The 57,299-nt window shown below is 62.7% G+C and carries 47 protein-coding genes and 1 pseudogene (1 of these 48 only partly in view); 17 read left to right on the top strand and 31 right to left on the bottom strand.

All coding sequences use genetic code 11. The annotated features are described in order from the left end of the window. Window positions 1-266 precede the first annotated feature (266 nt). The 3 genes from NAT23_RS07880 (at window position 267) to NAT23_RS07870 (ending at window position 2,481) form a co-directional block, all read left to right on the top strand. On the top strand, window positions 267-719 hold the full coding sequence (locus tag NAT23_RS07880) for a nucleotide triphosphate diphosphatase NUDT15 (RefSeq protein WP_251927097.1): 453 nt from the start codon (window positions 267-269) through the stop codon (window positions 717-719). Window positions 720-755: 36 nt separating this feature from the next. After that, entirely contained in the window at window positions 756-1,718 is a 963-nt protein-coding gene (locus tag NAT23_RS07875) for a threo-3-hydroxy-L-aspartate ammonia-lyase (RefSeq protein WP_251927095.1), read from the top strand. A gap of 79 nt (window positions 1,719-1,797) precedes the next feature. Further along, a complete protein-coding gene (locus NAT23_RS07870; protein ID WP_251927092.1) occupies window positions 1,798-2,481 on the top strand; it encodes a glutathione S-transferase family protein in 684 nt (227 codons plus the stop codon). Window positions 2,482-2,514: 33 nt separating this feature from the next. On the opposite strand, the gene NAT23_RS07865 is transcribed toward NAT23_RS07870, so the two are convergent. The 4 genes from NAT23_RS07865 to NAT23_RS07850 form a co-directional block, all read right to left on the bottom strand. Beyond that, complete coding sequence (locus NAT23_RS07865) at window positions 2,515-3,654, bottom strand: MFS transporter (protein ID WP_251927091.1); 1,140 nt, start codon at window positions 3,652-3,654, stop codon at window positions 2,515-2,517. Then, window positions 3,651-3,962, bottom strand: a complete 312-nt coding sequence (locus NAT23_RS07860) for an ArsR/SmtB family transcription factor (protein ID WP_251927089.1) — start codon at window positions 3,960-3,962, stop codon at window positions 3,651-3,653. Before NAT23_RS07860 ends, NAT23_RS07865 begins: the two co-directional genes overlap by 4 nt. Before the next feature lie 147 nt (window positions 3,963-4,109). Then, window positions 4,110-5,483 carry an NAD-dependent succinate-semialdehyde dehydrogenase gene (locus NAT23_RS07855; RefSeq protein WP_251927087.1) on the bottom strand — a complete coding sequence of 458 codons (1,374 nt, stop codon included), beginning with the start codon at window positions 5,481-5,483 and terminating at the stop codon, window positions 4,110-4,112. 114 nt (window positions 5,484-5,597) lie between these two features. Continuing rightward, window positions 5,598-6,680, bottom strand: coding sequence for a sulfite oxidase (locus tag NAT23_RS07850; protein WP_251927085.1), 1,083 nt, complete (start codon window positions 6,678-6,680; stop codon window positions 5,598-5,600). A gap of 247 nt (window positions 6,681-6,927) precedes the next feature. Between NAT23_RS07850 and NAT23_RS07845 the strand changes: the two genes are divergently transcribed. Further along, window positions 6,928-8,460: a carboxylesterase/lipase family protein gene (locus NAT23_RS07845; protein WP_251927083.1), complete on the top strand. Its 1,533-nt coding sequence runs from the start codon at window positions 6,928-6,930 to the stop codon at window positions 8,458-8,460. Between the two features lie 16 nt (window positions 8,461-8,476). On the opposite strand, the gene pyrC is transcribed toward NAT23_RS07845, so the two are convergent. Continuing rightward, window positions 8,477-9,526 carry a dihydroorotase gene (gene pyrC, locus NAT23_RS07840; protein WP_251927081.1) on the bottom strand — a complete coding sequence of 350 codons (1,050 nt, stop codon included), beginning with the start codon at window positions 9,524-9,526 and terminating at the stop codon, window positions 8,477-8,479. A 112-nt stretch (window positions 9,527-9,638) separates the two neighbouring features. Beyond that, window positions 9,639-10,673, bottom strand: coding sequence for an SDR family oxidoreductase (locus NAT23_RS07835; RefSeq protein ID WP_251927079.1), 1,035 nt, complete (start codon window positions 10,671-10,673; stop codon window positions 9,639-9,641). Window positions 10,674-10,705: 32 nt separating this feature from the next. Here NAT23_RS07835 and NAT23_RS07830 point away from each other — a divergent pair, with 32 nt between their 5' ends. Further along, on the top strand, window positions 10,706-12,055 hold the full coding sequence (locus NAT23_RS07830) for an MFS transporter (protein WP_350028322.1): 1,350 nt from the start codon (window positions 10,706-10,708) through the stop codon (window positions 12,053-12,055). 49 nt (window positions 12,056-12,104) lie between these two features. On the opposite strand, the gene NAT23_RS07825 is transcribed toward NAT23_RS07830, so the two are convergent. Further along, window positions 12,105-13,472: a beta-propeller fold lactonase family protein gene (locus NAT23_RS07825; RefSeq protein WP_251927074.1), complete on the bottom strand. Its 1,368-nt coding sequence runs from the start codon at window positions 13,470-13,472 to the stop codon at window positions 12,105-12,107. Window positions 13,473-14,237: 765 nt separating this feature from the next. On the opposite strand from NAT23_RS07825, the gene katG reads away from it, so the two are divergent. Then, window positions 14,238-16,526, top strand: a complete 2,289-nt coding sequence (gene katG, locus NAT23_RS07820; protein WP_251927070.1) for a catalase/peroxidase HPI — start codon at window positions 14,238-14,240, stop codon at window positions 16,524-16,526. Between the two features lie 137 nt (window positions 16,527-16,663). On the opposite strand, the gene NAT23_RS07815 is transcribed toward katG, so the two are convergent. Further along, window positions 16,664-17,692, bottom strand: coding sequence for a methionine synthase (locus NAT23_RS07815; RefSeq protein WP_251927068.1), 1,029 nt, complete (start codon window positions 17,690-17,692; stop codon window positions 16,664-16,666). A 40-nt stretch (window positions 17,693-17,732) separates the two neighbouring features. After that, window positions 17,733-18,716, bottom strand: coding sequence for a DUF1852 domain-containing protein (locus NAT23_RS07810; protein WP_251927067.1), 984 nt, complete (start codon window positions 18,714-18,716; stop codon window positions 17,733-17,735). Between the two features lie 346 nt (window positions 18,717-19,062). Between NAT23_RS07810 and NAT23_RS07805 the strand changes: the two genes are divergently transcribed. Then, a complete protein-coding gene (locus NAT23_RS07805; protein WP_251927064.1) occupies window positions 19,063-20,526 on the top strand; it encodes a methylenetetrahydrofolate reductase C-terminal domain-containing protein in 1,464 nt (487 codons plus the stop codon). A 49-nt stretch (window positions 20,527-20,575) separates the two neighbouring features. Here the strand turns inward: NAT23_RS07805 and NAT23_RS07800 are convergent, their stop codons facing one another. Continuing rightward, window positions 20,576-21,073, bottom strand: coding sequence for a GNAT family N-acetyltransferase (locus NAT23_RS07800; protein ID WP_251927062.1), 498 nt, complete (start codon window positions 21,071-21,073; stop codon window positions 20,576-20,578). 109 nt (window positions 21,074-21,182) lie between these two features. After that, window positions 21,183-22,049 carry an SDR family oxidoreductase gene (locus NAT23_RS07795; RefSeq protein ID WP_251927060.1) on the bottom strand — a complete coding sequence of 289 codons (867 nt, stop codon included), beginning with the start codon at window positions 22,047-22,049 and terminating at the stop codon, window positions 21,183-21,185. Between the two features lie 217 nt (window positions 22,050-22,266). On the opposite strand from NAT23_RS07795, the gene NAT23_RS07790 reads away from it, so the two are divergent. Both NAT23_RS07790 and NAT23_RS07785 read left to right on the top strand, forming a co-directional pair. Beyond that, window positions 22,267-23,466, top strand: coding sequence for a multidrug effflux MFS transporter (locus tag NAT23_RS07790; RefSeq protein ID WP_251927057.1), 1,200 nt, complete (start codon window positions 22,267-22,269; stop codon window positions 23,464-23,466). Between the two features lie 102 nt (window positions 23,467-23,568). Continuing rightward, complete coding sequence (locus tag NAT23_RS07785) at window positions 23,569-24,120, top strand: O-acetyl-ADP-ribose deacetylase (RefSeq protein ID WP_251927055.1); 552 nt, start codon at window positions 23,569-23,571, stop codon at window positions 24,118-24,120. 23 nt (window positions 24,121-24,143) lie between these two features. On the opposite strand, the gene NAT23_RS07780 is transcribed toward NAT23_RS07785, so the two are convergent. The 15 genes from NAT23_RS07780 to NAT23_RS07710 form a co-directional block, all read right to left on the bottom strand. Beyond that, the gene (locus NAT23_RS07780) at window positions 24,144-24,761 is read right to left on the bottom strand and encodes a glutathione S-transferase family protein (RefSeq protein WP_251927052.1); all 618 of its coding nucleotides are present in this window, start codon (window positions 24,759-24,761) and stop codon (window positions 24,144-24,146) included. 109 nt (window positions 24,762-24,870) lie between these two features. After that, window positions 24,871-25,506 carry an RraA family protein gene (locus NAT23_RS07775; protein ID WP_251927049.1) on the bottom strand — a complete coding sequence of 212 codons (636 nt, stop codon included), beginning with the start codon at window positions 25,504-25,506 and terminating at the stop codon, window positions 24,871-24,873. Window positions 25,507-25,536: 30 nt separating this feature from the next. After that, on the bottom strand, window positions 25,537-26,337 hold the full coding sequence (locus tag NAT23_RS07770) for an IucA/IucC family C-terminal-domain containing protein (protein ID WP_251927046.1): 801 nt from the start codon (window positions 26,335-26,337) through the stop codon (window positions 25,537-25,539). Then, on the bottom strand, window positions 26,334-27,125 hold the full coding sequence (locus tag NAT23_RS07765; protein WP_251927043.1) for an ABC transporter ATP-binding protein: 792 nt from the start codon (window positions 27,123-27,125) through the stop codon (window positions 26,334-26,336). Before NAT23_RS07765 ends, NAT23_RS07770 begins: the two co-directional genes overlap by 4 nt. A gap of 4 nt (window positions 27,126-27,129) precedes the next feature. Continuing rightward, window positions 27,130-28,155, bottom strand: coding sequence for a FecCD family ABC transporter permease (locus NAT23_RS07760; RefSeq protein WP_251927040.1), 1,026 nt, complete (start codon window positions 28,153-28,155; stop codon window positions 27,130-27,132). Continuing rightward, entirely contained in the window at window positions 28,148-29,143 is a 996-nt protein-coding gene (locus NAT23_RS07755; protein WP_251927038.1) for a FecCD family ABC transporter permease, read from the bottom strand. The genes NAT23_RS07760 and NAT23_RS07755 overlap by 8 nt, the downstream gene beginning before the upstream one ends. Further along, a complete protein-coding gene (locus tag NAT23_RS07750) occupies window positions 29,140-30,075 on the bottom strand; it encodes an ABC transporter substrate-binding protein (protein ID WP_251927037.1) in 936 nt (311 codons plus the stop codon). The genes NAT23_RS07755 and NAT23_RS07750 overlap by 4 nt, the downstream gene beginning before the upstream one ends. 36 nt (window positions 30,076-30,111) lie before the next feature. Continuing rightward, complete coding sequence (locus tag NAT23_RS07745; RefSeq protein WP_251927034.1) at window positions 30,112-32,007, bottom strand: IucA/IucC family protein; 1,896 nt, start codon at window positions 32,005-32,007, stop codon at window positions 30,112-30,114. Next, on the bottom strand, window positions 31,997-32,788 hold the full coding sequence (locus tag NAT23_RS07740; RefSeq protein WP_251927020.1) for an HpcH/HpaI aldolase family protein: 792 nt from the start codon (window positions 32,786-32,788) through the stop codon (window positions 31,997-31,999). Before NAT23_RS07740 ends, NAT23_RS07745 begins: the two co-directional genes overlap by 11 nt. Further along, window positions 32,788-34,650: an IucA/IucC family protein gene (locus NAT23_RS07735; RefSeq protein WP_251927018.1), complete on the bottom strand. Its 1,863-nt coding sequence runs from the start codon at window positions 34,648-34,650 to the stop codon at window positions 32,788-32,790. Before NAT23_RS07735 ends, NAT23_RS07740 begins: the two co-directional genes overlap by 1 nt. A gap of 46 nt (window positions 34,651-34,696) precedes the next feature. Continuing rightward, the gene (locus NAT23_RS07730) at window positions 34,697-36,079 is read right to left on the bottom strand and encodes an MFS transporter (RefSeq protein WP_251927016.1); all 1,383 of its coding nucleotides are present in this window, start codon (window positions 36,077-36,079) and stop codon (window positions 34,697-34,699) included. Further along, window positions 36,076-37,296, bottom strand: coding sequence for a type III PLP-dependent enzyme (locus tag NAT23_RS07725; protein WP_251927007.1), 1,221 nt, complete (start codon window positions 37,294-37,296; stop codon window positions 36,076-36,078). The genes NAT23_RS07730 and NAT23_RS07725 overlap by 4 nt, the downstream gene beginning before the upstream one ends. Further along, window positions 37,289-39,049, bottom strand: coding sequence for an IucA/IucC family protein (locus NAT23_RS07720; RefSeq protein ID WP_251927005.1), 1,761 nt, complete (start codon window positions 39,047-39,049; stop codon window positions 37,289-37,291). Before NAT23_RS07720 ends, NAT23_RS07725 begins: the two co-directional genes overlap by 8 nt. Window positions 39,050-39,223: 174 nt before the next feature. After that, entirely contained in the window at window positions 39,224-41,326 is a 2,103-nt protein-coding gene (locus NAT23_RS07715) for a TonB-dependent receptor (RefSeq protein ID WP_251927003.1), read from the bottom strand. Window positions 41,327-41,491: 165 nt separating this feature from the next. Further along, window positions 41,492-42,700, bottom strand: coding sequence for a hypothetical protein (locus NAT23_RS07710; protein WP_251927001.1), 1,209 nt, complete (start codon window positions 42,698-42,700; stop codon window positions 41,492-41,494). 158 nt (window positions 42,701-42,858) lie between these two features. On the opposite strand from NAT23_RS07710, the gene NAT23_RS07705 reads away from it, so the two are divergent. The 5 genes from NAT23_RS07705 to NAT23_RS07685 all read left to right on the top strand — a co-directional run bounded on the left by NAT23_RS07705 (window position 42,859) and on the right by NAT23_RS07685 (window position 47,925). Next, window positions 42,859-44,571, top strand: coding sequence for a thiamine pyrophosphate-dependent enzyme (locus NAT23_RS07705; protein ID WP_251927000.1), 1,713 nt, complete (start codon window positions 42,859-42,861; stop codon window positions 44,569-44,571). Between the two features lie 5 nt (window positions 44,572-44,576). Further along, the gene (locus tag NAT23_RS07700; RefSeq protein ID WP_251926987.1) at window positions 44,577-44,711 is read left to right on the top strand and encodes a DUF2256 domain-containing protein; all 135 of its coding nucleotides are present in this window, start codon (window positions 44,577-44,579) and stop codon (window positions 44,709-44,711) included. A gap of 158 nt (window positions 44,712-44,869) precedes the next feature. Continuing rightward, complete coding sequence (locus NAT23_RS07695) at window positions 44,870-45,070, top strand: CsbD family protein (RefSeq protein WP_251926985.1); 201 nt, start codon at window positions 44,870-44,872, stop codon at window positions 45,068-45,070. 207 nt (window positions 45,071-45,277) lie between these two features. After that, entirely contained in the window at window positions 45,278-47,206 is a 1,929-nt protein-coding gene (locus NAT23_RS07690; protein WP_251926982.1) for a putative nucleotidyltransferase substrate binding domain-containing protein, read from the top strand. Beyond that, a complete protein-coding gene (locus NAT23_RS07685; RefSeq protein WP_251926980.1) occupies window positions 47,203-47,925 on the top strand; it encodes a 3'-5' exonuclease in 723 nt (240 codons plus the stop codon). Before NAT23_RS07690 ends, NAT23_RS07685 begins: the two co-directional genes overlap by 4 nt. A 93-nt stretch (window positions 47,926-48,018) precedes the next feature. Here the strand turns inward: NAT23_RS07685 and NAT23_RS07680 are convergent, their stop codons facing one another. The 5 genes and pseudogenes from NAT23_RS07680 to serA form a co-directional block, all read right to left on the bottom strand. After that, window positions 48,019-49,662, bottom strand: coding sequence for a BCCT family transporter (locus NAT23_RS07680; RefSeq protein WP_251926979.1), 1,644 nt, complete (start codon window positions 49,660-49,662; stop codon window positions 48,019-48,021). Window positions 49,663-49,935: 273 nt separating this feature from the next. Beyond that, entirely contained in the window at window positions 49,936-51,312 is a 1,377-nt protein-coding gene (locus NAT23_RS07675; protein ID WP_251926977.1) for an MFS transporter, read from the bottom strand. A gap of 191 nt (window positions 51,313-51,503) precedes the next feature. Beyond that, window positions 51,504-52,232: pseudogene (locus tag NAT23_RS07670) on the bottom strand (SDR family NAD(P)-dependent oxidoreductase). A 67-nt stretch (window positions 52,233-52,299) separates the two neighbouring features. Then, on the bottom strand, window positions 52,300-53,490 hold the full coding sequence (locus tag NAT23_RS07665) for an MFS transporter (protein WP_251926975.1): 1,191 nt from the start codon (window positions 53,488-53,490) through the stop codon (window positions 52,300-52,302). A 276-nt stretch (window positions 53,491-53,766) separates the two neighbouring features. After that, on the bottom strand, window positions 53,767-55,014 hold the full coding sequence (gene serA, locus NAT23_RS07660) for a phosphoglycerate dehydrogenase (RefSeq protein WP_251593138.1): 1,248 nt from the start codon (window positions 55,012-55,014) through the stop codon (window positions 53,767-53,769). A 392-nt stretch (window positions 55,015-55,406) separates the two neighbouring features. On the opposite strand from serA, the gene NAT23_RS07655 reads away from it, so the two are divergent. The 3 genes in view from NAT23_RS07655 to dxs are tightly spaced (at most 9 nt apart) and all read left to right on the top strand, a layout consistent with a single transcriptional unit that may run on beyond the window. After that, window positions 55,407-55,709: an exodeoxyribonuclease VII small subunit gene (locus NAT23_RS07655; RefSeq protein WP_251926973.1), complete on the top strand. Its 303-nt coding sequence runs from the start codon at window positions 55,407-55,409 to the stop codon at window positions 55,707-55,709. Next, window positions 55,710-56,585, top strand: coding sequence for a (2E,6E)-farnesyl diphosphate synthase (gene ispA, locus NAT23_RS07650; RefSeq protein WP_251926971.1), 876 nt, complete (start codon window positions 55,710-55,712; stop codon window positions 56,583-56,585). A gap of 9 nt (window positions 56,586-56,594) precedes the next feature. Beyond that, window positions 56,595-57,299, top strand: partial view of a 1-deoxy-D-xylulose-5-phosphate synthase gene (dxs, locus tag NAT23_RS07645; RefSeq protein WP_251926969.1) — the beginning only. The gene runs 1,197 nt beyond the window's last position; the window shows 705 of its 1,902 coding nt (coding positions 1-705); the start codon lies at window positions 56,595-56,597; its stop codon lies beyond the right edge, outside the window.

Raw genomic sequence — 57,299 nt, 5'->3', positions numbered from 1 at the left:
GCGTGGGTACGCTTGGACGGCGCTTGTGTCCATTAATCGCTGTCCCCCAGTAAGCTTCCATAAGGTTTTCATTATTTTTTATTGACCAAACCCCGATCCGCGTAACCCGTGAAACTTAGAGCTTCTGACGTGAGCGGTGCCCAAGCTCAGTAATGACTTGTGTTTTTGTGTCATCCTCGGCCCGTGTGATCGCCTCGCCTCGACGCCCCGGCCGACGCCGATTAGTATCGGGGCCGTGCTTTTTTGAATCGCGGCCGGGAGAGTTCATGCCTTCAAAACCCACGTCACGTGTCGGGGTCGGTGTCATCGTTACACGCGACGACGGCAATATCCTTCTGGGCTATCGCGACAAGGCCGATGAGCCGCCCTGCTGGTGCCTGCCGGGCGGCCATGTCGACCCCGGCGAAGACTTCGAAACGGCGGCGCGTCGTGAGCTTCACGAGGAAACCGGCATATGGGCTGACGTTTCGGTTCGAATGCTTGCGCTCTTTCAGGACCTCGACTGTGAGATCACCTCGATCACCGCAGGCGCTGCGCTATCCCTGCCGGAACACGCCGCCGAGCCCCGGGTCACCGAGCCGCACGTGTTTACCTGCTGGCGGTGGTTTTCGCTGGACGCACTGCCCGAACCGCTCTTTCCAGCGGCGGCCGCAGTTCTTCGACACTATACCGGTAAGCCCCAGCCCGGGGGCTGGGTCGAGTACCCCATTACGTCCTGACCCGTTCGATTTGGCCCACAACCGGAGACTCCCTTCATGACCGATCTACCCACTTTCGACGATGTGGTGAGCGCATCGAAACGCATCCAAGGCCACGCTCATCGCACGCCGGTGATGACCTCTTCCACAGTCGATGAGGCGCTCGGCGCGCAGGTCTTTTTCAAGTGCGAGAACTTCCAGCGCATGGGCGCGTTCAAGTTTCGTGGCGCCTTCAATGCGTTGTCGAACTTCAGCCCCGAGCAGAAGCGCGCCGGCGTGGTGGCGTTTTCCTCCGGCAACCACGCCCAGGCGATTGCGCTGTCGGCGCGGATTCAGGGCATACCCGCCACCATCGTCATGCCCGAAGACGCGCCCCGAGCCAAGGTCGCGGCCACCAAGGGCTACGGTGGCAATGTGGTGACGTATAACCGCTACACCGAAGACCGCGAAGCCATCGGGCGCGAGCTTGCCGAGCGCCACGGCCTTACGCTAATCCCGCCCTATGATCACCCTGATGTGGTGGCCGGCCAGGGCACGGTCGCGAAGGAGCTGTTCGAGGAGGTAGGCCCGCTCGATGCGCTGTTTGTGTGCCTGGGCGGCGGTGGTCTGCTTGCAGGTTCGGCGCTTTCGGCGCGCGCGCTTTCACCGGAGTGCGCGGTCTACGGGGTCGAGCCCGAGGCCGGCAACGACGGCCAGCGCTCGTTTCGTGCAGGCGAGATCGTTCATATCGACACCCCCAGAACCATCGCCGACGGGGCCCAGACTCAGCATCTGGGGCAAATCACCTTCCCGATCATTCAGCGCAACGTCGATGACATCCTGACCGCCTCGGACGAGGAACTGATCGAATGCATGGCGTTTCTGGCCGAGCGCATGAAGCTGGTGGTTGAACCCACCGGCTGCCTTGGGTTTGCCGCCGCCCGGCAGATGAAGGACATGCTTGCCGGCAAGCGTGTGGGCGTCATCCTGAGCGGTGGCAACGTCGACATGGCACGCTTTGCCGAACTTTTGAGCGCCTGATGGCTTCAAAGTATATGAGGCCGTGTGCGAGCTTCTCGCGCCGAATTCGTGTTCCGTTTTAACCCCGTGAGGTGTCGCTGTGGCGTATCGGTTGTTCATTGCCAACAAGAACTATTCGTCCTGGTCCATGCGGCCGTGGGTGCTGATGAAGGCGCTCGACGCGCCGTTCGAGGAAACCGTGGTGCCGTTTGACGGTGAGGGCGTGCAAACGGCGTTCGAGGCGTTTTCGCCGACGGCCAAGGTGCCGTGCCTGCATGATGGCGATACGGCCATCTGGGATTCTCTGGCGATCATCGAGTACGTCGCCGAGGATCACCCCGCCGCCTGGCCCGGTGAACGCTGCGCCCGCGCCTGGGCACGCAGTGCAAGCGCTGAAATGCACTCGGGGTTCTCGGCGCTACGCCATGAATGCTCGATGAACTGCGCCCTCACCGTCGAGCTCGGGACGCTGTCTCATGCGTTGGAAAAGGACATCGAGCGGTTGGAGGCACTCTGGCGCGATGGGCTCGCGCGCTTCGGCGGGCCGTGGCTTGCCGGCGAGCGTTTTACGGCGGTCGATGCGATGTTTGCACCCGTTGCGGTCCGCGTTCGAGGCTATGGCCTCGCGCTGAGCGAGCCGGCCTCGATGTACGCACAGCGTTTGCTGACCCACCCGGCGGTGGCCGACTGGATCACCCAGGGCATTGCCGAACCGTGGGTCGATGAACCCCACGAAGCCGACTGCATTCGCCAGCGCACGGTTCTCAAGGATCGCCGGGCGTGAACGTTCGCGTGCTTGCAGCTATGCCCGGAAGTTTCAGGCTGCGTGCATACGCCTGGCCTTGACGAGATGAAGCGTCATTGCGATGGCAACGGCAATCAAAGCACCGTTCGGAAGCCATTCGGCCAGTAGATGACTGTGCAGTGCCAGCGCGCCGAGGGCCGCACCAAGACCGCTTCCGAGGTAATTGGCCGAGGAATTCCAGGCGATCGATGCCGTCGCCAGCTCGGAAGAGTACGACACCAGCGCGTGTTGCTGTGGTGCCATGCTGGCCCAGCCGCTGAGCCCCCAGATAAAACAGCCGATGCCCGCTGCGGTGGCCGGGGCATAGCCGACAAGTAGGAACCCACTTCCCAGAAGAATGAGCAAGACCGCCGTTGCCTTGACTGACGTGAGTCGACGGTCGATCAGACGGCCGATCGCAAGGGCGCCTGCCATCCCGCCAAGTCCCCACAGCCAAATGAAACCATCGGTCATGCCTGCCATCGAGCGCGCAGCAAGAAGCTCTGCGATATACGTGTAAAGGCCTAGCGAGGCAATACCGGTCCAGAGCGTAACGCCGAGCGTTCGGCGAATGAATGGTTCATTCAAGGCCTTGAGGCGCGCTTTCCAACCGATGAGGGATTGCGCTGGAAACTCAGCGGTGCGGCTCGATATATTCCCAGCGGCAAGCAGGCTTAGAAGCACGATGGCCCCAATTGTCCAGCGCCAGCCAAAATGGGCCTCGATCAAAAGGCCTGCCGGGACGCCGAGCGCGGTGCCGATGCTGAGCCCCGCAAGCACCAGTGACAGCGCCTGACCGCGCTGGTGCGGCTCGACCATCGAGGCCGCGCAGGAGGTCGCGATCGGTGCATAAAGGCCTGCGCCGACCCCTGCGATCAATCGAGCGATGAGCAGTATCGACACCGATGGCGCAAAGGCGGTGAGGGCATTGCCGAGCGTGAAGATACCAAGTCCCATCAATAGCGCCGTGCTGCTTGCAACGCGCGCAGAGAGTGAGGCCAGCACCGGGGCGCTGATGGCGTAGGCGCCGGTAAATAGGGCCACACCAATCCCGATTGTGGCTTGCGTCGTCCCGAGTTCCGTGGCCATGGCCGGCAGTAGTCCTGCCAGGACATAGGCGTCGAGCCCGAGCGCGAATCCACCGAGTACCAATGGCCAGAGTTTTTTAATCATGTATCTGGCACCTGTCTCAAGATGGTGTCCAACAGGCCCGGAAATTTCGTATCCAGAAGATCGCGGCGCAACGTGATCCAGCAGTTTCGGCCTTCCGGTCGCGTAGTGGTAATGCCGGCCTTTCGAAGCGTGCCTGTGTGATGGGTCAGGGTAGATTTGGGCATGTCAGGGGCCAGATCGATGCTGTTGACCGAGGCGCCGGTCGCGAGCAGGCGGACCATGGCGAGGCGGTTCGGGTCACTCAAGGCAAATAGCACCTTGGCAAGGCTTACGTCATCGGGCGTTGGGTGAGGGTAGACACGAGGCATGGCAGGCTCAATTGTTCGGTTTGTGTCGAACAATGATAGTTCGATTATTATCGAACATTCAAGCGCAGCGATCATTCCATAAAAAAACCGCCCCCATGAGGGCGGTTTTTTTATGCATGCCCCGGCGGGTGCCAGGGCAGGGGCGAGTTACTGCGCGATCATCAGGGACTTGATGTTGACGAATTCACGCATGCCGAAGCCGCCGTGCTCACGGCCATAGCCGCTGTCCTTCACGCCGCCGAACGGCAGGTTGGGCTGGGCGATGTAGTAGCCGTTGATGCTGACCATGCCGGTGTCGAAGTGGTCGCGGGCGAGTTTGACCGCACGCTCTTCGTCCTCAGAAAAGATGCCGCCGCCGAGGCCGTAGACGGAATCGTTGGCGATGCGCAGCGCGTCTTCTTCGTCGGTGGCGCGAATGAGTGCGGCGACCGGGCCGAACAGCTCGCCGTCATAGGCGGGCATGCCGGGCTTGACGTCTTCAAGCACCGTAGCCGGGTAGAAGAAGCCGTCGACGTCCGGCAGTTCACCGCCGACCGTGCAGGTGGCGCCGTTTTTGATCGAGTCCTGCACCTGCTGGTGAAGGGTGTCACGCAGGTCCTTGCGGGCGACCGGGCCGAGCTGGGTGTTCTCGTTCATCGGATCGCCGAACTCGGTCTGGCGCATCTTCTCGACGAAGGCGTCGCGGAACGTGTCATAGACCGAATCGACCACCACGAAGCGCTTGGCGGCGACGCAGGTCTGGCCGTTGTTGTAGACGCGGCCCATCACGCAGGCGTTGACGGCCTTGTCGATGTCGGCGTCTTCGAGCACCAGAAAGGCGTCGTTACTGCCAAGCTCCAGCACGCTCTTCTTGAGGTTCTCGCCGGCGGCTGCCGCGACCTTGCGGCCAGTGGCGGCGCTGCCGGTAAAGGTCACGCCGCGCACGTGTTTATGCTCGGTGACCTGGCTTGCCTGTTCGTCGGCAATGTAGAGCACATTGAAGACGTTCTCGGGCATGCCGGCTTCACGGAAGATCTCTTCGAGCGCCTCGGCGCAGCCCCAGACGTTCGGCGCGTGCTTGAGCAGCACCGTATTACCCGCCATCAGATTGGCGATGGTGTAGCGAATCACCTGATAGAACGGGAAGTTCCACGGCTGGATGCCGAAGATAACGCCCATCGGCTGATAGCTGACCAGCGCACGGCCGCCGTCGAGCTCGCGCTCTTCATCGGCAAGCACCTGATCGGCATTGTCGGCGCTGTAGTCGCAGATCGCCTTGCACAGGTCGATCTCGCCCGGGGCCTGACTGATCGGCTTGCCCATTTCTTCAGTCATGAGTTTGGCAAGGCGGTCCTTGTTGGCCGCAAGGCGTTCGCCGACCTTCTTGATCAGCTCGCCGCGTTCGCCGATGGAGCGAGCTTTCCAGTCGGAAAAGGCGGCGTGGGTCGCGTCGATTTTTTCCTGCAACGCCTGGTCAGAAATGGTTTCAAACGTTCTAATGTTCTGGCCGGTTGCCGGATTGATCGTCGTAATCGTGGTCATGTCAGCACGCTCCTTGTGATGCGCTAATGAAAACCGTTCGCTTTAAAGGATGGTAGACCAAGGTCGATTTGCCAAATCCGTTTCTCCGTAATTCTTGCCTGATCCTCCAGTCGCTCATTCGACGGTGAGCGTGATCCGGTGCCACGAGGCGCAGAGATACCCTTTTGCGTTCCAGCTCGCGCCGGGGTGTTCCGGCTGGGTCTGGCCGGCGCCATCGAAGGCGCGCACCACCACCTCATGGGTGCCTGGGCCAAACTCGAGCGTCACCTGCCAGAGCGTCCAGCCCCAGCGGGCGTCGGGCTCTCGGGTAAGCGCTGCCTGATGCCAGTGCGCGCCCCCATCGGGTGATACATCGACGCGGGCCACCGAGCGGCCATTGGCGATGGCGTAACCCTCGATGCGCTGTCGACCCGCTGGCAGGCGGGCGTGATCGCGCGGTGAGCAGATGAGGGCGTTGAGCGGCATCTCATTGATGACGATGCCCTGTGACCAGTCCGCCTGCTCGAGACTCATGTGCGGGGGTAAGAGCTTATAGTCCCGCCGCTGAATCGGGGTGTCGGCTTCGGTCTCCCGCACTTCAATGCGATGCACCCACTTGGCGCTTCGAACGCCGGCCACGCCCGGCACGATCACCCGCAGGGGGTAGCCGTGCTCGGGGCGAAGCGGTTCGCCATTGACCGCCCAGGCGAGCAGGGTGTCGTCATCGAGCGCCTTTTCAAGCGGAATCGAGACGCCATACTGGAACCGCTCATCCTCCATTTCGACGTCATCAAGCCCGTAAAACGCCACATGGCCTTCATGCACCGATACTCCGGCGGCGTCGAGCACTGCCTTGAGCGGCACGCCGGTCCAGCGACCCTGGCCGATGGCACCGCCTGCCCACGGATCACCCGAGACCGGCGCGTGGGCGTGGTGGTCTGCCCGGCGGTTGCCGGCGCACTGAAGTACCGCATCGACGCTCTTGCTCGGAAACCGTGTCTTGAGCGCCTCGAGCGAAAGCGTTAATGGGCGCTCGACGAGGCCATCGACGCTGAGTCGATGCGTGGCCGAATTCAGCTCGGGCTGGGTGCCGTGGCTTCGTACGTAAAGCATGTCCTGCGGAGTGAAAGTGTGCGCGCCCAGACGGGCGATATCGGGCTCGGCGTTCAGCGGGTGGGTGCTGAAGACGGTGCGGTGCGAGGCTTGGTAAGCGGCCATTCAAACGCTCCTTGTTCGAGAGAGGCCTCCCCACTCTAGTACAGGCTCTAGTACATGCGGCCCCAGTGTGAGCGCTCAAGCGCACGGCGATTTCTTCACACGCCACAGGAACCGAGTCGATAGACGATAGTCGTAGCGTTTAACCAGATACGCCAGGATGTAGTGAATGCGACGGACAGCACTAGCGCTTGCAGCAGTTGCGCTTTCATGGATGAGCGTGACGACGGCCAACGCTTCGGAGGCAACGATGACACAATTTGAAGAGGGCGCCGTCAAGGGCGCTCACACCGAGCACGCCACCGTGTTCAAGGGCATTCCCTTTGCCGCGCCGCCGGTGGGTGAGAACCGCTGGCGCGCCCCTCAGGACGTGACGCCCTGGGAGGGCGTTCGCGATGCGACCCAGTTCGCGCCGAGCTGCCTGCAAAAACCGATGGACGGCGATGAGGCCCCGATCTACGACAACCTGTCGGAGGATTGCTTGTATTTGAATGTCTGGCAGCCGCGAGACGATCAGGAAAAGCACCCGGTCATGGTCTGGATTCACGGTGGCGGCTTCGTCAATGGCGGCGGTGCCAGCGAGATCTACAACGGCGAGCGCTTTGCCCGCGATGGGGTGGTGCTGGTGAGCATCAACTATCGCCTCGGGCGCTTCGGCTTTTTCGATCATCCGGCGCTTGAGGGGGAAGCTGGGCCGAGGGGCAACTTCGGGCTGATGGATCAGAAAAAGGCGCTTGAATGGGTGCAGCGCAACATTTCCCGCGTTGGGGGCGACCCGAATAACGTCACCGTGTTCGGTGAGTCCGCCGGTGGCAATTCGGTGTTGCAGCTGGCGAGCCAGCCCGAGTCGCAGGCGCTGTTCCAGCGCGCCATCGTGATGTCCGGCGGCGGTCGGGATCTGATGAACTCGGCTTATCCGCGCACCTCGGCCGACGACGACACCGGCAAGCCGCCCAGGAGTGCCGAGGCGTTCGGAATCGAGTTTGCCAAGTCGCACGGCATCAAAGGCCGCGACGCAGACGCGCTCTCAAGGCTCAGAACGCTACCGGCCGAGGCCATCGTTGGGGAGTTGAACATGATGACGCTGCCCGGTGTGCGGGCGCGTCAGCACGACTACGTCGGCGGGCCGTTCATTGATGGGCAAACGGTGGTGGCACCGGTCGCGGAGCGCTTCGAGCGCGGGCAGCAGGCGAAGGTGCCGCTGATGATCGGCACCACCGACAACGACCTAGGCTCGATGACCGCGGACACCAAGGAGGCGCTGTTTGCACGGTTTGGCTCGATCGCCGAGGCTGTGCGCGCCGAATACGACCCGGACGGCACCCGCTCGCTCAGCGATCTTGCCCGGGCGCTTGGTCGTGATGAAAAGATGAGCGAGCCGGCGCGGTTCATCGCCCGCAAGGCCCTCGAGCACAACCAGCCGACCTGGTTCTACCGCTTCGGCCACGTGGTCAGGGAAAAGCGCGGCGACTGGAACGGCGCGCCGCACGCGACCGATGTGCCCTACGCCTTCGACACGCTCGATACCCGCTTCGACCCAGCGACGCTCGATGACGCGGACCGACAGGCCGCGGCGGATTTCCACGCCTACATGGTCAATTTCGCCCGCGCCGGCGACCCCAATGGCAACGGTCTGCCGACCTGGCCGCGGATGAGTGCGCCCGATGGGCCACTTTTGAAGATGCCCGCGGTCGACCGGCCCGACGCGCTTGAGAAGGACCCCTGGACGTCGGCGCTGGATCTGGTCGAGCGCTACGTCACGCGCACCGATCGGCGCGCGTGAATGCGCGCTTTTTTGCTCAGTCGCGCGTGACCGACCAGGTCAAATCCTCGCCGGCCTTGTAGGGCACGAACGTCTGCTCGCCTCTGCCCACGCGCTCCGGCATGGCCGTCGGGGTACGGGTCAGGGTGACGCGTCCGTCATTGAGCGGCAGGCCGTAGAAGTTCGGGCCGTTTTCGGAGCAGAACGCCTCGAAGTGCTCGAGCTTGCCTTCCTGCTCGAACACATCGGCGTAGACCGACAGCGCCGCGGTGGTATTGAACACGCCCGCGCAGCCGCAGCCGCACTCCTTGGCGGCCGCCACGTGCGGGGCGGAGTCGGTGCCGAGGAAGAAACGCGGGTTGCCGCTGGTCGCCGCCTTTCTCAGCGCCTGCTGGTGCTCGGCGCGCTTGAGAATCGGCAGGCAATAAAGGTGCGGGCGGATGCCGCCGACCAGCATGTCGTTGCGGTTCTGCGCCAGATGCTGCGGGGTGAGCGTCGCGCCGAGGTAGTCATCGCCTGCCTCGACGAACTGCGCGGCGTCCCGGGTGGTGATGTGCTCGAACACCACCTTGAGCTCGGGGAACTGGCGGCGAATGTCTGTCATCACTTCATCGATGAAGTACTTCTCGCGGTCGAAGATGTCGATTTCATTACGGGTGACTTCCCCGTGGATCAGAAGCGGCATGCCAAGGCGCTGAAGCGTTTCCAGAAGCGGGTAGACGTCGGTGATGTTCTTGACGCCGTACTGGGAATTGGTAGTAGCGTTGGCCGGGTACAGCTTGGCGGCGGTAAAGAGCCCCTCCGCATGACCCTGACTCAAGGTCTCGGATGTGACGCTGGTATTGAGGTAGCAGGTCATCAGCGGGGTGAAGTCATGCCCGGCGGGCAGCGCGTTCAGAATGCGCGTGCGGTAGTCCCGCCCCATCTCGAGGGTGGTGATCGGCGGCACCAGGTTCGGCATCACGATGGCGCGGCCGAAGACGCTGCTGGTGTAGGGCAGCACGGTCGCGAGCGTGTCGCCATCGCGCAGGTGCAGGTGCCAATCGTCGGGGCGGCGGATCGTGAGGGTCTGGGGGGCGGTAGTCATCGGGGCTCCTGGGCAGGGAAATGAACGCGGCTCATCATACCAGAGCCCCCGGCGTGTGTTGGGTGTTCTTGCACGTCGTGCGTGGGTGCAAGACGTGCAAGAACGGCGATGGTTACAGGAAACGACGCAGGCGTCGGCGGCGCGATTGACGCGTGCACTCGCCACCGATGAGAAGGCCGAGAATCACGCCGGCACCGGCGACCAGCCCGATTTCCTTGCGGTGGGTGGCGGCCCAGAGCTGCGCACTGTGCGGCCGGGCCTCGTTGGAGAAGCGGCCACGAGTGCCGCGCTCACCGGGGACCGTCGCCCACAGGTTGTCGGGACGGGTGGGGTCTTCGGCCTGGTTGCTCTGTTGACCGCCGATGGCGTTGCGAGCGAGATAGCGGTCCATCAAGCCAGGCGCGATGCGGCTGCCGAGAATCGTCATCACCGAGGAGGCGCCGACCCACAGATCGCGGCGACGGTTGTGCGCCGCCCAGTAGACGGCACGGGCACCGACTTCCGGCTGATAGACCGGGGCGACCGGGCGGGCGCGGCGCGGCAGGTGGCTCTTGCACCAGTCGAACTGGGGCGTGTTAAGGCCCGGCATTTCGACCATGGTGAGGTGAATGCGGCTCTTTTCGGCGATCAGCTCGCAGCGAAGGCCTTCGGTGTAGCCCTTGATCGCGTGCTTGGCGGCGCAGTACGCCGTTTGCATCGGGATGGCCCGATACGCCAGGGCCGAGCCGACCTGGACGATGCTGCCGCGGTTGCGCGGGCGCATGCGCTTAAGCGCCGCCATGGTGCCGTAGACGTTGCCAAGGTAGGTGACCTCGGTCACGCGTTTGAACTCGTCGGCGCTCATGTCATGAAAGGCGGAAAACACCGTGGTCATGTGGGCATTGACCCAGACGTCGATCGGCCCGAGCGTGTTTTCGACCTCGCCGGCGGCGTGGTCGAGCGCGTCGCTCTCAGTTACATCGAGACTGAAGATCAGCGCCTTGCCGCCGGCGGCTTCGATCTCGTCCTTGAGGGTGTTTAGTCGGTCCTCGTCGCGGGCGATCAGCCCGAGTTGTGCCCCGTGGCGGGCGAATTCGAGCGCGATGGCGCGGCCAAGGCCTGCGCTTGCGCCGGTGATGACCACGGTTTCCTGAGTGCGTTGCGCCATGACGTGTCCTTGTCGTGGTGGGTAAATGATCCGTGCCTGCAGAGCGTAGTGGAGATGGCCCGGTTAAGCCTTGTCGAATTCACGGCGCAGGCGTCGGCGAGGGCTTCGCGATACGTTCGCCGCGCAGCGCTCGCCACGTAACGGGCGTCTATGCTGTGTCCTGGTTCGAGACACAATGGTTCAAGACAGATATGCAAAAACGAGTTACCCCTTCGGCCCGCGATGCCCGTCATCTTGTTGCCATCGCGTTCGTGTTTACCGTCACGATGCTTGGCACGACCCTGCCCGCGCCGCTGTATCCGATCTACGAGCAGCGCTTTGATTTTTCCTCACTGATGGTGACCGTTATTTTCGCCACCTACGCCGTTGGAGTGTTGGCGGCGCTGGTGCTCTGTGGGCCATGGTCGGACCAGGTCGGTCGTCGCCCTGTGCTGTTCGGTGGGCTTTTCTGTGCGCTTTTAAGCAATGTTTTTTTCATCCTTGGCGGCGGCCTTTGGCCGCTGCTTGTGGGCCGGTTTTTATCGGGGCTGTCGGCGGGGCTCTTTACCGCGACCGCAACGATTGCCGTGATCGAGCTTGCGCCCGAGGCGCTCAAGAGCCGGGCGGCAATCGTTGCAACCGCGGCCAACATGGGCGGACTCGGGCTTGGCCCGCTCACGGCCGGCGTGCTGGCTGAGTACTTGCCTGCGCCGCTGGTACTGCCGTACGTCTTGCATACGGCGCTGATCATGCTTGCAGGCGTTTTTCTGTGGCGCTGCCCGGAGACCGTGAACCGGCCCGAACGCCCACGGTTTCATCGGCAATCCTTCGGCGTACCGAGTGCGGTGCGTTCGGTGTTCGTGCCGGCCTCGATCGCCTGCTTCGCGGGCTTTTGCGTGATGGGGCTTTTTACGTCACTGGTGCCGAATCTAATGGGCACGCTGTTGCACGTCGACAATCACTTGATCGTGGGTGCGGCTATTTTCGTGGTGTTCATCGGCTCGACCTTTGGGCAGATGCTTCAGCGAACGCTTTCCGACGCCACGCGGCTGCCGCTCTCGACCGCCGTGCTGATGCTTGGGGTGGCCTGTCTGTTTGGTGCCGTGGCGCTTGAAGCCTTCTGGGCGTTGATCGCAAGCGCTCTGATTGCAGGTGTGGGGCAGGGCGGGGCGTTTGGGGCAAGCATTTCAACGCTTGCCCGCCAAAGCCCCGAGGCGCAACGCGGCGAGGTCACGGCGCTGTTGTTCGTGGTGGCCTACATCGCGATCTCACTGACGGTGGTGGGGCTTGGCGTGGCGGCAACGCTCATGGGGCTCAAGTCGGCAGGCCTTTTGTTCACGGGGCTTGTGGCCGCGCTTGCCGCCCTCGCGTTGATCGGGCTTTTGCGGTTGAACGCGCGCTGAGTGTTCGCCCCGAACGCCGGCGCGGCGCTCGGGGCTGTCGGCACAGGCGTTAGCCAAGCACCGGACCAAAGGCGACGTCGACCGGCACCGGGCTTTCCTGAACGCCCGACAGTGACAGCTTGCCGGTGCCTGAATCGATGTGGAACACCGCGATGCTGTTCGAGTTCTGGTTGCCGACGTAAAGGACGTTTCCGCTCGGGTCGAGGTTCATGCCGCGGGGAATTTCGCCTTTGGTGTCACTCCAGCCGTTGTGTCGAAGTGTGCCGGTGGTCTGATCGACCGTGTACAGCGCGATCGTATTCATGCCGCGGTTGGTGGCGTAGAGCCAGCGGCCCGAGGGGTGAATGCGAATCTCGGCGGTGGTGTTGGTGCCCGAAGGCACCTCGCCGGGGTTTTCCGGGTTGGCAGCGGGGCGAACGAAGGGGGTGTTTTCCGGAAGCGTTGAGATCGACTGCTTCCAGATCAAGGCGCCGCGCTCGGGCTGTACGTCGAGCACATCGATGGTCGAGGACAGCTCATTGATCACGTAGGCCTGAGTGTCGTTTGGATGAAACACCATGTGGCGCGGCCCGCTGCCGGAGGGCACGTTGGCGAAGGGTACGGGGCCGGGCGTCAGCGTGCCCGCCTTGGTATCGAACTGCCACACCGTGATCCGGTCGCCGCCGAGGTCAATGCCGTACATGTGCTGGCCACCGGGGTTGGCAACCATCATGTGCGCGTGAGCGCCTTCCTGGCGCACGCCGTCCGGCCCTGCGCCGTTGCCGGTCAGCGTGACCTGATCGGACAGCTTGCCGAGTTCGCCATTTTCAAGCAGCGGATAGACCGAGATGGTGCCGTTGCCGTAGTTGGCGGCGAAAAGATGGCTGCCGGAGGGGTGCACGCTGCAGTGACACGTCCAGGCGCCGTGGGCCGGGCGGGTATTCAAAAGGGTCAGCCGGCCGGTCGTTTGATCGATGCGGTACGCGCTGACCCGGCCGAGCGGCGCACCGCTGTCGTCGGTGCCGAGCTCATTGACGCTGTAGAGAAACCGCTCGGAGGGTGCCATGGCAAGAAAGGACGGGCTATCGGTATCCAGCACTTGAATCTGCGACAGCTGGCCATTGTCGGGGTTCATTTTGAACACGTAGATCCCCTTGGCCGTACTGGTCTCGGTGCCGCCCGGCGCCGTATGGGGCGCGGTGTAGGTGCCTACATAAACGGCTCGCGCGGTTGGTTTTTCTCCGGAGGTCACGGACGTTTGTGCCCAGGCGTTGGGGGCAAGGGCCAGCGCAGCAGACGTCGCGCCCAGTGTTTTCAGGAAGGTGCGTCGGGCGTCTCGGGTGCTCTCGTGTGGGGTGCGGTCGGTGAAGAAGGGCGGTCGTGAGGGCATGGCGCAGTGGTTCCTGGGGTCGTTGTCGTGGGTAACCAACCTCCCCATTTACGGCTCATTGGGCAATGCCACTTTAGATAAATGCAGTCATGGCCCGCATGTCAGTCCACGCGCGATGTGATTGATGCTGTTCTATCCACAGCCGGTTTGCGCACGACTCACTGCCGCTCGCGCAAGGTGTATAGCTTCTCGACGCAGTAAGACCACGTTAGGTGATTTGACAGTGAAGCTGCGCTACCTACGAGTGGCGTACATAGGTGCGTCGTCGACCTGAGATAATGGGGTCTACGTTATGGGTCTGATATCGATCATCAGAGCCAGCGGCGTATAACGGGGCGGTTCATGAATGAGGCGGTAGCGCATGACGTGCGACCATCGTTTTGAGTGTTATACGGGGTGGGTAAACGACGGGAGTAAACGACGGGAGTAAACGACGGTGGGGCGCGACTTGAGGCGTTAATAAAACTCGGGGTGCCGGCGCGCTCAAGGCGTTCAACTTTCCTTGCACCACCGCGCGCGGCAAAGGATTCATGCCGTAGTGGGTGCAGGGATGGAGCCTATAGTGTTGCGCCTCGACCCGCTCATCGATCCCTCGCACGCGCCGATGCATAGCGTGTGTTGAACGAATGGTTAGCGAGAATTCATCGTCGAAAGCGCGCGCGCACTTCCGAGTCTACCTATCCTCTGGTATCGGCAATCACACCAGAGCGCGGCGGCGAAGGTACGTCGTACCGCGCCATCGACACATCGTCTTCGGTGTTACCGATGCCATGCCCCATCGGCGATAGAAAAACGACGTTAAGGACATACAGCATGAGCGAAGAGATCAAGATCGGCGGTAAGTGCCCGTTTGCTGGCAATTCGGTGGGTGGTGCTGCCGGTTCCGAGCCAACCACCGACCACTGGTGGCCCAATCGGCTCAAGGTGGAGCTTTTGCATCAGGACCCGCGCGAAGCCAATCCGCAGGATGAGGATTTCAACTACGCCGAAGCCTTCAATCAACTGGATCTGGCCGAGGTCAAAAAGGACATCAAGGCGCTTTTGACCTCATCACAGGACTGGTGGCCTTCGGACTACGGCAATTACGGCCCGCAGATGATTCGCATGGCGTGGCACTCCGCCGGCACCTATCGCATCGCCGATGGTCGTGGGGGCGCCGGTGAAGCCATGCAGCGCTTTGCCCCGATCAACAGCTGGTGGGACAACGGCAACGTCGACAAGTCGCGGCGTCTTTTGTGGCCAATCAAGCAGAAATACGGCGCCGCACTTTCCTGGGCGGATTTGATCGTGCTCACCGGCAACTGCTCGCTGGAGATCATGGGCTTCCCCACCTACGGCTTCGCCGGTGGTCGTATCGATGCCTGGGAGCCGGATAACCTGACCTACTGGGGCCCTGAATCCTGGTATGGCAAGAAGATCGAAGACGCTCCACATGGCTCGTTCGAAGGCCATCCGGACCAGATGGTCAACCGCGACCTGCGCTGGACCGGGGAAGCCGGTGATGAGAACTACGATCTCGAAGCGCCGCTGGCGGCATCGAATTCCAACCTGATCTACGTCGACCCGGAAGGCTCCGCCAAAAAGGGCATCCCGGAAGATTCCGCAGCCGATATTCGCATCACTTTCGGCCGCATGGCGATGAATGACGAAGAGACCGTGGCGCTGATCGCTGGCGGTCACGCCTTCGGTAAATCTCATGGCATGACCCCGCCGGACCAGATCGGCTTCGCGCCTGAAGGCGCCCCGATGGAAGCGCAAGGGCTTGGCTGGCACAACCCGCGCGGCAAGGGGAATGCCGAAGACACCATGACCAACGGGATCGAAGGCTCCTGGACTCAGAATCCGATCCAGTGGGACAACAGCTATCTCGAGAACCTGTTCAACTTCGAGTGGGAGCAGACGAAAAGCCCTGCAGGCGCCCTGCAGTGGACGCCGGTCGACAAGAACGCTCCGCGTACGCCGGACGCGCACCTTGAAGGCGTCGATCATCCGCTGATGATGATGACCTCCGACATCGCCCTGAAGGTCGATCCGTCCTATCGCAAGATCTGCGAGAAGTTTCTCGAGGACTTTGACTACTTCACCGACGCCTTCTCGCGCGCCTGGTACAAGCTGACTCACCGCGATATGGGGCCGAAGGCGCGCTATCTCGGCCCGGAAGTCCCGCAGGAAGATCTGATCTGGCAGGACCCGATTCCGGCCGTCGACTTCGAGCTCGTCGATGCCGGTGACATTGCTGACCTCAAGCGTCGCATTCTCGACAGCGACGTCAGTGTCTCCCAGCTGGCCGCCGTGGCGTGGGGCTCTGCCTCCACCTTCCGTACTTCCGACAAGCGCGGTGGTGCTGATGGCGCCCGCATTCGTCTGGCGCCGATGAAGGACTGGCCGGTCAATAATCCGGATGACCTTTCGACGGTGCTCAACGTACTGGAAGGCATCAAGCGTGAGTTTGATGGTGCCCAGAGTGGCAACAAGAAGGTCTCGCTGGCGGATCTGATCGTGCTGGGCGGCTGTGCGGCCGTTGAAAAGGCAGCAAGCGATGCCGGTGTGTCCGTTGACGTGCCCTTCACGCCGGGCCGCAATGACGCCACCGCCGAACAGACCGACGTACAGACCTTCCGCTGGCTCGAGCCGGTCTCCGACGGTTTCCGAAACTTCCATCGCGATGACATCACCTACAACGTCTCGCCGGAAGAGATCTTCATGGATCGTGCAGCCCTGCTGGGTCTGTCAGCGCCGGAATGGACTGCTCTGGTGGGTGGCCTGCGTGTGCTCGACGTCAATGCGAAGGGCGCCTATCACCAGCACGGTGTCTTCACCGACCGTCCGGGCGTGTTGACCAACGACTTCTTCCTCAATCTGACCTCACCCGATTTCGAGTGGAAAAAGGTGGATTCCGAAGGGCTGGAATTTACGCTCAATGATCGCAGGTCAGGCGAGACGAAGTTCAAGGCGACCCGTTGTGACCTGATCTTCGGTGCCAACTCTCAGCTGCGTCAGCTTGCCGAGTTCTACGCCCAGAAGGGCGGTCACGAAAAGCTCGTGCGTGACTTCGCGGCGGCCTGGAACAAGGTCATGATGCACGACCGCTTCGACGTCTAAGTCCGTCTTTCAGGCAAGACGTCAAACAAACCCCGGCGCCTTTGGCGCCGGGGTTTTTATGTGGCCATACAGGCCGCTGAGACCTGTCTTGATTCTTGACGCTGTCAGAAAATCCAGGCGTTTCAGACCCCCTGTGATCAGAGGGCAAGTTCGTTTCGAACAAGGGCCGCGCCTGCGCTCAAGGCGCTTAACTTGCCGCGTGCCACCGCGCGCGGCAAGGGGGTCATGCCGCAATTGGTGCAGGGGTAAAGTTTGTCGGCATCCACGAATTGCAGGGCCTTTCGCAGGGTCTCGGCGACCTCTTCGGGCGTTTCGACGGTGTGGGTGGCCACGTCGATCGCGCCGACCATCACTTTCTTGCCGCGTATGAGTTCGATCAGTTCCATCGGGACGTGTGAGTTCTGGCACTCGAGCGAGACGATGTCGATGTTTGACGCCTGAAGCTTGGGGAAAATCTCCTCATACTGGCGCCACTGCGACCCCAGGGTCTTTTTCCAGTCGGTGTTGGCCTTGATGCCATAGCCATAGCAGATATGAACCGCGGTCTCGCATTCAAGCCCTTCGATGGCCTTCTCGAGCGCCGCGATGCCCCAGTCGTTCACCTCATCGAAGAAGACGTTGAATGCGGGCTCATCGAATTGGATGATGTCGACGCCGGCGGCGGCCAGCTCCCGAGCTTCCTGATTGAGCGCCTTGGCGAACTCCCAGGCCAGCTTTTCGCGGCTCTTGTAGTGGTTGTCGTACAGCGTATCGACCATGGTCATGGGGCCGGGCAGGGCCCACTTGATCGGCTTTTCGGTTTGCTTTCGCAGGAACCTGGCATCGTCGACGAAGACCGGTTTCTCGCGCGCGACAGGGCCGACCACCGAGGGCACGCTGGCGTCATAGCGGTCGCGAATCTTGACGGTCTTGCGCTGCTCGAAATCGACGCCACTGAGGTGTTCGATGAACGTGGTCACGAAATGCTGACGCGTCTGCTCTCCGTCGCTGACGATATCGATGCCAGCGAGCTGCTGTTCGTGCAGCGACAGACGCAGCGCGTCCTGCTTGCCATCCAGCAGCTCTTGTCCTTCCAGCTTCCAGGGTGACCAAAGCGTTTCGGGCTCGGCAAGCCAGGTGGGTTTCGGCAAGCTGCCTGCCGTGGATGTGGGTAACCAGTTCTTCATGGTGAACGGCCTTATCGGTAAGAAATCAGTGGATGGAGAATCAGCAGGACGGGCGTTCAGACCACTGATCGAGAAACGGCTTGTAGGGCTTGATGAAGTGCTCTTCGGCAAACTTGCCCTGCTCGACGCCCAGTCGGCTGCGCTCTTCGCGGTCGTAGACAATCGGGGTCAGTGAATAGTCCGAGTGGTCAAGACGTGGCGTGTAGGCACGCCCGGCCACGGAGTTCGCGTTATAGATTTCGGGGCGGTAAATCTTCTGAAACGTATCCATCGTGCTGATGGTGCTGATGAGTTCCAGATTGGTGTAATCGTTGAGCAGGTCGCCAAAGAAATAGAAGGCTAGCGGCGCGACGCTGCCCTCCGGCATGAAGTAGCGAACGCTCAAGCCCATTTTCTTGAAGTACGCGTCGGTCAGTGAGTCGTCGTCCTGCTGATACTCGACGCCAAGCACCGGATGTCGGTTTTCCGTTCGGTGGTAGGTCTTGCTGCTGGAGACGCTGATGCAGATGATCGGCGGTTTCGTGAAATGGTGCTTATACGTGCTCGAGTTCACGAAGGACGTGAACAAGTTGCCATGCAGCGTTCCAAAATTATCCGGCACACTGAACGTGGTTCGGTTCCTGTTGTGCTCTGACAGCACGACGCTGAAATCGTAGTCCCGGACATACGAGGAGAAGTTGTTGCCCGCGACGCCCTCGATACGCTCACCGGTTCGGTGGTCGACAATGGTGGTCTTCAAAATCTCGATCAGCGGCAGTGCATTGCCGGTACGTGCGGCGTGGATCGTCATGTCAACGGATATGATATCCAGCTCGACGCTATAGCGATTGCCTTCCGGGTTGTCCCAGTGCGCCAGCGCATTGAAGCGGTTATTGATCATGGTGAGCGTTTTGCGCAGATTCTCCTGGCGCTTCTCTCCTCGGGCCAGGTTGGCGAAATTGGTGGTCGTGCGCGTACTGTCTGACGGGCGATAATGCTCATTGAAGCCGATGCGCTTGATGGTAAAGGTAAACTCTTCGCTCATGGCGACCTGCACTCCTGATTCCTGAAACTCGTCGTTTGCCCGAAGCCGTTTCTGTTCGTTGTTGGTCGGCCTGCGGCGCTGGCCTATCGCCGCCTCGGTCATTGAAGCAGCGCGGCTTTCATGCGATGGCCACGCGCCTTCCGACTCGATGGGGGGATTGATGGGCGTTTGAACGGTATTGTCGATGAGCCGGTATCATGAAACAAACTGAATATTTTCAAGTTTTATTTGAATTTAATTCATGTTTGGCAGCGCTGGGCCGGCTTTGCCTAGTGCCTTGGTTGTTCGATTATGTTTGATTCAGGCTGGATAACGCGCTCGATCCAGCATCAAAAGGGCAGCGATCATGTTGAGAAAAGCACTTAACGAGCACCGGTTCGTGTGCGTTGTCGAGTTTGTTCCGAGACGCTCTGCCGATCGCCTGCCGGGCTTTGAAAACCTCATGCAGCGCTCAACGCTGTGTGGCTGGCCGATGTTTGGGGCCATCGCCGACCGCGTCAGCAGCAGTGATGACCTCTCGCCGTCGGAGACGTTTTCAAAAGCGGCGCACCCCTTTCCGACACTGCTTCATTTTTCCGGCAAGAACCGTGAGCGGCGCGCACTGCTTGAGCAGCTGGACCGGATGGACGATGCCGGTCTGGATCAGCTATTGATACTGACCGGCGACCGGGTTCCAGGCCATGAGCCCGGTCAGCCCGTGCGTTATCTGGAATCCGTCTCTGCCCTGCAGATTGTCAGAAAGGCCAGGCCGAACTGGCTGCTTGGCGCTGCCCTGAATCCGTTCAAGTACCAGGAAGACGAAGGTGGGGCGCAGTACTTCAAGGCCGACAAGAAGCTTTTGGCCGGGGCCGATTTTCTGACCCTGCAGCTGGGGTTCGACGCGCAAAAGTACCAGGAAGCCCAAACGTGGGTGCGTGAGCGCCTCGCCCCCGTGCCGCTTCTGGCCTGCGTCATGGCGTTGACCGCCCGAAGCGCGACGCTTTTGGAGCACGTTCCAGGCGTCACGGTTACCCCGTCGATGCACGTGCTGCTGGCCGCAGAAGCGGCGGTTTCCCCGGCCTATGCCCGTGAACGCAGCCTTACCCGCCTTGGCGTGCAGATCATCGGGCTTGAATTGATGGGGTATGCCGGCATTCACCTCTCGGGCATTCATGCCCCGGAACAGCTGCATACGCTTGAACAAACGATCGAGGCCTTGAAACCAACGATTCAGACGCTCGAGCAGTGGCACGCCGCCTGGGCGATAAGCTGGCAGATGCCGGGGGTGGCCGAGGTGACGTTTCATCCAGAGGAAGCCGACTGGCGGCTGGGCGAGTCGCGCTCACGCGCGACCCGGACGGAGCGCGTTCGCTATCACGCACTGTCGGCGGCTCATTCACTGCTGTTCAGCCGCACCAATCCGTTGAGCAGAGGGTGGGGCTGGCTGCTCACGCGCAACGTCTGGCAAACGCCGCGCGGCAAAGTCTGGCTTCATCGGTTGGAGCGGGGCCTGAAACGGCCCACGGTCGGGTGTGATACCTGCGGGACGTGCCGGCTTGAAGACACGTTATACATCTGCCCGGAGATCTGCCCCAAGGGCCTTGCGAACGGGCCCTGCGGCGGAACGCGGCTCAACCGCTGTGAGTTCGGCGATCGCGAGTGCATCCACAGCGTCAAATACAGGACAGCCAAGGCCGCGGGGCAGACGCAGGTGCTAACGGATCGTCTGATTCCGTGCGTGGACGCCGACGCGCGCCATCAAAGTTCCTGGCCACAATGGTTTGACGCGTCGTCACCGCACAAGGCCCACGGCGATAATTCTCAGCGCTGAGCGCGAAAGGATTCGGTCGCCGCGGTCGACCCGTTGACGCCTGAAAAGCCTAGTTCGCACGCACCCGCGCCATCGTCAGCGCATCGACCATCACGCCGTCGCGGCGAGCGTAGAGGCGGTGGCGGCCTTCTTCCTCGAAGCCCGCGCGGGAATAAAGCGCGATGGCGGCGGCGTTGTCCGAGTAGACGTTCAGCTCGAGCCGGGTCAGGCCCAGCCAGTCATCGGCAAGCTCAAGCGCCGCGCCAAGAAGCCGGGTGCCGATGCCCTTGCCGTGATGAGTTTCGTCCACACCCATGCCAAGGCTTCCGACATGCCGCCTGCGCGGGCGGTGCTCTTCCACCAGCAGGCTGATCTGTCCGACCAATTGCCCTTCACGTGTTGCAACCAGCAGATGTTTGCCAGGCCCTGCGGCCATCTTTTCTTCCCACACCGAAGCGGGCGCGTATGGGAGCCCCAGGGTGTTGCGCTGAAGGGCAGGTTGCGAATAAAGGGCGTGAACCGCGGGGATGTCCTCGGGTTCGAGGGCGCGAATGTGAATGGGACTCATGGCAATACCAGGGTGGAGGCAGGCGTATCTACCCATATTGCCTGATGCGTGATCTAACGCAAAAAAGCAGCGCCTTGGCGCTGCTTTTTTGATCAATCACTTGATGCATTCAGCCGTTGACGACGGTGCCGCCGTTCGGGTGCAGGGTCTGGCCGCTGATGAAGGAGGAATCGAGCGCGGCGAGAAAGACGAAGCAGGGGCCGAGTTCGAACGGCTGGCCGGCGCGCCCCATCGGGGTGATTTCGCCGAAGCCTTCAAGTTTCTCGGGGTCGTAGGCGCCGATGGTAGCCGGCTGGAGCGGCGTCCAGACAGGGCCGGGGGCGACGGCGTTGACGCGCACGCCGCGGCCAACGACCTGATTTGAAAGCGCACGGGTAAAGCTGATGATGGCGCCCTTGGTCGCGCTGTAATCGATCAGGCTCTGCGGGCCGATGTAGGCGTTGATCGAGGCGTTGTTGATGATGGTGTCATCCTCGCCCAGATGGGGAAGGGCTGCGCGGCTCATGTAGAACAGGCTATCGACGTTGGTTTCGAACGTCGTTTTCCACTGCTCGTCGGACAGCGTGGTCATGTCTTCGTTGATCTGCTGGGTGCCGGCGTTGTTGACCAGCGTATTGAGTCCGCCGAAGGTGTCGAGCGTTTGCTGAATGACGGCGTCGCAGGTGGCGCGCTCGCGCAGATCGGCCTCGATGGCGAGCGCCTTCTGGCCTTCGGCCTCGATCATGCGCACGGTTTCATCGGCGTCGCTCTTTTCTTCCGCCAGATAGGTAAAGGCCACGTTTTCGCCTTCGCGGGCAAAGTGCACGGCGGTGGAGCGGCCGATGCCACTGTCGCCGCCGGTAATCAAGGCGACCTTGCCCTCGAGCTTGCCGCTGCCGCGGTAGCTTTCACGAATGACGTCCGGAGTGGGTGTCATCTCGGACTCAAGGCCGGGCAGGCGCTGCTTTTGGGCGTGAATCTTTGGGGTGCTGACCATGATCGATCTCCCTGATCGGTTAAGTGATGCGCATCCTGCGCATCGCATTTAGACTTTAGTTATGAGCGTTTGCTCACCCCTAAGGGATAGTCGCCCTCATGGTTCGACGCAAGCGCCCCCTGTGATCCAGGCCCGGAGCGGCTAGCCGAACGCGTGATAGGCCGGTATCATGTCGTTGACTTTATCAATCAAATTAGCCATTTCACTGCGAGTTCTCATGTCCCACTCCAAGACGCCCTTCATTGTGGTGTTGAGCCTGGCGCTGACCATGATGCTGGGCCCGTTTTCCATGGATACCTATCTGCCGGCGTTTCCGGCCATCGGTGACTCGCTCGGGGTCTCCCAGCAGGCGGTCTCTCTGAGCGTGTCGGTGTATGTGTTCGCGATGGCCTTCGGCCAACTGATCGGCGGGGCCCTGTCGGATCGCTTCGGGCGTCAGCGCATTCTGATGAGCGGGCTGGTGATCTTTGCCGTGGCGAGCCTCATTATCGGCCAGGCCGAATCGCTTGATGTGCTGCTCGGTGGGCGGGCGATCCAGGCCTTTGGCGCCGGCTGGACATTGGTGTCGGTGCCGGCGCTGGTGCGTGACCGCGTGGCCGGGCGCGACGCGGCGAAGCTCTTTTCGATGATGGGCTTCATCATGGTGTTGGCGCCGGGGGTGGCGCCGAGTGTGGGCAGCACGATTCTCGCGCTCGGCTCGTGGCACTATATTTTCTACGTGCTTGCGGCGTATGCGCTGCTGCTGGTGCCGCTGCTGGCGCGGGTGATCTTTACCGGCAAGGGCAAGGTCTCGCGTGCCAAGAGCCCGCAGATGAGCCTGCTTGCGCGCTATAAGCTGGTGCTCTCAACCCGGCCGGCGCTGCCGTTCATCGTCTGGCAGGCCGCCTCGTTTTCGATGATGATGATGTTCATCACCTACGCCTCGCTGATCTATCAGGGCCACTTCGAGCAGACGCCAGCCACGTTTTCGATGCTGTTCGCGGCCAACATCGTCACCATGCTGGTATTCAACATCCTGAACCGGGTGCTGCTGTCGCGCCTGCCTTCGCTTCGCATCCTCCAGCTGGCCACGTGCTGTCAGGCGGTCGGCATGGTGCTTTTGGTCGTCGCGGCCTTCATGGATTGGCCGCTGGTCGCCTTCCTGCCGGCGATGATGCTGACCATCGGCTCGATGGGGGCCATCACGCCCAATATTCAGGCCTGCTTTCTGGAATTCTTCCCCACTAGTGGCGGCACGGCCGCTGCGCTTTTGGGCTCGGCCCAGTTCGGCATCGCCGGGCTTTTGAGCGGGCTGTCGGCGGTGCTTCCGCACTCGCTTGAGGCGATTGTGCTGGCGATGGCGGCGTGCGCGTCGGTGGCGTATTTGATGCTTGCGCGGTCGTTCATCAAGGGGCGTTCTGCGGTCGAGGCGCACTGACACGCCTCAAGGCCGTGCGCGGTGGCGGCGCGCGCCTGTGTCGACTAGACCGAAGACAGGCCCTGGCCGGGGCCGTTTTCAGATAACGCACAGGAGCGCCTCATGAGTACGGCATGGACGAACCAACTGAACTGGATGACCGGCGACATCACGCGCCTTGAGGTCGATGCGATCGTCAACGCCGCTAACCACTCCCTGATGGGCGGCGGTGGCGTTGACGGCGCGATTCATCGCGCGGCCGGGCCTGAACTGCTCGAGGCCTGCAAGAAGGTGCGTCGAGAGCACTGGCCGGATGGCCTGCCCGATGGCGAGGTCGCGTTGACGCCGGGCTTTTCGCTGCCGGCGCGCTACGTGATTCATACCGTTGGCCCCGTCTACGCCAAAACGAAAGACAAGTCGCATCTACTCGCGAACTGTTACCGCAAGAGCCTGGCGCTTGCCGCTGACCACGGCTGCACGAGCCTTGCGTTTCCCGCCATTTCCACCGGCATCTACGGCTACCCGTTCGAGGCGGCCGCTCGCATCGTATGCAATGTGATGGCAGAAAACCTGCCGAACTACCCTGAGCTTCAGGTTACGCTGTGCTTTTTCAGTGACGCGGATGCCCGGGCATTTCAGGCGGTGTTCGATGAGGTCACACGCACTACTGAGTGAGCGCTAGTAGCTGCGGGCCGGCGTCAGGTCAGTGGTGTCATGACGCCGCGCTGGAACGCGGGCCGGGCGGAGAGGCGCGCGTACCAGGCCGCCAGGTGCGAAAGCTCGGGCCGCTCGATCGGCATCGAAAACCACGCATACGCCAGACACCCCAGCGGAATGTCAGCCACCGTCAGCGTGTCGCCGGCCAGAAAGGCACGCGTTGCAAGGGCGTCATCGGCGATGCCCATCAGCCGTGCGCACTCGAGCCGGCCCCGCTCCATTGCTTCACTGTCGCGGGTCTCCGGTGTTTGCCGCACTTGGTTCCAAAAGAGCTGCTTGAACGGCTCGGCAAAGGCGAGTGAGACCCAGTCCATCCATTTCTCGGCTTCTGCCCACGCGGCCGCGCTGTCCGGCGTAAACGGCGCCGCGCCGTACTGCCGGGCAAGGTAGCGCACGATGGTGTTGGATTCCCACAGCACCAGCGCGCCGTCCTCGAGGCACGGCACCAGCCCGTTCGGATTCATTGCTCGGTACTCGGGCGTATCCACGCCGCCAAAGGCGCCGCCCACCTCGATGTGCTCGGGCGTGAGCTCGAGCTCGAAGGCGCACCACAGCGCCTTGCGTACGTTGGTGGAATTGGCACGTCCCCAGAGTTTCATGGTCTTTTCCTTGGAGTGTGGTTAGAGGGTTGTGTGATTGTGGTCAGAGGGTTGTGTGATTGTGGTCAGAGGGTTATGTGACTGTGATCAGAGGGTCATGTATGACCCGTTACGTCGATGCGCTGGCCGAGGCGCGGCGCTTGGCCAGAAGCTCCGCGCGGCGTGTACGATCCAGCGCTTCCTGCTCGAGCGCGGCCGGAAGCAGTACTTTCGCGCGCTCGGGCGAAAGCGTAAACAGCCCGTCGTCGTCACCGTGCATCAGATCACCGGGGGCGATGTGAATGTCACCGACCGCCAAGGGCGCGTTGAGGCGCCCAAAGCGCGTTTGAGCGTGAATGGTCAGGGCGCTGACGCCCAGGTGATACAGCGGCAGGCGCATCGAGCGAAGGGCGGCCACATCGGTCAGATGGCCGATGACGACCACGCCCGCGAGCCCCTTGACCTCGGCGGCCAGCGCGCGTAATTCGCCGAAGCAGGCCCGCCCGAGATGCCGGTCATGGTCGAGCACCACCAGCACGTCGCCGGGCTGCGCCATGATCAGCGCCTCACGCAGCACGCGACTGTCGCGGGCGTCGAGTTCAACCGTCAGCGCCGGGCCCGTAAGCGCTCGGCCGTCGCCCAGCGGGCGCAGGCCGTGCAGGTAGCCTTCGTGGGTCAGGTGGCCGAGAGTTGAGGTCGGCACCTGGCGCCAGGCCTCGATCAGGTCAGGGTCAAGGCCTACGCGCGGGGCGATCTGATAGCTCATCGGTACCTCACGTTCGAAAGGGGAGCCAGCTCACGCGGACAAGGGCTTGAGCAGCGGGCAGCTCTGGCAGTACTCGGCCGGGTGGGTTGCCTGAAAGTACAGGCAGCAGGTCTTTCGGTAGCGCTGCTTTTGGCCGTCGCACAGCGTGACCGGCGCGTGATGAAAGCGGGCAATGGGATTGAACGGTGCCCCAAAGAGCGCCGCCGGCGCGGTGAGGAGCCGGTCGAAATCGGCCTTACAGCGCGCCCGGTCGGCTGGATCGGTGAGTTGATCAAGACGCCGCTCGTAAAGCGAGTACACCCGCACGGCGGTATTTTCCCACAGCATGCGCGGCGGCACGCCGCTTGCCTCATGAAAGCTCTGCCAGAGCGGCGCGATCACCTCGGTAAATAGCCGCTCGATGACCCGGTCCCGCGCCGGGCCGCGCTCGGCCTCGCCGGGCAGCGGCGTTCCATGGGTGTCGGTCAACGGAAGGCTCGATACCCAGCGTGTGCCGTCGTGACTCAGTTCGATCAGACACGAGTCCGGCGATACCACAAGCGCCCGGTTGCAGGCAGAAAGCGCGTAGAGGCAGGCACCGGTCAACAGAAACGACAGACGCTTGCCGAGAAGCGAGGCCGCCACCCGTCGACTCGGCGCTCCAATGCGCGGGGCGAGGGCGTCCAGCGCCCTTGCGCACTGGGCCGGGTCACACAGATCACGAACCGTCATCGCGGTCTCGTCGGCCTGCCCAAGCGGCGTGAGCCGAAGCGTCTCGGTCAGAAACGTGCGCTGCGCGTGGGTGAACCCCGGGTCATCGGGGCTCGGCGTGTGTTCCAGCCGCCGGGTCACGCGGGGAACCCGGCGCCGAACGGGATGCACAGGGGCGTATTGAAATAGGGGTCGGTAATGATGCGACATGATAATCCAAACACCTCATGAATCCGTTCGGCGGTGAAAATCTCGGCAGGCGTGCCCTGCGCATGCACTCGGCCTTCCTTGATGGCCACGATGTGGTCGGCGTAGCGCGCGGCCAGATTGAGGTCGTGCAAAACCATCACCACGGTCTTGCCCTGATCCCGGTTAAGCGTCTGTAAAAGCTCCAGCACTTCCATCTGGTGGGTCAGATCGAGAAACGACGTCGGCTCGTCGAGCAGCAGCAGCGGCGTATTCTGGGCGACCGTCAGCGCGATCCACGCGCGCTGGCGCTGACCGCCCGAGAGCGTATCCACCCCGCGCTCGGAAAGCTCCGAAAGCCCGGTGTGGGCAAGTGCCTCCTCGACGCAGCGCTCGTCCTCCTCGCGCCACTGCTCGAACCAGCTTTGATGCGGGTGGCGGCCGAGGCTGACCAGCTGGCGCACGGTGATGCCCTCGGGCGCGACCGGGTGCTGGGGCAACAGCGCAAGGCGCCGCGCGACGGTCTGCGTCGGCAGCTCATGAATGGCGGTTCCATCGAGCAGCACCTGGCCGGACCAGGGCGACATGAGCCGAGCGAGCGTCTTTAAAAGCGTGCTCTTGCCGCAGCCGTTGCTGCCCACCAGCACCGAGATCTGCCCCTCGGGCAGATCGACGCTCAATTGATCGAGAATGCGCTGTTTTTGATACCCCACGCTCACGTTGTGGGCCGCTACCGTTGCCATGACCTCACCGTGCCTCGCGCAGCAATAACCAGAGAAAGAACGGCGCCCCGAGCGCCGCGACAAAAATGCCCGCCGGTAGATCCAGCGGCAGAAATACCGTACGCGCAATCCAGTCGGCGCACACCACCAAAAGCGACCCCCACAGCACCGACAGCACGGCCTGCGACGCTCCGACCGCGCTCGAGACGCGCCGGGCCAGATGCGGGGCGATCAACCCGACAAAGGCGAATGCCCCGCCGGCCGCGATCGCCACGCCCGCCATCGCGGCCGCCAGCGCCAAAAGCACCGCCCGCTGGCGCTGGACGCGAACGCCGAGGCCGGTGGCGAGGGCGTCATCCAGCGCGGCCAGTACTGCAAAGCGCATCTTGATCGCAAGCGGCAGGATCAAAACGACCGCCCACAGGGCGAGTGTGCCGACATCGTGCCAGTTGGCCCCGTAGACGCTTCCGGTCAGCCAGACATAGGCCGACAGCGTGGTGGTCAACGGGCTGAACGCCAGCACGAAGGTGGTCACCGCCCCGAGTGCAGCCGAGACCCCGATGCCGGTCAACACCAGCCGGATCGGCGTCACCCCGCGTGACCAGGCCAGCGCGTAGATCAGCCCGGCCGCGCCCACGGCGCCGGCCATGGCGGCAAACGGTACGCCCCAGGCGCCCAGCGGCACCGCAAGCCACGCCAGATAACTGACCGCCGCGGCACTTGCGCCGCTGGTGACGCCCAGAATGTCCGGCGAGGCGAGCGCGTTGCGCATGATCTGCTGGAAAAGCCACCCCGACAGCGCCAGCAAACCGCCGACCAGCGCCCCGAGCACCAGCCGCGGCAGTCTGAGCTCCAGCACGATAACGCGAACGGGGCTGTGTGTGCCCTCGAGAAGCGCCAGAAGCTGCTCGCGCCCGAGCGGCACCTTGCCGGTGGCAAGGGAGCCTGCCGCCACGGCCAGAAGCACCAGCGCAACCATCAGCACCCGGCGCCACGGGGCCAGGTCGAGCCGGCGGGAAAAGCCCGGTCTTCGAAGGACACGCTCAGCCATGGGCAGACCTCTGGCGGTTCAGCAGCGCAATGAACATCGGCGCGCCGATCAGGGCCGTCATCACGCCTACCGGGATTTCCCGCGGCTGGGCGACGCTTCGGCCAATGACGTCGGCCACAATCAACAGCGTCGCGCCGAGCAGCGCGCAGCCGGGCAGAAAAATGCGGTGATCGGCGGGCAACAGCCGCCGCGCCATGTGAGGCACGATCAGCCCGACGAAGGTGATGTTGCCGGCCATGGCCACCGACGCCCCGGAAAGCGCCACCACCAGCCCCACCATCAGGGCCTGAAGCCGGTGGACCTTGATGCCGAGCCCGCGCGCCATCGACTCGCCGGCGGCGAGCACGTTCATCGCCCGCGTCAAGGGGATGCAGCCGAGCCCGGCGGCAAGCGCCACCGCCATCAGCGGCGCAAGCTCTGAAGGCGCGCGGCCATCCACGGCGCCCGCCAGCCAGAACAGCACTGTATCGAGCCCCTGCTGGTCGATGACCAGAAGCGCCTGACTGAACGCGGTGAACAGCGCCGAGAGCGCCGCGCCGGCCAATACCAGTCGCAGCGGGCCGTGGGTACTGGTGCCACCGCGCATGGCGACCCACCACACAATCGCCGCCGCGAGTGCCGCGCCGAGAAAGGCCCCCAGTGACCACGCCGCAAGCGAGGCGCTTCCGGCCCAGGCGACCAAAAGCACCACGGCGAAGGTGGCGCCTGAGTTGATGCCCAAAAGCCCCGGTGAGGCGAGCGGGTTGCGGGTCAGGGTCTGCATCAGGGCGCCGGCCACGGCAAGGCTTGCGCCGACGACCATTGCGACCACCGTACGGGGCAGGCGTGAGCTTCGAACGATCAGTTGATCGACCGCCTCGGGGGCAGGGGCAATCAGGCCCTTGAGCGCCGTTGCCGGGCCGATCCAGTGGGCGCCGACCATCAGGCTCGACAGCGCCGCGACCAGAAACGCGGCCACAAGCAGGGACAGACGAACGCGTGTGCTCATGCGGCGCGGGCCTCCACGACCTGGCGTTCGATCGAATCCAGCAGGTCGAACACGCCCAGAATGCCGCCCGACAGGCTCCAGGCCACCGGGTCGACCGAGTACACGCGGCCCGTGCTCGGCGCGCGCATGCGCTGCCAGAGCGGGTGCGTCATCAGGCGCTGTTCATGGGCGCGAACCGCCGGCCCGGCACTGTGGCGCATGACGAAAAACAGCTCGGCATCGAGCGCCGGCAGGCTTTCGACGCCGCCAAGCTTCAAGAGGATGCCGTGGGCGGTGCGGGCGGTCTCGGTCCAGTGAAAGCCGAGATCGCTCAGAACCCGGCCGGCAAAGCTTCCGGGCAGATAGCTTCGAACCTGATCGGCGCGAATGTCGATCAGCGACACCGTCAGCGGCCACGCCTGCCCGAAGTGGGCGGCAAGTCGCGTTCGCAGCATGGTCACGCGTGCGCGGTACTGCGCCATCAGCCGATCGGCCTGCGCCTGTTGGGTCAGGGCCTGCGCCATACGCTCGAGCGTGGTATCGAAGCGGTAGATGTCCTCGAGCATCACCACCGGCGCGATGCGCGACAGCAACGGCGCGATGCGCTGGTGGCGAAAGCGCGACGCCACGATCACCGTGGGGGATAAAACGGCAATGTCTTCAAGACTTGGCTGGGTCTCGAGGCCGACGATGGTCGTCTCGGCAAGCGCGGTGCGCAGGTAGGGGTAGACCGGTGGGTCCTGCCAGGACAGCACCGCCCCGACCGGGATGACCCCGAGCGCGACCGCGGTATCGGTTGCGCCCTGAAACAGCGTCACCACCCGGGGCGACTCGGGCGCACCGGCAAGCACCGCCCCCGGGCACAGCCCGAGGGCGAGCAGCGCCGCCAGTGTCTGGCGCCGTGACAGACCGGCGTGTCGTTGGCCGGCCTCGCCATGACGGGACGTGATCATGGCGTGTTGGCCTGTCCGATGATGCACCCTGAGGCCTCACTCGTGGATGGCATGGGAAATGTGACCCGCGTGACTGGGCGCGTGCAGCGGATTGACCGTACGCCCTGTGCCGAAGGGCATGCTGCCCGGGCCTCCAGCGCGCGCGATGATCGGTGTGATCAGCTGCTTGAACGGCCATTCGGCGGCCTCGAACAGCCCCTCGGTCAAACACGCGCGCACGTCGTCTGCCAGCGGCAGCGTCTCGATCTGATGACGCAGGCTGTCATGAACGGTCTGCCAAAGCGCTGCCGGAGGTATATCAAAATGAGACGCAGTCACATCGACGATAGCCCGCACATTGACTTGAATAGCGAGGGTTTGCAACCAAAAGAGCAGCGCCTCGAGGTCGTCGTGATAAAGCGTGTTGGCGTGGCCGGGCTTGATGCGGTATTCGGGGTCCTCGAGGCCGACCTGTTCGAGCTGGGAGACCGCGATGCGCAGCGAGTCGTGATCGCGCAGCACCATCCCGGTGATCACGCCCTGGCGCCAGACCAGCACTGCGTTCTGGCCATGAACCTCGGGCAGCATCCCGAGCCGGAAAAGACGAAGCGTCAGCTCGAAAAACGGATCGCAGACGGCGCGCATCAGCCGCGTGACGTTGGCAAGCGTGGCGCGCTCGCCCAGGTAGGCAAGCCAGTCGTCGAAAAAGTGGCGGCCGCCTTCCGGCAGGGCGGTGCCCAGGGTCGCCATCGGCAGGGGGCGGCTTGCGGGGTCGTTCATCACCGAGGCCGGGTAGCTTCGAACCATGGCCGACAGATGCCGCGGCGCGTCATCGAACAGGCTGGCGTCTTCCGGAAGGTAAGCCCACCAGCGGCCTTCGTCGCACAGGTGCAGGGCCTCGCCGAGGCGGGCGTCCAGCGTTTTCGCCCGGCCAAGCAGCGCCGCGCTCAGGTCGCCGTTGATCATCTTGACCGCTGGCAAATAGCGCGAGGCGCCGAGTGAGTGAACCGCCATCGGCAGTTTCAGGCTGTGGCGCGAGGCGCGCGTCGGTAGCAGGGATCGAAGCGACGAGCTGGCTTTCCAGGTGGGAGATCGCACATCGAGGACCACACAGTGCTCGGCGCGGAAGGCCTCGTTCAACCAGCGCGGCAGCGCATGCTCGAGCTGCCACGGATGCACCGGCAGAGCGATGTAGTCCTCGGCAAGGCCCTTGGCGTGGAGCTCGCGCTCGAGCTGGTTGCGCTCGCCCGGCGCCATCACGAACGCGGCCGGGCAGTCGCCGGGGTCGACCGCGTCGCCGGTGGCAAGCGTGTGTTTGGCGACCGCGACCCAGCGTAGCTCGATCGTCTGGTCGAACTCGGCCATATACGCCATGTACTCGGCCTCATCGAGCCCTTCCTTGGCCTTGGCCGTTGGGTGGTAGGGCCGGTCGCTCAACGAGGCCCACTGCTCCATGGCGGTAAAAAATGCCAGCGGTGAGCGCTTTAGAAGCGATCGGGTGTCGATGCGATGCGCCCGTGAACGCGCCAGTTGCCAGTCGCTGGTGGCGAGCGCCTCGATGAAGACCTGCTCGCCCTTGCTGGGCTCGGGCGTGTCTGGGTGGGCTGCGTGAGCGAGATGCCGCATCAGCGTTTCCGGCGAGGTCATCGTGAGGCAGGAATCGTTGACTGCGTTGTCGTCAAAGAGTTGAACGGGGCTGTTCGGGACCCGTTCGAGCCGCTGGGCGCGGCCGGGCCGAACCACCATCGCAAGGCGCTGGCCATCGGGCAGCGGGTAGGACCACAGCGTGTGGTCCGCGCCGCGGTGGGCAAGCGTCACCAGGGTGGCCGGCGCGGTTCTGGCGGAGGGGGCGGTGTCCATCGAGACCGTCTCGGCGTCGAAGAAGTCCTCGGCCAGCAGGGCGTCGATCAACGTGGTCATGAGCGGGGATTGAGTGGGCGTATCAGTCGGCATATCGATGTGTTCCTTGCGTCGAACGGGCATGGGTCAGGGCATAGGTGAGGGCGCGAAAGGCGATGCCGCGCTCATCGCCGAGCATGAAGGCGGTGGCGCCACGGGCGCGCCAGGCAGGCAGCGCGTCGTCTCCGCGCAGAAAGGCGCAGTAGGGCACGCCTGCGGTGCGGGCACGGTCGGCCACGTGCGCCAGTGCCTCGATTACCCGGGGGTGGGTCGGCTGCCAGGTCACGCCCAGCGACTGCGACAGATCAGCGGCGCCTTCGAGGATCAAATCCAGCCCGGGCACCGCGGCAATCCGGTCGATGCGCTCGACGCCGTCGGCCGTCTCAATCATCGCCACCACCATGATTTCGGCGTTGGCCCGGGTGACGTACTCGGAAAGCGCGTCGCGCCCGAACGCGCCCGGGCGGCCGGCGTTGAGGCTTCGCGTGCCCTCGGGGGCGTATTTACAGGCCTTTACGGCGGCCTGAACGGTCTCGGGCGTCTCCACCTGCGGAAGGACAATGCCCTGAGCGCCGGCGTCCAGAAGCCTGAGTATCCGTTTGGGGTCGGCGTCCGGTACGCGCACCAGTGGCGTTAACCCGTAGATTTCGGCGGTTCGGATCATGTGTTCGAGGGTTTCGGGGTTGATCAGCACGTGTTCGGTGTCGATAACGACGAAATCGAACCCGGCCTCGCCGATGAGCTCGATCGAGGCCGCACACGGCATCGAGGCCAGCAGGCCAAACGTCTCGATGCCCTGGTTCAACGCACGTTTGAGTCGGTTATCACGAAGCATCAGCGCGCGTCCTCCCCGGCCGTGCGCAGCGGGTTGGGCACGCGACGGATCTGTGCGACCTCATCGCCGAACAATCGCCGCCGCGTCAGCGCCTCGACCTCATAGCAGGCGTTGAACACGTCGAACCGGGCAAAGCGCTCGGCGTGCTCCGGGTGCGCCTGCTGATAGTCGCGGATCACCGCCGCCGTCATTGCCCAGAAACGCCCTTCGGGCAGGTCGTAATGGCGTGTGAGGAAAATCGCCAGATCGGCCAGCGCGATGAAGAAAAAGGCGTCGCAGGAGTAATCGCGCACCGCCGCCGGGTCCTCGGTTTCGAGAAAGGAGTTGGCGTTCAAACGGGCGTGATGCGCCGGCACCGGTTCGAGCGTCGGCACGTGCTCGGGGTGGGTCAGGTGCGTCCGGCTGAAGCGCACGCCGTCGTGGAAATCCTTCAGCGCCACTCGGGTCGGCCAGCCGTCTCGATGGATCAGGACGATGTTCTGGCCGTGCGCCTCGAGACCGATGCCTTGTGCGAACAGGAAATGGAGAATCGGGGCGCAGGCGGTTTCGAGCAGGGCGCGGGTCCAGGTCTCGACCCCATAGCGCTTGACCCAGGGGTCGATGAACGGCTCGGCCGGCGTGCCGGTATCGTCGCGGGTGCACTGGGAAAGCCCGTTGAAGGCGACCGCCTGCTCACCCGCGCCGAGATACGACACCACGTTTTCACGCAAAATCGCCCCGAGGGCGCCATAGACCTGCGGCCGTTGCGCCCTGGTAAAGACGCGCTCATCGAGGCTCATGCCGGCGACCTCGCCCAAAAGCACAAAGCCTGCCTCCTGAGCGGCCGGGTCGGCCGCGACAAGGCGCTTCAGCCAGCCGGTGATCAGCGGCGCGTTGGCAACCGTATGACGGGCCAGCAATCGGGTGCTGGAGGTATTGGTCAGGCTCATGGCGAGCTTCAGGTAGGGCAGGTGCGTGTTCGCCGGCGCAAGCGTTCGGATCGATTGCTGGGGCACGAACCGCGCTTCGCCCTCGCCCAGAAGCATCGCCTCGCCGCGCGCAAGCTGTGGGTAGAGCGCACGAAGGGCGCCGGCGCGCCACTGCCAGGGGTGCACCGGAAGCAGGGTCACATCATGGGGCGCGTAGCCGGTGCGGGCGCAGTAGGCGTCGCGCCGGCTCATGATGGCCTCGCCCGCAAGCGCTCGGATCAGCGCCTCGCGGTCAAGGCCCGGGCGCTGCGCGGTGATGGCAAGGTGCGCGGGCACGGCCAGCCACAGGACACCGAGCGGTTGACCGAATTCCGGCCCGTAGCGCGCGTTGTCCTCCCAGGTGAAACCGATCCGCGACTTGTAGCAGGGGTGGTAGCTGTGGGCGTCGGCGAAGTAACGCTCCAGCGCGTCCGCCGACAGCGCGGTCGGGGCGCAGTCAGGGCGCTCGAAGGCGGCCGCCGACTGCACGTCATGCAGCAGCGTCTGCTCCAGCTCCTGCGCGAACCCAGGGGCCTGGGTGAGTGCGCCGGTGTCCGTATCCAGCTGTTCCAGCAGGGTAGCAAGCGTCAGCGGGCGAGCCTGGCCGTCGGTGCCATGGAAGACCGCGCCGGGGTCGCGGTCCAGCCGGATCAGCTCGAAGCTCTCGCACAGGCGGCCCGTGGCCACGAGCCGGGCGCCCGAGGAAAGCGCCACACTGAAACGGTGGCGACCCTCGCCAAGCTCGGCCACCTCGAACGGCAGCACCTGCTCGTACAGGAGCGTTTGTAGAAGCTGGCTGACCACCCGGCGCTCGATGCGCGAAAAATGACGCCAGTGGTCGGGGTGAGCCAGAAACGGCGAGGGCGTTCCGTTCAGGGTGCTCAAGGGGGAGAGGTGAAAAGACGTCGTTGTCATGAAGGATCCTTACGCGTAGCACGCGGGCATGAAATCGAGTACGGACTCAGGCGTTGGCCTGCCGGGCATCGGTTCGGTTCAAGGGGGTAGGCGTCAGGCAGTAGATGCAGGGCAGCGCCAGTAATAGCGCCGCGCCGATCACGCTGAACAGCAGATCAAGGGTCGCGGACAGGGGCAGGCCTCTGGCCGGCAGGGCGTCGATCAAAAGCGTGACCGCGATCACCCCGAGCGAGGCGACGATGCGGCGCACCATGTTGGTGATGGCCGAGCCCTGGGTCGTCATCGCATCCGGCAGGGCGGTAAGGGCGACCGTGGTCGCGGGCATGTAGGACAGCCCGACGCCTACGCCGCGTACGGCCATGAGCGCAACGACCGTCCCGACAGGAGTGGCCGGGCCAATGCCTGCAAGCGCGCTCAGTGAAAGCGTTGTGAGTACGGTGCCGGTCGCGATCAGTGCCCGTGGCCCGTAGCGGTCAAGCCAGCGGCCGCTGTACCGGGCAACGAGACTGGCGCTTACGGCGGTGGCGAGCAGTGCAAGGCCGGTCCAGAGCGCGGATTTTTCCATCACGACCTGAATCAGAAGCGGCACCAGCACAAGGCTTGTGAACATGCCAAGGGTTTGCAGGACCACCACGACCACGCCGTTTCGAAAGTCTTTGTGGGCGAAGACCGACAGCGGCAGCAGCGGGGCCGAGGTTCTGCGTTGATGGTAAATAAAGCCCATCGACAGCCCGGCCCCGAGGAGTAGGAGCGCACCGCCAAGCTCGACATGCGCGCCTGTCATCAGTTGCCCGCCGCCTAGTACGGCCGCGAGCCCGCCTGCGATCAGTGCGAAGCCGGCGGCGTCGAAGCGCGAGGCCGCCGGTTCGTCGTCCTGATGCGGCAGGCAGCGCCCCGCCATCCAGCAGGCGCCGGCGGCCAGCGGCAGGTTGGCTCCGAACAGCACGCGCCAATGAAGGTGCTCGATGAGTAGCGCCCCGCACAAGGGCCCGATGGCGGGAATCAGCATCACCACGCTCGCCCACAGCCCCGAGATGCGCCCGCGCTCAGTGCTTGGAAACACCTTGAACAGCAACGGCAGCGACAGTGGAATCACCAGCCCGCTGGCCGCGCCCTGCACCGCGCGCGCCAGCAGCACCTGCCAGAACGCAAGGCTCAGGACCCCGATCAGTGAGCCTGCGATGAACAGCGTCATGCCGGCCAGATACAGCCGGCGCCTGCCAAGGCGCGCGCTCAGATAGCCCGTCAGCGGCATCGCAAGCACCATCGCGATCATGAACGCCGAGAGCACGCCGCCGGCCTGACCGGCGCCGATGTCAAAGGCGCGCATGAACGTCGTCAGTGCCGGATTGAGCATGCTGTTGCTGAGACTGACCGTGGCGGTGCCCAGAAGGACGGCGACCATCACCCGCTGCGGCCAGGCCGTCATGGACCGGCCTCCGTGACGCGCCGCGGCGCGTGCGCCGGCAGGTAGTGAAGCGCCGGGCGCGGGTGACAGAGAAAATCGGCGTGGGAGATGTTGTAGCCGTAGGCACCGGCCAGCGGCAGCACCAGCAGATCGCCCGGACACGGATTCTTGAGCGCCTGCCGACGGCTCAGAACGTCCTTCGGGGTGCAGAGCTGGCCGACGACGGTCCAGTCGCGCCACGGGCCGGTGGTGGCCATCTGCCGGGGCAGGTGCCAGACAGGGTGGTCGTGGTTCTGGGCGGCCGGCAGTCGAAACTGATGGGTGCCGCCGCGACAGATCAGAAAGTGCTCGCCGTGGCTTTGCTTGGCGTCCAGCACTTCCATCACGTAGTAGCCGCAGAACGCGCTCAAGAAGCGACCGATCTCGAAGCGCACGACCGGGCGCTGTTCGAGGGCGTCGAGCTTACCGGCGAGCGCACGGCAGAATCCGGGCCAATCGAACAGGTCACTTCCGGTGTAGTCGACCCCGATGCCGCCGCCGACGTTCAGGTGCGTAACGTTCGAGGGCGTTCTGGAAAGTGCTCGCCACTCGGGCCAGCGGGTCAGGTAGAACGCCATCAGCGCCAAATGGCGCTCGGCGCTTTTCTGATGCGACATTGCGTGCACATGAAACCCCTGAAGCGTGAGCGAGGGGCGTGCATCGACCCGGGCAACCGCCTCGGGCAGTTGCGCTTCGTCGATGCCGAAGGGGCTTGCCCGCCCGGCCATGTTGAGCCGGGTCGAAAACGCGTCGTCAAGCGCCGGGTTGATGCGGATAAAGACTGGTTGGACTCGCCCTTTGCTATGGGCGATCGCGGCCAGCCGGTCGATCTCGCTCAGGCTCTCGACGTGCACGGCCGAGACCTTCATGGCCACCGCATGTTCAAGCTCGCTGTCGAGCTTGCCGGGGCCCGAGAGCAGCCAGGGCTTTTCGACCCGACAGGCCTCGGCTCGACCGAGTTCACCGCCGGAGGAAAGCTCGAACCCGTCGACGATCGGGGCCAGCGTATTCAAAAGCGGCGTGTCGCTGTTGGCCTTGATGGCGTAGTAAAGCTCGACACCTTCCGGAAGGGCGGCCTTGACGGTTCGGGCGTGGCTTGCCAGCGCGTCGAGGTCGTAGAAGAACGCGGCCATCGGCGCCGCGTCGCGCTCGCGGGCATCCAGAATGGCGGTTCGAACGTGTGCGGCAGGGTCAGCCATGCACCACCTCCCGGACCCAGGGCGTGGGCAGTGCCACGTAGCCGGCGTCTCGGTCCGGTGCGGCGCGCAGTCGAACCAGCAGGTTGGTCTTGCAGGGCAGGCTTTCGCCGTCGAGTAGGGCATCGAGTTCAGGTGCCGGTCCGGGCAGCGTCTCGCGCACGCGCTCGAGCACGTCTCGAAGCTGCGCCCACAGCCGCTCGCCGAGTGCCGGTCGCTCCCAGCTGAGCGCCAGAATGGCCTCGCTCAGATGATTGATCATCACGCAGTAGACAATTCGGTTCCAGCCCTGAGCCCGGCTGTAGGTCAAGGAGGCGCGCACTGTGGACGAGACGTTCGCAGGCAGCGCGTCGACGCCCAGATCCTCGGTCAGCTTGATGCCCTCGAAATCCCGCAGCAGTACGCGGTGAGGCCAGCCGTTGTCGTGAATCAGTACGCAGTTTTGAAGGTGCGGCTCGAGCACCACGCCGTCGCGAAAGAAAAGCGTCAGTACCGGCATTAAAAGCGCCATGGCGTAGGCGTCGAACCAGTCGAGTGCGCGCGCGTGCGCATCCTCGCCGCCGATGAAGGCCTCGATCAGGGCCAGATCCTCGGGCGTGCGCGAAAAGAGCGCGGCCGCCAGCACACAGCGCGTCCGGCCCTCACGCGTACAGAAGTTCTCCCTGAGCACGGTGCCGGTCTGTTCGGTGAACCAGCGTGCTGTCTCCGGGTCGGCGCCAGGTGGGGCCCAGCTGAGCGCGGCGGGTTCGCGGGCGAGGGTGAGCGTTGAGAGCAGCGGGTCGCGGCGCGCGACGATGTCAGTCATCAGTGCATCGATGACCTGCGCGCTTTCAAGCTCATACCAGGCGTTCTTGCGTACGCAGTTGGTGACCCGAACGTTGAGCGAGCCCTTGATGAAAAAGGGCTTGTCCTCGATGTGCCAGGTTCGAAGGGAGGCGGTTGGCGCGGCAAGAAACCCGCTTTCGCCAAGGTCTCGAATCACGCCCTGATCGATCAGGGCGGCCACACTCGGGGTGGCCGCAAACAGGCGCGCCTGAATCGGGTGCATGCTGATCACGGCCTCACCCGGCCGGGCACGGCGCTGGTCGCCGACGCTTTCGAGCACGTCAGACACTGAAAGCGAGTGACTCAGTACGCGAAGCCCCTGGCGAGGTACGGCCCACTGATACAGCCGGGCGCGGTTTTTGCGCTCGGGTACGTAGGCGTCGGCCTCGCTGCCGGCGGGCCATTGCCGCGCCTTGGGCGCCGGGTGGGCGGGGTGGCCCGCCCACAGTGCCTGCTCGCTGTCGACGTAATCGGTGAGTGTGAGCGCGCATTCGCCGCTGGTTTGGCGGGCCTCGATAAGCTCGCGCATCACCGAGACGCTTTGCAGCATCTGGGCGTGAAGCTCATGGGGCGAGGCACCGGTGTCGCGGGCAAGCTCCTCGAGCGCGTACGCGATCAGCTCGCTGTAGGTCGGGCACCACCACCGCTGCCGGCTCGGGTCGAAGAGGTAGGGCCTTGTGAGATAGCGATGCGCCCCGAGCGGGTCGATGCGATCCACCACGACGAACACGGCGCGGCCGCCTGGCCAGCGAATCAGTACCAGTGGAACGCCCGTATGGCGCTGTGGCAGGCCATCCGTGATTGAGGGGCTGTGATAATCGAGGACGTGCGTCGGTAGCGCGATCTCCCGGGTCAGACAGTTCAATAATGCCCAAGTGGCTGCGCGCTCGCTGAGTGCGTGCGCGGTCGATATACGCTGGCGTACGTTCATACACTTCTCCGTCTCATGACGCGTTACGTTGTGTATTCCCTGTGCGGCCAGTCACCTGTGGTTATTGTTGTGTGCTTGTTGTTCTTTGGTTTTTATCGTTTACAGGGTCGAGGTCAGCGGTGTGGTCGCTGACCTCGACCGGGCACCGGGTACGAGACCGGTGCCGGGAGGCGCTTAGAAATCCGCTCTGTAACCGACGGTCAGCGTGCGTCCGCGCCCGGCGAAGTAGCGCGAGTCGTTGACCAGGGCGCTTTGCGAGTAGTAGGTGATGTACTGCTTATCGAACAGGTTCGAGATGCCGACGCTGAGCGTGCCGACCGGCAGTTTGCGGCTCACGGCGGCGTCGACCAGGGTGTAGCCGTTGAAGTCCTGCTCGTCGCCGTCGTAGTCCTCGTCAAAGGCGTGGTTGGCCTGAACGAAGCTCGACCACTTCGGCGTCCACTGGGCCGACCAGCTCGCGATCAGACGATCCGGCGCCACGTTCAGGCCGTCGAGGTCGGAATCGAGCGTGCCGTTGTTGTCGCTGTCGTAGCGGCCGCGAATGTGTGAGTAGGCAAGCGAGCCGTGATGCGCCGGTGTGAACTGATAGCCAACCGATGCCTCAATCCCATCAATCTTGGTTTCCTGACGCTGCATCAGGAAGGCGTCGTCGACTTCGATCAGGCGGGAGCCGAAATCGGAGGTCGAGACGTAGTAACTGAGCCCGGCGTCGAGGCGGCCATCGTCGTAGCGAACGCCGGTTTCGACGTTGTCGGTCACCAGCGGGCGCAGGTTCTCGACGCTGTCGACCGACTGGTTGGGCGAGCTGATGCCACGAAGCGCGCGGCCGACGTCCGGCACCGAGAAGCCTTCGGAGTAGTTGGCAAACAGACTCCAGTTGTCGATCGGGCGCCAGACGATGCCGGCGTTATAGAGCGTTTCCTCGAAGCTTCTGGAACCGCCCTCGACATTGACTCCCCCACGCCCGGCAACGGTCTGGTAGTCGTCGACGTCGAGGTCGGCGTACTCGTAGCGGGCACCGGCGGAAAGCGTCAGCGACTCGATCGGGGTGACATCGACCTGAACGAAGGGCGAGACGTCGGTGTATTCGATTTCAGGCACGTAGGTGCGGTTCGTGCGATACAGCGACTGCTCGGAACGGTCGACCATGACGTCGAAGCCGGCGGTCAGGGTGATGCGGTCATCCCACAGGTCATTCTTGGTCAGTGACGATTTGAGGCCGTACTTCTGGGTTCGCGCCATGGACTGATCATAGAGTTCGCCGTCCGGGGCGATGCTCGGGTCCTGGAACGAGCTGGAATTGGTCGCCCCGAACAGGCCCTTGAAGTCCTGATAGAACAGCAGCGTGTTCAGGTGCATGCCGGCGAGGTCGTAGTCGTCATAGGTCAGGCCAGTGGTCCAGACCTTGTTGTATGGGGCCTCGCCCGGTGGGTTGCCGCGCCGGGAGGTGGTCTTGATGCCGCGGTCGCGGTCACCGTCGACACTCGTGTAGTCATCGTTGCCGCGCACGGTGTAGTGATTGACGCTCAGTTGCAGCCGCTGGTCGTCGTTGAACCAGTAAGACCCCTTCGCCAGCATGTCGTAGCTGCGCGAGTCCATCAGATCGCCCTGGGTGTTGTCGACGCCGATGTTGTCGCCGTCCCCGTCGACGTACATGCCTTGATCCTGATACCCAAGCGAGAACACGTAGTCGAGCTTGCCGGTGTTGCCGCTGACGCCGTAGGTGGTCTTGTAGCCCATGGTCTCGGATTTCAACTGCGAGGTCGGGGTCGAGGCCTCGACACGCACGTGCTGAACGAACGACTCCGGCGCCGGGCGCTTGGTGATGATGTTGATCACTCCGCCGGTGGCCCCGAGGCCGTTGGTCGCATTGGCGCCCTTGATCACTTCGATGTGATCGACCATCGCGAAATCGATGCTGTGGAGCTCACGCCCGGTCGGGCGCAGCGGGTTCGACTGCGGAATGCCGTCGATCATGATCAGTGGGGTGCGGCCCCGAAGCGTTTCACCGCTGCCCGACATCTTCTGACGCGGTGGCGAGTAGCCAGGCAGCAGATTGCTCAGGATCTCCGAGGAATCCGAGGTGAAGCTCTGCTGCTTTTGAATCTCTTCGTGGCTGATGATGCGAATGACCTGGGGAGAGTCGTCCTTATCCGCGCCGGTTCGGGTGGCTGTAACGACCATGGATTCCGGGTCGGCTGTATCCTGAGCCGTTGCGTAACCCGACATACATGCAAAAACGATGGGCGCAATGCCCGCTACCTTCGAAAACTGCATAGCCCTGTTTCTTCCTTTTTATAGTGGCGGGGCGTAAACGAACGCGCCTCGTTAATAGTTATAATTTTGATTAACTAATGTTAATGACAATCCTTATCATTACACGTATGTGCAAGAATTGGGAAGGCTGCTTGCACTTTTCTTGCGTTTTTTAAAAGGTGAGGTTCAGGCGCGGCGTACCCCGTGCGCCAAGGCCATAAGCGGACGCAAGGCGAGCGCCAATAACCATAAAACGGGCCAAAGCACCAAAAGCCACACAAGAGCCTGCACGAACCAGGCGGGCAGGCCGGTCAGTATTGCCAGGCTGGTGCCGAGCGCGCTTATAAGAGAGGGGTGGGTGACGACCAACCACGCGGTACTGCCATACACCAGCCAGCGCGCGGTGCGTGAGCCGGCCACACCGCGCGCTGCGCCGGCAAGGAGCGCTCGGCGCTCGACGGCAGTCGTTGCGCGTGCGCTCTGGCCTGCCCGTTCGGCGCGAAGGGCGGCGCCGGCGCGAACGGCCTTGACGGTGCTTGCGATCACCAGGACGTCGAGCCCGGCCGAGGCGATGTCCCAGCCCCCGATGGCGTGATCGCTTTGGGCCTTGCGCTCGAGCCCTCGAAGCCCGCCGGTAAAGAAGTCCGACAGTACGCTCAGGGTGCGCTCCCCCTGAAGCCAGTGCGCCGCGCCGTTTTTATCGACCACGAACTGATCCAGAAAGCGGTAGCCCTGACGGTTCAGCAGTGCGATTGCAAGCGTTGCCCGCGCCGTGGGCGAGACCGGTGCGCTCTCGTCCGAGGTGCGCGCAGACTGAGGCTCAGATTCAGATTCAGATTCATGCGCAGACTCGGGCACGTTCGGGGAAAGAGTGTCCGTGTCGGCGTCGTCTTCCCACCAGCTCATAAGCGACGTCGACCAGGTCTCTGCCTTGTCGGCGGCCCAGAGCTGGGCGTTGACCAGTGGCAGGTCGTTGGTTTCGAAGTAATGCACCGGCACCACCGTATCCGCGCCAAGGCGGTCAAGCGCGCGTTGGAAGTCGGGGTCGAGGCCGTGTTCGATCAGCACCGAGGGGGCCATCTGTGGGTGCTTGAGCATGGCGCGGCGGGCGGCAAGCGTCAGGGCTTCGTCGCTGCTGTAGGCCAGAAAGAGACGGTTCAGCGCCTGGCTTTCCGAATCGAGCGCGCGAGCGATGTCCGGCGGCAGCGCCTGGTGGACCGACACCCGCACCAGTTGGTCGGCAAACGGGGTTTTCGGGGCCGAGAGTGCCAGGGCGAGCGCCGCAACCGCGGTAACCACCACAGCGGCCAGCATCTTTCGGGCCAGCGTTTTCAGGGGCAGTTTTTTCAAAGACAGTGTTTTCAAAGACAGTGTTTTCAAAGACAGTGCGGCCATGGTCGATTCCGCCTTTTTTGGAAGCTTGCGCACATGTAGCGCCTGGAGTATCGCATCGCGCTTGTCTTAAGTTTGGGCTTATCTGTGATGCCAACTACCTTTAGCCACAGACCTTGGTCTTAGCCAGGGACATCGAGTGACGCGAAAGGAGTCGTATCATGAGCCAGAATGTGGCCGAAATCATCACCGAAACCCTGATGGATGCCGGGGCGAAGCGCTGTTACGGCGTGGTGGGGGATACCATCAATCAGCTGACCGACGCGATGCGTCGCGCAGAGCTTGAGTGGGTGCATGTTCGCCACGAGGAGGTCGGTGGATTTGCCGCCGGCGGGGAATCGATGATCACTGGCGAACTGTCGCTGTGCGCCGGAACCTGTGGGCCGGGTAGCCTGCATTTCGTCAATGGCCTGTTTGACGCGCATCGAAGCAATGCACCGGTGGTGTTCATTGCCTCACAGATTCCGACCAGCGAGGCCGGCGTCGGCTTTCCGCAGGATGTGGATCAAAAACCGATCTATGAACAGTACAGCGTGTTCTGCGAGACGCTGACCAACCCCAACCAGGCCCGGCGCATGGCGGCGATGGCGGCGCAGGCTGCGCTCAATTCCCGGGGCGTTGCGGTCTTGATCGTGCCGGGGGACCTCTTCACGCAAACGCCCGAGAACGACCTTCCCTACCGCGCCCAGCGCTTTAATCCGATCATCCGCCCGAGCGCCGAAGAGTTCGTACCGGTGCTGGAGGCGATCAAGGCCGGCAAGAAAATCTCGATCTACGCAGGCTTTGGCTGTGAGCACGCCCGTGACGACGTGCTGGCGCTGGCGGCCAAGCTCAATGCGCCGGTGGCCTGGACGTCCCGCGCCAAGGATTTCATCGAATACGACAACCCGTTCGAGGTCGGCATGACCGGCGTATTCGGTCTGGAAGGCGGCTACCACGCCGTGGCCGATTGCGACGTGCTGCTGCTGCTTGGGTGCAACTTTGCCTGGACCCAGTTCTATCCCGACAAGGCCACCATCATTCAGGTCGATATCAATGCCGAGCAGATCGGCAAGCGTCACCCGGTCGACATCGGCCTGGTCGGCACGGTGCGCGATACCTGTCAGGCGCTTGCGATGATGGTGGACGAAAAACCGGATACGCACTGGCTCGAAAAGTGCCGCGAGACCTACAAGAAGTCCCGCGCCCACGCGACCCACACCTCGAAAGACGACGAGCTGATTCATCCGCAGGAGCTGGCGCTTGCGATCAACCGCAATGCGAGCGAAGACGCGGTGTTCACCGCCGACGGCGGCAGCCCCATGGTGTGGCTGCTGCGTCATATCGAGGTCAACGGCAAGCGGCGGACGCTGTCGAGTCTGGTGCACGGCACCATGGCCAACGCCTATCCCCAGGCGCTTGGTGTGCAGGCGGCCTATCCGGGGCGCGAAGTCATTGCGATGTGTGGTGATGGCGGCATGAGCATGCTGATGGGGGATCTATTGACGCTCAAGCAGTTGAAGCTGCCGGTGAAGCTGGTGGTGTTCAACAATAGCTCGCTGGGCTTTGTCGAGATCGAGCAGAAGGTCGAGGGGCTTTTGGATGCGTTCACCGACCTTGAAAACCCGGATTTCGGTGAAGTTGCCCGCGCGGTCGGGCTGTGGGGCAAAAAGGTCGAACACAAGCACGACCTTGATGGCGCGATGCGTGAGCTTCTCGATCACGACGGCCCGGGTATTTTGGATGTGAAGGTCAACCGGATGGAGCTTGTGATGCCGCCGAAGATCGAGCCGGGTCAAATTGCCTCCACCGCGCTTTATTCCACCAAGGCGATGCTCAACGGACGCATGGACGACGTGCTTGATCTGGTCAATACGAACTTCTTCAAGCGCTGACGCCGATGGCGCACAAAAAGCCCAACCTGCCGACCAAGACCTGCCCGGTCTGTGGTCGGCCCTTTGCCTGGCGCAAGAAATGGGCAAAGGACTGGGAGAACGTCATCTACTGCTCCGAGCGCTGCCGGCGCACGCGATGAGCGCCTGCGGTGTCACGATTTTATTAACCATGTGACTAAAGATTCTTGGCTGAGCGCGCACATGACTTCTACGCTATAAGCATCTGCCGCAAGCGCGCAGCAGAATGATCGGCACGCTCATTGACGTACCGATTTAGACACCACAATGGAGGTGAGTCATGAAAGATTCCAAAACGGATAAAGCCGAAGGCATGATCGACAAGGCAACCGGCAAAGCGAAAGAAGCGCTTGGCAAGGCAACCGACGATCACGAGACCCAGGCCGAGGGCGAAGCCCAGAGCTCCAAGGGCGATGCCAAGAAAGCGAAAGGCAACGTCAAGGACGCCGTCGACAACGTCACGGATTCCAGCAAGCACTAAACAACTGTTGCTGCAGCCCACAATGACTGCAGCACGGTGTATCGAGTGTGATACGTTTTCAGGGGCCTTCGGGCCCCTGATTTTGTTAGTGGCGTTTAAGGTGTTGCATCGATCTGCACCCGTGCCGGTGGCACCCTAAGATGCATATCCTTACCTCTTTTTCAGCCCGGCAAAGCCTTACAATGATGACAGCGCAGAGGCGGTCCTATGAGTATCGAGCAGTTGGAAAGTCGCGAGCACCTCTCGCAATTTGCCCCTTTTGAAGATCTTGCCGATGAGTGGCTCGACCGCTTGGCCACCGAGGTCGAAATTCAGTACTTTCCGGCTGGATCGACGCTGTTCGAGACCGGGGAAGAGCTCACGGAGCTGCGCTATATCCGAAGCGGTGCTGTCGAGGTCAAACGGCGCAGTGGCCATCTGTTCAATCGGCTCGAGGAGGGCGACATCTTCGGCTATGTAGATATGCTCAGAGGGCGACCTGCGCGCTACAGCGCACATACGCTTGAAGACTCGCTGATCTATTTCTTCCCCAAGGCGCTGATTCAGGAGCTGTGCGACGAAGACGACGATTTTTCCGAGTTCGTTGAGGCCGGCGGCCGGCGGCTCAAAACCCGGGTCGAGCAGTACCACCGTGAAAGCAGTCTGTTGACCACGCGCGTTCGTCGCCTGGTGGTTCGCCGCCCGGTGATGGTTGAAAGCACCACGCCGCTTCAGACCGCCGCCCAGCAAATGCGCGAATACAGCACGACGTCGCTTCTGGTGATCGACCCGACCACCGATATGGACGCGACCACCTTCGAGGGACAGGACGAGCACTACTGGCATCTGGTCGGCATGTTGACCGACCGCGATTGCTGCACGCGTGTGGTGGCCGATGGTATCGACCCCCAAACGCCCGTGGGCGAGGTCATGTCGACCCGGCTGGTCACGGTGCAGTCGGATGAGTCGGTGTACGAGGCCATGCTGACGATGCTTCGAAACAACGTGCAGCACCTGCCGGTGCTGTATCGGCGGCGACCGATGGGCATCGTGCAGCTCTCAGACATCGTGCGCTACGAAACCCACAGCAGCCTCTATCTGGTCAGCAACATCTACCATCAGGCCAGTGTGGACGGGCTCGCCCGCTTAAGCAGCGAGGTACGCCAGTCCTTCGTTCGGCTGGTCAACGATGGCGCCAATTCAGAGATGATCGGTCGGGCGCTTGCAACGATTGGGCGCAGTATCATAAGGCGTCTACTTGAGCTGGGCGAAGAGGAGCTCGGTGCACCTCCGGTGCCGTACGCGTTCATGGTGCTTGGCTCCATGGCCCGAGACGAGCCGACCATCAACGCCGACCAGGACCATGCGCTGGTGGTTGATGATGCGTTCGACTTCGACACCCACGATCGTTACTTCGAGCAGTTGGCGGTATTCGTCCGCGAGGGTATGGCCGCGTGCGGCTATGCGCGCTGTAAGGGCGGCATCATGGCAAGCAACCCGCGCTGGCGTCAGCCGCTGTCGGTCTGGAAGTCGTACTTCAACGACTGGATGGATGACCCTAAGCCCGAGCACCTGCTTCACAGCAACATCTTCTTCGATCTGACCTGTGTCTATGGCGAGAATCGACTGGTCGAGCCGCTGCAGGAACTGATTGCCGAGCGCGCGCCGCACCGGCCACTTTTTCTGGCGGCTATGGCCCGCAACGCGCTCGGACGCACGCCCCCGCTCGGGTTCTTCCGAACGTTTGTGGTCGAAAAGGATGGCGAGCACAAGAACTCCATCAACATCAAGCGCCGCGGCACCGCGCCGCTGGTCGATCTGGTCCGAGTACATGCGCTTGCCTGTGGCTCCAAGGCCCAGAACACCTTCCTGCGCCTGGACGACATTAACAAGACTCAGCTTCTGGCCGAAGGCGTTAACGACAAGCTGCGCTACGCGTTCGAGTTCCTGTCGATGGTACGCATTCGCCACCAGGCGATGGACATCGAAACCGATCAGGAACCGGACAACAACGTCATGCCGGATAAAGTTTCGAGCCGTGAGCGTCATCATTTGAAAGAGGCATTTGAAGTGCTCAACAACGCGCAGCGCTTTCTGGCGTTTCGCTACCCGATGCCGCCGGACGCCGAGCGCAAGCGCAAGGGGCGTTCGACATGAGGTTGCCGCACTGGAAGTCGCGTCAACGGCCGAACTGGCCGGATTACCTAGAAGACCGGGCCAAGCGCGTTCGCCACCCGATGCTCAAGCAGTTTTTCCACGAGATGCGGCTTGATCCCGACCGGCCAATCGGCGAGACGCCGATGGTGGGGTTTGATTTGGAGACGACCGGTCTTGATGCGGGACGTCATGACATCGTAAGTATTGGTCTGGTGCCATTCACGCTCTCGCGTATTCCGATGAAGGAAAGCCGCTACTGGGTGGTGGCGCCGAGGCGTCAGTTGAGCAATGAGTCGGTGACGTTTCACCACATCACGCACAGCGAGATCGATGGCGCGCCTGATCTGGGCGATGTGCTCGGGGAAGTGCTTTCGGTGATGAAGGGTCGGTTACCGGTGGTGCATTATCGCCACGTCGAACGTCCCTTTTTGGACGGCGCGATTCGCGAGCGTCTTGGCGAGGGCGCGGTGTTTCCGCTGATCGATACCATGTCACTGGAAGCAAGGCGTCACCGGCGACGGCGCTGGGTGTGGATCCGACGGCTCATGGGGCGCCCGCCGGCGTCAATTCGACTCCACGAAAGCCGGCTCAGATACAACCTGCCGGCCTATCAGGGCCATCACGCGCTGACCGACGCACTCTCGACTGCTGAGCTTCTGCAGGCACAAGTGCTTACCCACTATAGCCCGGAAACGCCGCTCAAGACGCTCTGGAGCTAACGACGCGTTCTGGATCGGGCATTTTGCAGGCGGTAAACGGAAATAAAAAAGGCGACCTTGCGGTCGCCTTTTTTAGTGCATGGCTGTCCGTGATCAGACGGCCTTTGGCTCCGAGCGAAGACCCTTGACGATCGCAACACACGCGATCAGCAGGATGATCGTGAACGGGAAACCGGTAGAGACCACCGCGGCCTGAAGTGCGGTCAGACCGCCACCCAGTAGCAGGGCAATGGCGACAGCGCCTTCGATAACCGCCCAGAAGATACGCTGAATCACGGGCGCATCGAGCTTGCCTCCTGCAGTGATGGAGTCAATGACCAGCGAGCCGGAGTCCGACGAGGTCACGAAGAACACGATGACCAGCGTGATACCGATCAGTGAGGTGATCGTGGTCAGCGGCAGATCCTGAAGCATGACGAACAGTTTCAGCTCGAGCGTTGCATCGGCAACCGCGTTGAGGCCGCTTGCAACCTGCTCGATGGCAGTACCACCGAAAACGGTCATCCAGATCACGCTGATGATGGTCGGAACGATCAATACGGCGGTCAGGAATTCACGGACCGTACGGCCACGGCTGACGCGTGCGATGAACATGCCGACGAACGGAGACCAGCTGATCCACCATGCCCAGTAGAAGGCAGTCCAGCCTTCCATGAAGCCGGTGTCCTCACGCCCGAAGGGGTTTGACAGGCCCGGTAGATCCTTGCCGTACTCGACGAGGTTGGTGAAGAACCCGCCGAACAGCTCCATGGTCGGGCCGGTGAACAGTACGAATAGCAATAGTAACAGCGCCAGGAACATGTTGATTTCCGACAGGCGCTTCACGCCGCCATCAAGACCTGCCACGATCGAACACAGGGCAACGCAGGTAATCGCACAGATCAGGATCACCTTGGTCACGTCGGTGTTGGGCACGTTGAACAAGAAGTGAAGGCCTGCCGTTGCCTGCTCGGCGCCAAGCCCGAGTGAGGTGGCAAGACCAAACAGGGTCGAAAAGACCGCCAGTATATCGACGATATGGCCAGGCCACCCCCAAACGCGCTCACCCAGAACCGGGTAAAGAATTGAGCGCATGGTCAGAGGCAGGCCCTTATTGAAGGAAAACAGCGCAAGCGCAAGTGCGACGATGGCGTAGATCGCCCAAGGGTGCAGGCCCCAGTGGAAGATCGTGGCGGCCATGCCGGCGCTTGCCGCTTTGTCGGGATCTGAGAACATGACGCCCAGAGGCGACCACTCACCACCAGACTGCGCGGAAGTGAAGTGCGAGATCGGCCCGGACACCCCATAGAACATCAGGCCGATGCCCATGCCGGCGGCGAACAGCATCGAGAACCAGCCCAGATAGGAGTGATCCGGCTTGGCATCGGAGCCACCGAGTCGAATCTTGCCGAGAGGCGTGAAGATGAGCACGATGCTCAAGACAACGAATATGTTGCCGGCGATCATGAAAAACCAGGAAAGATTGGACGTAAGCCATGACCGAAGGTCGCCGAACAATGGCCCGACCTGGTCCTGCAGGGCCAACGTCAGTACGACAAATACAATGACAAGAAGGCCGGAGACACTGAACACCTTGGCGTGCATGTCTACGCTGACGAAAAATTTGTTGGTCTGGATGTTGTCTTGGCCAATCTTGTAATCGGTATCGATCAGATTGGCTCGACCATCGGGAGCAGGAACGCCTTCTTCGGGCGGCGCCACCCCACCTTGATTTTTACCGGAATCGTTATCAGCCACAGAATATTCTCCGTTATCGTTTGCTCACTGCGTATTCGCCAGACGCGAAAATACCTTGCTCCCCGATAGCATAGACGCTATTCGGTGGTTGGATGTTCTCAGGGCACTTTCGCGTTCGCGACGGTCCATATTGATGGCGTGTATGAACGGGCGGAGTACGATACCCCTCGTTCGTACGAGAGGCATCGTATCAGTTACGTCACTCACTTTCATGGACTTGCCCGGCAATCCATAAAAAAGGGTAATGCAATTTGATCGGCTTCAGAATCAGGGTTAATGGGCGGTAATGCTTTCCAACGCGTATCCGCGCGTTTCCTTACCCCACAGCAATACGATGACGCCAGCGGTCAGAAAGCAGCCCGCTCCGAGGGTGAACGCCCCTGCCTGACCTGCAATGGGGATGACCAACCCTACCACCGTCGGCCCGATCAGCGAGCCTACGCGGCCAATGGCGGAGGCCATACCGGAGCCGGTTGCGCGGGCGCTGGTCGGGTAGAGTTCCGGTGTCCAGGTGTAAAGCACTGCCCACATGCCAAACAGAAAGAACTGCATAACAAAGCCGCTGGCCAGAAGCCACATCAGGTCAACGCCATTGGAGGCGCACTGACCGTAGACCCAGACCATGCAGGCAGAGCCCACAAGCGTCACCAGGCAGCAGGGTTTGCGACCCCACTTGTCTAAAAGCCACGCCATCGACAGAAAGCCCGGGATGCCGCCGAGCGAGATCATCACGGTGTAGGAGACCGCGCCGACGATGCTGTAGCCGGAGTCTTGCAGCAGGGCACTGAGCCAGCTGGTCAGACCGTAAAAGCCCAGCAGCGCGAAGAACCACAGCCCCCAGACCATGCCGGTACGCCCACGGTACTGATCGCTCCAAAGCGTTCTGAACGCCTCCCAGAATGACGGCGAGCGCTGGCTGACCGCGGCACTGCTTGGTGCCGGTTCAGGCAGCTCCTTGAGATTGAGCGCTTCACGCACCTGATGCTCGAGGCCATCGACCACGCATTCAGCCTCGGCCATCTTGCCGTGCTCGGCCAGCCAGCGAGGCGATTCAGGCAGCTTGCGACGCACGATGAGTACGAGCAGGGCCGGCAGAGCGAGGGCCAGAAAGATGCCGCGCCAGCCAATCATTGGCAGCAGCCCCCAGGCCAGAAGCCCTGCGGTGATAAACCCGATGGGCCAGAATCCATCGAGCAGCGCCATGTAGCGCCCGCGTTTTTGCGCCGGGATCAATTCGGTCAGCATCGATTGGGCGATCGGAAACTCCATGCCCATGCCAAACCCAAGGATGATGCGGCTGATCATCAGCCATTCGACCGAGGGGGACAGCGCACAGCTGAGGCTTGCAAGTCCCCAGACCACGATGCTGATTTGAAAGATGGGTTTTCGTCCGAACCGATCGGCGAGTAGCCCCGACAGCGCCGCGCCGAGCGCCATACCGACAAAACTCGTACTGGCCAGAAGGCCGGTCATGGTGGAAGAGAGTTGAAACTCGCTTTTGATCGAGCCCAGCAGGAACGTCATCATTGCCAGGTCCATCGAGTCGAAGAAAAACGCCAGGGCGATGATGCCGAACATGCCGTGTTGCACACGCGACAGGGGCAGACGTTCCAGACGTGCAGCGATCTGAGCGGGGGTAGTAGAGACCATCAAGGCTCCTGGTTGTAAGGCGCCTTATTGCGCGCCTTGAATCATTGTTATTGGAAGTTAGCTCAGTCTTACGCACTTCACTGTTGGGGCTTTTCTGGAAGCGACCTCCATAAGCGTGATAACGGCACGTTCTGCTAATATAAAAAAAACCGGCCAAGGGCCGGTTTTTTTTATACGGTGGGCCGCGCGCCTCAGGCCATGGTATCGACGATACCGCCTTCCACCCGGAGCGCGGCGCCAGTGGTCGCGCTTGCCTGCTCGGAGGCGGCGTACACGCACAGGTTGGCCACTTCCTCGGGGGTCGCCAGTCGCTGGATGATGGAGGAGGGCCGGTTTTCGGCAACAAACCGCGCCTCGATATCCGAAAATGACTCGCCCTGTTCCTCAGCCATTGCGGTCAACATGTCGACCACGTCTTCGGAGCGGGTCGGCCCGGGCAGGATCGCGTTGACGGTCACGTTGGTGCCGGCAAGGACCTCGCGAGCCCGCGTGAAATAGACTGAACCGCCGATTTGGTCATGCCGTAATGCACCATCTCAGATCCCCTGTGCGTAGTGCCGCGACAGGCGCACGCCACTCATGATGTTGACGTCGAAGAAGCTCTGCCAGGTGGCGTCATCGGTCTCGAAAAAATCCTTCGGGCCGAAGATCCCGACGTTATTGATCAGGATGTCGGTCTCGGGCCGCGCCTCGATCAGGGTGTCGCAGCCGGCTTTGGTGCCGAGGTCTGCGGCCACGCCGGAGACCGATGCCCCAGTGGCCTGGCTGAGCGTATCGACGGCCTGGTCGACGCGGGCCTGGGTTCGCCCGGTCAGAGTGACCTCGGCCCCGGCTTCGGCAAGGCCTTGAGCGATGGCGTAGCCGATACCGGCGGTGGAGCCTGTGACGATGGCGCGCTTACCGTTGAGCTCGATCTTCATGGTGTCTCTCCCTGGTCTCGTCGCATGGGGCGTGTGCGACTCACCCTAGTTGGCCGGCGGCCCTTCGTCAGGCGCCACTCGGTTCTGACGTGCGCTCCGAGTGGCGACGCCGAAGCGCCAGCACCACGATAAGTCCGCAGACCGGCAGCGTGACAAGATTCATCGACACCCACCCGAGTGCCTCGTTGACGGGGCCTGCCGCCAGCGAAGCCAGGGTGCTTCCCGAGAACACCAGGCAGTCGTTGAGCGCCTGGGCGCGCGGTGCTTCCTCCGAGCGGTAGGTGGTAGTAAGCCAGGCGCTGGCAGTCACGAAGGTAAAATTCCAGCCAAGTCCCAAAAGAATCAGGCCCGCGTAGTAGGCGCTTACGTTCGGCGCCTGAAGAGCACAGGCGGCGGCCAGAGCCAGCAATACGCCGCCAAGCGCGATCATCGCGCGACACCCAAGGCGCTGGATGAGATGGCCGGTCACGAACGATGGCGCGTACATCGCCAGCACATGCCAGCGGATCACGTTGGCGACTTCGGCAAAATCAAGCTGGGCATGATTCATGGCAAGCGGCGTTGCCGTCATGATCAAGACCATCAACGTGTAGCCGAGCGTGCCCGTCACGATCGCGCTCATGAGCGTTGGCAATCGCATCAAGTCGCGCGTGCGCCGTCCACGTGCATCACGTTGCGGCGACACCGGGTTGCTAAGCGGCACGCAGACGATGATCGCCAGTGCGATCGTGTACAGCACGGCAAGCCCGAGGAAACTGCCCAGAAACGGCGTTTCGAGCAGGGCGTGGGTCTGAACGGCAAGCCAGGGGCCGAACAGGGCGGCAAGCACACCCCCGCCCATCACCATCGACAGCGCCTTGGCCCGCTGCTGCGTCGGTGCGGCGTCGACCGCCGCGAAGCGGTACAGCATGCCGGTGCCGATGCTGGCGCCGATTAGGAACGTGCCCAGATTGAAGAGCACAAAACCCTGTTGAATCAGTGCCTGAGCGCACAGCGCGATGCCCAGAAGCCCAAATACGTTGCCGATCACGAAGGTCGCACGGCGTCCGAGCCGAGCGGTCAGCCAGCCGGCGGGCAGTGTCGCGGCGGTCAATCCCAGCATCTGAATAGCTACCGGAAGAGTGGCAAGTCCGACGCTTGGTGCGATGCGCTCGCCAATCAGCGAGGTAATGGTAACCAGCACGATATTGCCGCTGACGAGCAGCGCCTGACACAGCGACAGCCACCAAACGGTCGGTGGAAGTGAGTGACGGGTCATTCGGCGCCCTCCCTGGGCGATAGAGTGTGTGAACAGAGCGTGCGGGCGCCAAGAGCATCTGGTCGACCAAGCAGCGAAGCCGCCCCTGACTTCGAAGCGGCGCGGGGCGCGCTCACGGCCGCATCAATACCGGCCTGAGGTGGGAAGTGTGTTCTTTCGCGCATGACGCTTCAAGGACGGCGGGCCCACCGAAACGGACATACAGCCGACAGGGACTGCGTAAAAAAAGCCCGCACGAGGTGCGGGCTTCAAGTGGATACCGCTAAGCGATGGGGCTTAGCTGAAATCGGCCTCGGAATAGAGCACCCGCGTTCTCAGCGTGCCGGTGACCTGCTTGATCGCATCGCGGGCCTGCTGGCTGTAGGCCTTGTCGACGTCGATGACCACATACCCCACTTCGGTGTTGGTCTGCAGGTACTGACCGGAAACATTGATGTCGTTGTCCGACAGCACGCGGTTGATGTTTGAAAGCACGCCCGGGATGTTCTGGTGGATGTGCAGCAAACGATGCTTGTTTGGGTGCGAGGGCAGCGCCACTTCCGGAAAGTTAACGGAGGTGATGGTGGTGCCGTTGTCGGAGTAGGTGGTGAGTTTCTCCGCCACCTCGGTACCGATGTTTTCCTGCGCTTCCATGGTGGAGCCCCCGACGTGTGGCGTCAGGATGACGTTATCGAATTCGCGCAAGGGCGAGACGAACTCTTCCTCGTTGCTTTTTGGCTCGACCGGGAACACGTCCACGGCCGCGCCCAGCAGGTGTTCGGAGCGAAGCGCATCAGCCAGGTCTTCGATCACCACCGTGGTGCCGCGGGAGGCGTTGATGAACACCGCGTTCTTTTTCATCTTGGCGAACTGCGCCTTGCCGATCATCCACTTGGTCGAAGGTGTCTCCGGCACGTGCAGCGTCACGATGTCGGCGCGCTCAAGGAGCTCATCAAGGCTTGCCACCTGATTGGCATTGCCCATGCCGAGCTTGGTGACCGTGTCGTAATAGATGACGTTCAGGCCAAGCGATTCGGCGATGACCGAGAGCTGTGAGCCGATGCTGCCGTAGCCAACGATGCCGAGCGTCTTGTTGCGCACTTCGTGGGAGTTGTTGGCGGTCTTGTCCCAGCCACCCCGGTGCGCCTTGGCGCTCTTTTCGGGGATGCGGCGCATCAACATGATGGACTGTGCAATGACCAGTTCCGCCACGGAGCGCGTGTTGGAATAAGGGGCATTGAATACCGGCACGCCGCGCTTGAGCGCCGCGGTCAGGTCAACCTGATTGGTTCCGATGCAGAAGCAGCCAATGGCGGCCAGCTTGTCGGCGGCGTTGATCACGCGTTCGTTGAGCTGGGTCCGGGAGCGAATACCGATAAAGTGCACATCGCGGATCTTTTCGATCAGTTCTTCTTCCGACAGCGAGGTCTTCAGATGTTCGATGTTGGTGTAACCGGCATTGAGAAAGTTGTCCACGGCGGATTGGTGGATGCCCTCAAGCAGCAGGACTTTGATCTTGCTCTTGTCCAAGGACGTTTTAGCCATTATCGCTTCTACCTTTGAAGTCGGTGAGCCCGACGATTGCCTGTAACAGTAAGACGGGAGTAAGGCGAACGGCCGCGGCCGCGGGCGTGCAGATGCATGAGGGCACGAAGCGGCAGTGGGCCGACGCGGCCATTAGTCTATCATAGGCTGGATTGGGAGTGTGCCGGGCGTGACGGGGCGGTCATATGCGACGAGACCAGCTCTGCGCGTTGTCTTTCGCGTAGGGAACCGTGATTCAGTGATAGGGCTTTTTAGTTCAGTCGATAGGTCGCGCGGCGAGGCTCTTTCACCTTGGCCGCACCGACATCGCGGTTGTGGTGTGTATAATGCGCTCACAAATGTTTAACTCGTTGGTCCGTGATGGATCGCGACCGTGCTGCGTGAGAAAAGACATGGCTGAACAGGATGTATCGCCCGAGCCCGATCAGGCGTCGCCGGAATTTGCCGAGACGCTTTCGGAACTCGAAACGCTGGTGAACCGGCTCGAGTCCGGGGAGCTCAGCCTTGAGTCCTCGCTCGAAGCCTTCGAGGAAGGCGTTCGACTGACCCGCGCGGCGCGCGAACGGTTGAGCCAGGCCGAACTCAAGGTTCAGACATTGACTCAGCAAGGCGATAGCGCCCCTGGCGATAGCGCCACCAAGGAACGCACGCAGGCCGACCCCTCGGCCGACGAGTCTCGGCAGGGAGGCCGATGAATGCATGTTGAAACGTTGATTGGCGATGGGCGCGACCGCATCGAGCGGGTGCTGGCGGCGCATCTGGACGCGCACCCGTGCCCGGACGCGCGGCTTGATCAGGCAATGCGCTACAGCGTGCTCGGCAGTGGCAAGCGCCTGCGGCCGGTACTTGTGTACGCGGCCGGCCAGGTGGTCGGGGCCGATATCGATACGCTCGATGCGCCGGCGGCGGCCGTCGAGTTGATTCACGCCTATTCATTGGTGCACGACGATCTGCCCCCGATGGATGACGACGACCTGCGTCGGGGGCAGCCAACCTGTCACAAGGCGTTTGACGAGGCGAGTGCGATTCTTGCAGGCGACGCGCTTCAGACGCTGGCGTTCGAAGTGCTGGCCGAACAGACCCACCCGCACAGCGCCGCGATGATCAAAACGCTTGCGAAAGCGTCCGGCCGACGCGGCATGGCCGGCGGTCAGGCGCTGGATCTGGCCGCGGTTGGGCACAAGGTCACACTCGAGCACCTGATGGCGGTTCACCGCCATAAGACCGGTGCGCTGATCGAGGCGGCACTGATCATGGGTGGGCTTGCCGAGTGCGCGCCGGGGGATCCCCGGCTCGATGCACTGACCCGCTACGGTCAGGCCATCGGACTTGCCTTCCAGATTCAGGACGACATTCTCGACGTCACCGGCGATACCGCCGTGATCGGCAAGACCCAAGGGGCCGATGCGCTCAAGGACAAGCCGACGTACCCGGCGCTTCTGGGCCTCGATGGCGCCCGTGACAAGGCGCAAGCGCTGCTCGATGACGCGCTTGACTCTCTCTCTGTGTTTGGCGAGGCCGGCGAACCGCTGGCGGCGCTTGCACGCTACATGATTGAACGCGATCACTGATACTTGACCATGAAGCAGTTTGATACCATTCCGACCGAGCGTCCGTTGACGCCTCTGCTCGATCGCATCGATTCACCGGAAGCGTTGCGCCATTTTTCAGAGACCCAGCTCAAACAGCTGGCCGACGAGTTGCGGGCCTATCTCCTGTATACCGTCGGTGTGAGCGGCGGTCACTTCGGGGCGGGCCTTGGCGTCGTGGAACTGACCACGGCCCTGCATTACGCCCTCGATACGCCCGAGGATCGCATCGTCTGGGACGTAGGCCATCAGGCGTATCCGCACAAGATTCTGACCGGCCGGCGCGATGTGATGCACACCATGCGTCAGCAATACGGGCTGGCGGCCTTTCCCAAACGCGATGAGTCCGAGTTCGATACTTTCGGGGTCGGCCACTCGAGCACCTCGATTTCCGCCGCGCTCGGCATGGCGCTGGCCGCGCGCAATCAGAACCATCCGCGCCGGGTCTGTGCGGTCATTGGCGATGGCGCACTGACCGCCGGCATGGCGTTCGAGGCACTGGCGCACGCAGGCCATGTCAACGCGAACATGCTGGTGGTGCTCAACGACAACGAAATGTCGATTTCCGAAAACGTCGGCGGCATTGCCACGTACCTGTCTCGCATTCTTTCAAGCGAGCCCTATATTGCCGTACGCGAGGGCAGTAAGCGCGTGCTGTCGCACCTGCCGGGCGCGCTGGACATCGCCCGGCGCACT

The sequence above is a fragment of the Larsenimonas salina genome (assembly GCF_023736155.1).
Classification (GTDB): Bacteria; Pseudomonadota; Gammaproteobacteria; order Pseudomonadales; family Halomonadaceae; genus Larsenimonas; species Larsenimonas salina.
Note: the sequence above shows the minus strand (reverse complement) of the source record. Positions and strands in the feature narration are given on the sequence as shown.

Excerpts from the sequence above, each read along its gene's own strand:
- NAT23_RS07880 (WP_251927097.1), top strand. The coding sequence starts at position 267 with ATGCCTTCAAAACCCACGTCACGTGTCGGGGTCGGTGTCATCGTTACA.
- NAT23_RS07875 (WP_251927095.1), top strand. The coding sequence starts at position 756 with ATGACCGATCTACCCACTTTCGACGATGTGGTGAGCGCATCGAAACGC.
- NAT23_RS07865 (WP_251927091.1), bottom strand. The coding sequence starts at position 3,654 with ATGATTAAAAAACTCTGGCCATTGGTACTCGGTGGATTCGCGCTCGGG.
- NAT23_RS07860 (WP_251927089.1), bottom strand. The coding sequence starts at position 3,962 with ATGCCTCGTGTCTACCCTCACCCAACGCCCGATGACGTAAGCCTTGCC.
- NAT23_RS07855 (WP_251927087.1), bottom strand. The coding sequence starts at position 5,483 with ATGACCACGATTACGACGATCAATCCGGCAACCGGCCAGAACATTAGA.
- NAT23_RS07850 (WP_251927085.1), bottom strand. The coding sequence starts at position 6,680 with ATGGCCGCTTACCAAGCCTCGCACCGCACCGTCTTCAGCACCCACCCG.
- NAT23_RS07845 (WP_251927083.1), top strand. The coding sequence starts at position 6,928 with ATGACACAATTTGAAGAGGGCGCCGTCAAGGGCGCTCACACCGAGCAC.
- pyrC (WP_251927081.1), bottom strand. The coding sequence starts at position 9,526 with ATGACTACCGCCCCCCAGACCCTCACGATCCGCCGCCCCGACGATTGG.
- NAT23_RS07835 (WP_251927079.1), bottom strand. The coding sequence starts at position 10,673 with ATGGCGCAACGCACTCAGGAAACCGTGGTCATCACCGGCGCAAGCGCA.
- NAT23_RS07825 (WP_251927074.1), bottom strand. The coding sequence starts at position 13,472 with ATGGGGAGGTTGGTTACCCACGACAACGACCCCAGGAACCACTGCGCC.
- katG (WP_251927070.1), top strand. The coding sequence starts at position 14,238 with ATGAGCGAAGAGATCAAGATCGGCGGTAAGTGCCCGTTTGCTGGCAAT.
- NAT23_RS07815 (WP_251927068.1), bottom strand. The coding sequence starts at position 17,692 with ATGAAGAACTGGTTACCCACATCCACGGCAGGCAGCTTGCCGAAACCC.
- NAT23_RS07810 (WP_251927067.1), bottom strand. The coding sequence starts at position 18,716 with ATGAGCGAAGAGTTTACCTTTACCATCAAGCGCATCGGCTTCAATGAG.
- NAT23_RS07805 (WP_251927064.1), top strand. The coding sequence starts at position 19,063 with ATGTTGAGAAAAGCACTTAACGAGCACCGGTTCGTGTGCGTTGTCGAG.
- NAT23_RS07800 (WP_251927062.1), bottom strand. The coding sequence starts at position 21,073 with ATGAGTCCCATTCACATTCGCGCCCTCGAACCCGAGGACATCCCCGCG.
- NAT23_RS07795 (WP_251927060.1), bottom strand. The coding sequence starts at position 22,049 with ATGGTCAGCACCCCAAAGATTCACGCCCAAAAGCAGCGCCTGCCCGGC.
- NAT23_RS07790 (WP_251927057.1), top strand. The coding sequence starts at position 22,267 with ATGTCCCACTCCAAGACGCCCTTCATTGTGGTGTTGAGCCTGGCGCTG.
- NAT23_RS07785 (WP_251927055.1), top strand. The coding sequence starts at position 23,569 with ATGAGTACGGCATGGACGAACCAACTGAACTGGATGACCGGCGACATC.
- NAT23_RS07780 (WP_251927052.1), bottom strand. The coding sequence starts at position 24,761 with ATGAAACTCTGGGGACGTGCCAATTCCACCAACGTACGCAAGGCGCTG.
- NAT23_RS07775 (WP_251927049.1), bottom strand. The coding sequence starts at position 25,506 with ATGAGCTATCAGATCGCCCCGCGCGTAGGCCTTGACCCTGACCTGATC.
- NAT23_RS07765 (WP_251927043.1), bottom strand. The coding sequence starts at position 27,125 with ATGGCAACGGTAGCGGCCCACAACGTGAGCGTGGGGTATCAAAAACAG.
- NAT23_RS07760 (WP_251927040.1), bottom strand. The coding sequence starts at position 28,155 with ATGGCTGAGCGTGTCCTTCGAAGACCGGGCTTTTCCCGCCGGCTCGAC.
- NAT23_RS07755 (WP_251927038.1), bottom strand. The coding sequence starts at position 29,143 with ATGAGCACACGCGTTCGTCTGTCCCTGCTTGTGGCCGCGTTTCTGGTC.
- NAT23_RS07750 (WP_251927037.1), bottom strand. The coding sequence starts at position 30,075 with ATGATCACGTCCCGTCATGGCGAGGCCGGCCAACGACACGCCGGTCTG.
- NAT23_RS07745 (WP_251927034.1), bottom strand. The coding sequence starts at position 32,007 with ATGCCGACTGATACGCCCACTCAATCCCCGCTCATGACCACGTTGATC.
- NAT23_RS07740 (WP_251927020.1), bottom strand. The coding sequence starts at position 32,788 with ATGCTTCGTGATAACCGACTCAAACGTGCGTTGAACCAGGGCATCGAG.
- NAT23_RS07735 (WP_251927018.1), bottom strand. The coding sequence starts at position 34,650 with ATGACAACGACGTCTTTTCACCTCTCCCCCTTGAGCACCCTGAACGGA.
- NAT23_RS07730 (WP_251927016.1), bottom strand. The coding sequence starts at position 36,079 with ATGACGGCCTGGCCGCAGCGGGTGATGGTCGCCGTCCTTCTGGGCACC.
- NAT23_RS07725 (WP_251927007.1), bottom strand. The coding sequence starts at position 37,296 with ATGGCTGACCCTGCCGCACACGTTCGAACCGCCATTCTGGATGCCCGC.
- NAT23_RS07720 (WP_251927005.1), bottom strand. The coding sequence starts at position 39,049 with ATGAACGTACGCCAGCGTATATCGACCGCGCACGCACTCAGCGAGCGC.
- NAT23_RS07715 (WP_251927003.1), bottom strand. The coding sequence starts at position 41,326 with ATGCAGTTTTCGAAGGTAGCGGGCATTGCGCCCATCGTTTTTGCATGT.
- NAT23_RS07710 (WP_251927001.1), bottom strand. The coding sequence starts at position 42,700 with ATGGCCGCACTGTCTTTGAAAACACTGTCTTTGAAAACACTGTCTTTG.
- NAT23_RS07705 (WP_251927000.1), top strand. The coding sequence starts at position 42,859 with ATGAGCCAGAATGTGGCCGAAATCATCACCGAAACCCTGATGGATGCC.
- NAT23_RS07700 (WP_251926987.1), top strand. The coding sequence starts at position 44,577 with ATGGCGCACAAAAAGCCCAACCTGCCGACCAAGACCTGCCCGGTCTGT.
- NAT23_RS07695 (WP_251926985.1), top strand. The coding sequence starts at position 44,870 with ATGAAAGATTCCAAAACGGATAAAGCCGAAGGCATGATCGACAAGGCA.
- NAT23_RS07690 (WP_251926982.1), top strand. The coding sequence starts at position 45,278 with ATGAGTATCGAGCAGTTGGAAAGTCGCGAGCACCTCTCGCAATTTGCC.
- NAT23_RS07685 (WP_251926980.1), top strand. The coding sequence starts at position 47,203 with ATGAGGTTGCCGCACTGGAAGTCGCGTCAACGGCCGAACTGGCCGGAT.
- NAT23_RS07675 (WP_251926977.1), bottom strand. The coding sequence starts at position 51,312 with ATGGTCTCTACTACCCCCGCTCAGATCGCTGCACGTCTGGAACGTCTG.
- NAT23_RS07665 (WP_251926975.1), bottom strand. The coding sequence starts at position 53,490 with ATGACCCGTCACTCACTTCCACCGACCGTTTGGTGGCTGTCGCTGTGT.
- serA (WP_251593138.1), bottom strand. The coding sequence starts at position 55,014 with ATGGCTAAAACGTCCTTGGACAAGAGCAAGATCAAAGTCCTGCTGCTT.
- NAT23_RS07655 (WP_251926973.1), top strand. The coding sequence starts at position 55,407 with ATGGCTGAACAGGATGTATCGCCCGAGCCCGATCAGGCGTCGCCGGAA.
- ispA (WP_251926971.1), top strand. The coding sequence starts at position 55,710 with ATGCATGTTGAAACGTTGATTGGCGATGGGCGCGACCGCATCGAGCGG.